Genomic DNA, 57,671 nt, shown 5'->3' with positions numbered 1-57,671 from the left:
GGCCTTAAATCGTCCGGACCCCCGCATTGGCCGGGGTGCTTTCGAGGCACTTAAAGCTGCCTACCCGGTATGGAAAGCCCCGGAACTGCTTCAGCCATCTTTTTGCCCCGGGGGAGTGGAGTACGAAGAATGGTTAAACGGGCTTGCCCAGATTCCTGATGTTATCGAGGCAGCGCGACAGCAAAGCCGGAAGCTGAGTTGTTATCAAATTAGTGCTCGTGTCTTTCAGGGGCGCTCGAAACTGCTCACCGACAAGGAGGCGTGGCTCGAAGCGCTCTTTGGTCTACCAGGCGCAATCCTGGTACGCCCGCTCATTGTGAATGTCTCATTGGTTGCCGAGCCAGAGCAGCTGCTATTCATTGAGAATAAGGACACCTACCGTGACCTGGCCGGTTCCCACCAACGCACCCTCTTTGGTTTGGAAAAGACGGTGTTGATCTACTCGGAAGGCTTCATGGCTGGCGCAGAAAGGGTCCGGGAGAGGGCGGGTGTTGCTCTGCATCTAGACAGCGAGGGTGCGCATGATGAGAAAAATATTAACTGGCTTTACAATGCTTTATTGGCCACAGATAAAGTGTCTTCTTATTTTTTTGGCGACATGGACTGGGCTGGCGCGCAGATTCTACAGCGACTGATGTCTGTGTTCCCTGGCTTGCGTGCATGGCGTCCAGGTTATCAGACAATGCTTGAGTTTTTGGGCAGAGATAACGGCTATATGTCTGGGAAAATAGATACGCTACAGTCACGCGGTCATACACTCGATATGGCAAGCAAGCAGGGGCAGAGACCTATCGCTGCAACAGGGGATAGATGGTTTGACGAAAACATATTGCCGTTGGTTGCGGCGGGGTGCTGTTTGGATCAGGAAGTACTCTGAGTAACTTCGTGGCTGCAATCAAAACTCGTGTGAAGAGGGCGCCAGCATGTTGAAAAGCGTCTGTGATATGCTTCATCCAAAATATTTTCATTGGCTACAAGGCCTTAGTAGCCAACTGCATCACTTCAAGGAATGCTGATACATCATGAGCCACACAATAACCCTCCAACAACTCGAATCCTTCCTCTGGGGCGCAGCCGACATCCTGCGCGGGAATATGGACGCATCCGAGTACAAGGATTACATCTTCGGCATGATGTTCCTCAAGCGTCTGTCCGATGCCTTTGAAGAGGCGCAGGAAGGCGTGGTTCAGTACTACCTCGACAAGGGCAAGAGTGAAGAGCAGGCCCGTGACTTGGCCAATGATGAAGATGAATACGATGAAACCTTCTACATTCCGCCCGTTGCACGCTGGGAAGCACTGAAAGACCTCAAGCACGATATCGGTGCCGAGCTGAACAAGGCCACCGAGGCCATTGAAGAGTACAACCCCACACTGGAAGGGGTACTGGTCTCCATCGACTTCAACATCAAGAACAAGCTGTCTGACAAAAAGCTGCGCGACCTGCTCAGCCACTTCAGCCAGCACCGCCTGCGTAATGAAGACTTCGAGCGTCCTGACCTGCTGGGTGCGGCCTACGAATACCTGATCAAAAAATTTGCCGACAGCGCAGGTAAGAAAGGCGGTGAGTTCTATACCCCGCATGAAGTGGTCGAGCTGTTGATCTCCCTGCTCAAGCCCCACGCTGGCATGCGTATCTACGACCCTACAGCGGGCTCTGGCGGCATGCTGGTGCAAACCCGACACTACCTTGCCCGAAATGGCGAAAACCCCGCCAATCTGTCTCTGTTCGGTCAGGAGATGAACCTGAACACCTGGGCCATCTGCAAGATGAACATGTTCCTGCATGGCGTTTACAGTGCGGACATCCGCAAGGGCGATACCTTGCGTGAGCCCCAGCATACCCAGCAGGGTGCGCTGATGACCTTCGACCGTGTGGTGGCCAACCCGCCGTTCAGTCTTAAGAAGTGGGGTAAGGAAGAAGCGGATAACGATGCCTATGGCCGTTTCCCCTATGGCACACCACCTGTGGGTCAGGGTGACTTGGCGTTTGTGCAGCACATGATCGCCAGCCTCAATGCTGAAGGCATGATGGGCGTGGTAATGCCGCACGGTGTGCTGTTCCGTGGCTCCAGCGAGAAAGCGATTCGCAAGGGCATTCTGGAAGACGACCTGCTGGAAGCGGTGATCGGCCTGCCATCTGCTCTCTTCTATGGCACCGGCATTCCCGCTTGCCTGTTAATCATCAACAAGAACAAACCCACCGAGCGAATCAACAAAGTTCTGTTCATCAACGGCGAGCTGGAGTTTGAAGAGGGCAAGAACCAGAACAAGCTGCGCCCCGAGGATATCGGCAAGATCGTCGATACCTTCGAGCATTACCGTGAGATCAAACGCTACTCCAAGGTGGTGCACCTCGATGAGATCGAAGAGAACGACTACAACCTGAACATCCGCCGCTATGCTGATACCTCACCACCGCCCGAAATCTTCGATGTGCGTGCCATCCTCCATGGCGGCATCCCCGTGCGTGAAGTGGAAAGCGAGTATATCCGTGAAGAGATTCTGGAAGACTTCGATGTAAGCCTGGTGTTCAACCGCCGCGATGACGACTACTTCGAATTTAAATCCCATATCGATACCAAGGAGGCGATCCGCGAAACCGTTGAAGGCCATGCGGATGACGCACAGGGAGGTGCTAATGTCGCGGGAGGCAGGACGCCGGAAGCGGCTGCCAAAGTGATTACCCAACTGGAACGCTGGTGGGACAAGTATCGTGTGTCGCTGAATGAGTTGGATACACAGGTGGCTGAAGCCGAGAGCCTGATGAAGGGGTACCTGAAGGAGCTGGGTTATGAGTGACGTGAAGGGATTCACTAACACCGCGAGCGCAGGATGCGCTGGAGCGGTGAATGCAGTTCCTGAAGGGTGGGATGTAGTTCCATTAAGTGAGTTTTGCTTGGGTATTCGTGGCGTTTCATATAAGCCCGAGGATTTATCACCAACTAAAACTGACAATACCGTCACGCTGCTTCGATCAAATAATATTCAGTCGGGTAGCTTATACCTCTCTGATGTACAGCATGTAGATCAGACAAAAGTTAGTAATAAGCAAATTGCCAACGAAGGTGATATCGCAGTATGTATGTCTAATGGGAGTAAGCGACTAGTAGGTAAGTCTGCTGCTTTTGATGTTATCCCTAATGGAAATAGATTAACGGTAGGGGCTTTTTGTAGCATTTTTCGTCCACTGGAATCAGTCAGTGCTCGATTTGTAGAGCAGATTTTCAATTCTGATCAATTCCAGAGGCAAGTTGATTTTTCATTGGCTGGCAGTGCAATTAACAACTTAAAAAATAGTGATGTTGTTGAGTACCAGTTTGCTAAGCCCCCACTCCCCGAACAACAAAAAATCGCCGCCATCCTGTCATCTGTCGATGATGTGATCGAAAAAACACGCGCACAGATCGACAAGCTGAAAGACCTGAAAACCGGCATGATGCAGGAGCTGCTGACCAAAGGAATCGGGCCAGATGGAAAGCCGCATACGGAGTTTAAGGACTCACCGGTGGGGAGGATTCCTGTCAGCTGGGAGGTTTGTACATTAGGAGAGATCACAAAAGACAGCGCATTCGGACCGAGATTTTCTTCGGATTTTTATTCGGAAACCGGCAATTTTGGCTGTATTCGAACAACTGACATAAATGAAAATTGGGACATAGATTATTCAACAGTACCGCTGGCTCAGCTCAATTTTAATGAGTTTCAAAGTCATATATTAAGGGACGGTGATTTGTTGGTAACCCGTTCTGGAACGTGCGGAGTAGTCGATGTCTTTCAAGAACAGCCATTGCCCATGATAGCCGCTGCATTCCTTATACGTTTTCGCCTTCTGGATTCGGTTAATCCTTGGTTTGTGCGAAGTGTAATGATGTCAACAAGCACTCAAGAATCGATACAAATGCTCGCTTCTGGTGGGGTACAAAAAAATCTATCCGGAACCAATTTGAAGACGCTACCGCTTCCATTGCCAAGTAAAGAAGAGCAGGACCAAATAGTCTGCTGCATCAACTCAGTTAGCAAAAAAATTGCAGTTATCGAGAAAAGGAAAGATCTCTTAACTTCTCTAAAAAAAGCCCTAATGCAAGATCTGCTAACCGGCAAAGTCAGAGTGAACGTTGAAGACAAGGAGGTAGCGGTGGGCTAAGCATCGTCGGACGATGCCAGTGCATCCATGCACGTTATGTTTCAGGATGAAATCGAAAAAGTTGAACAGCCTGCCATTGAGCAGCTCCAGCAACTGGGTTGGTCCTATATTGCCGGATCTGGGCTGGCGCCTGCTTTACCGGTGGATGGCTCACCCGTGGGCGAACGGGGCTACTACCGTGATGTGGTGCTGGTACAGCGGCTGGAAAAGGCGCTGCGCAGGCTGAACCCCTGGCTCAGTGATGAAAACCTGCGCAAGGTGCTGCGTGAGCTGACCCACCCCAACCATGCGGGGCTGATGGAGTACAACCATTCCATCTACCAGATGCTGGTGAACTACCTGTCGGTGGAGCAGGATCTGGGTAAAGGGCGCAAAGGCCAGACGGTCAAAATCATCGATTTCGAACACCCTGAAAACAACGAGTTCCTCTGTACCAACCAGTTCAAGGTGGAGGGGCTGAACCAGAACATCATCCCCGATATTGTCTGCTTCGTGAACGGTCTGCCGTTGGCAGTGATCGAGTGCAAATCCCCCTATGTGGCCGATGCCATTGCCGAGGGGATCAATCAGCTGCGTCGTTACGCCAATCTGCGTTACCCCGAAGAGGAAGAGGGGGCACAGAAGCTGTTCTGGTACAACCAGCTGATGGTTTCCGCCTGTCGTGATCAGGCCAAGGTGGGTACCATCAGTTCCAGTGCTCAGCATTATGGCGATTGGAAAGATGCTTATCCTTTCACCGATGCTGACATTCTGGGGCTGGCAACGAGCCAGCCCCAGCCACCTGAAGGCGGTTTCTCAGTGCAGGATGTGCCTTCACCGGCTTACCTCGCAAATGCTCAGGCCATCGCCTCTGGCGCAGCCAATGGATCATCCGGTGTTACTGCACAGCAGCGATTGCTGGCGGGCATGTTCAGCCCAGCCAGCTTCCTCGATCTGATCCAGAACTTTACTGTCTATGAGGCGGTGGAAGGTCGCTTGATCAAGAAGGTGGCCCGTTACCAGCAGTACCGTGCGGTCAACAAGGTAATCCACCAGCTTAAAACCGGTAAGACCCGCAAGGAGAAGTCCGGGGTGGTGTGGCATACCCAAGGCTCGGGCAAGTCCCTGACTATGGTGATGCTGGCGGTCAAAATGCGCCGAGACCCAGAGTTGCAACAGTACAAGCTGGTGTTCGTTACAGACCGCACCCAGCTGGATACCCAGCTATCTGCCACCTTCCGTGATGCCCAGAACGAGACCGTCTACAACGCCACATCAGTCGCAAAATTGCGGGAACTGCTGGCCAAGGACTCCTCTGATATCGTCACCGCCATGGTGCAGAAGTTTCAGGAGGCTGAAGCGGAAAGCGCCCAAGGCGACCCCGACAAGGCATTCACCGACCTGAACCCCAGCGACAAGATCATTGTGTTGGCCGATGAAGCCCACCGTACCCAGTTCGGCAATCTGGCGGCCACCATCAATGCCGCACTGCCCAACGCACCCAAGATCGGCTTTACCGGTACGCCCCTGCTGAAAACCCAGAAGATGGGCCAGGCATTTGGTGGTTATATCGATGAGTACAAGATCAACGAAGCGGTGGATGATGGGGCAACCGTGCGGATCATCTACGAAGGCCGTCAGGTACAGACCGATGTGGTCGGTGATTCACTGGATGCATTGTTTGAAGAGTACTTCAAAGACTGTACTGATGACGAAAAGCGCGAGATCAAAAAGAAGTACGGCGTTGAACGCGCTGTACGTGAAGCCCCCGCACGCATCCGTTGGGTCTGCCTTGATCTGTTAAAACACTACCGTGAGCATATCCAGCCCAACGGCTTTAAAGGGATGATCGTGGTGGGTAGCCGTTACGCGGCCACCTTGTACAAGCAAACGCTGGACGAACTGGGAGCACCCCCTTCTGAAGTGATCATCTCGGGTAATCATAACGATGCGCCGATTTACGCACCCTATACCGACCCGACTAAACAAAAGCAGGCAATCAAGCGTTTCACTCAGCCCTTGAGTGAAGACCCGACCGCCTTTTTGATCGTGAAAGACATGCTGCTGACCGGCTTCGATGCCCCCATCGCTCAGGTGATGTATATCGACCGCAGTCTGAAGGATCACACCCTGATGCAGGCCATCGCCCGTGTAAACCGTACCTACAAGGGCAAGGAAGCCGGTTTTGTGGTGGATTACTACGGCTTGTCGGACCACTTGACTGAAGCACTGGAGCTATTCAGCAGTGAGGATACCCAAGGCACCTATTACACGCTGAAAGACGAAATACCCAAGCTGAAGGCCACACACACCCGTGTCGCCCAGCTGTTTACCAGCGTGAAAGGCGAAGACATTGATGACTATGTGCTTTTCTTGAAAGACGAAGAAAAGCGCCAGCAGTTTGAACTGGCCTTCAAACAGTTTGCCAAGCAGATGGACGTGATTCTGCCCGATGTGGCGGCCAAGCCCTATGTGGCCGATTTGAAGTTCTGGGGCAAGGTGCAGAATGCTGCGCGTAACCGCTACCGCGAGCCAGGGCTGAATATCCGTGATGCCGGTGAAAAAGTACGCCAGTTGGTAGAAGAGCACATCATCAGTACCGGTGTTGATCCCAAGATTCCACCGGTGGATCTGATGGCGGCCAACTTCAAGGAGACGGTGGAACAGATCAAATCCCCCGAATCCCGCGCATCCGAGATTGAGAGCGCCATCAAGCACCACATCACCATCAATCTGGAAGAAGACCCTGAGTACTACAAATCCCTAAGTCTTCGGCTGCGCGACATTATTGAAAAGACCCGTGGCAAGTGGGATCAGCAGTATGAGCTGCTGCTGGAGATGGTGAGCAACATTGAATCCGAACATCAGCAAGCGGCAGAGGATATCGGCCTGAACGAAACCGAGTTCGCTTTCTATAACATCCTGATGGCCGAGGTGACCCAGCATCAGGGTGAGGGAACGGTCAGCGAAGCGGTATTTGATGAGATCAAAGCCACCAGCCAGGCTCTTGTCGGCATGTTCGATGAAGCCACGCAGATTGTGGACTTCTTCAGCAAAACCGATGAAGTAAAAGGGATGAAGAAAGAGATCAAACGCGCCATTCTGGATTGTTCTTTTGGGGATAAAGCGATTGTCACTGTCGTGCAGGACCGCTTTATGGACCTGGCCAAGACGAAGTTTGCATGAACATGGCTGTGAACACACCGGAGTATCATGACGGCCACGGCTTCATTGCCGAGATCGTCCGCACCAGCCGTCGCAAAACTGCCGATATCCGAGTGGAAGAAGGTGCGGTGTCAGTTGTGGTGCCCACGGATACACCGCTGGAAAAGATAGACCAACTACTGAAAGCCAAGCGCACATGGATTCGCGACAAGATCGCACTGCACCAGTCCCTGCAACCCGCCAGCGACAAAGCGTTTGTTTCGGGCGAAGCCTTTAGCTATCTAGGCCGTAACTACCGCCTGAAGATCGAAACCGGCCACTTTGCACCCGTGAAGCTGGTGCAGGGTCGCTTGCGGGTGCAAGTGCCTGAAGATGGCAACAAGCCCCATGTCATCCGCAATGCACTGGTGCGCTGGTACAAACGCCAGGCAGAACAGAAGTTAGCCGAAAAGGTTAACCGCTATGCGTCTGCCGTCGGTGTTAAACCAGCAGGGGTACGCATCAAAACCTTCAAGTCCCGCTGGGGAAGCTGCACGATCGATGGCGTGCTGGAGTTCAATTGGAAGATCCTCATGGCCCCCAACCGCATGGTGGACTATGTGGTGATTCATGAACTCTGCCACCTGATACACCACGACCACTCGGCAGCCTTCTGGCGCGAAGTGGAACGGGTGATGCCGGATTACGAAGCGTGCAAAGCCTGGTTGCGACAGCATGCGCATGGGTTGGAATTATGAGTCTATCCACTCCCGGAGTGTGCCGTTTTGCTAACATAAAGTCTAAAATGGCGTGCTCTAGACGGGTTTCTGTAGCTGAAGGGCCTCGGTACCGGATTAACTGCTTGGCTTAGGAAGCAGATTTCGTAAGCCGAAACGATGTTTCAAGGATTAAAAAGGACGTTAACATGGAGTTGCACCTCAATTGCGAACTGGCTTCCACCTTCTCTTTGGCGGCGCAACAGAACGCCTATCCATTGCTCAAGCGTGCGTTGGTTTCAGCACCTGAGGCGACTGAAGGCGAGCCTTCCGGGAGTATCACCGATATTCGGATACGGCTCACCAGTGATCCCGTCTTCTTTGAACCGGAAGAGTGGTTAATAGACCGCTTGGCTGCGGGACAGTCTGCAAAACTGCAAGAACGACCACTAAAGCCCCAGTTCGAGAAGCTGACTGGCCTGACAGAAGAGATGCAGGTTCAGTTGACGTTTGCCGCATCCTATATCGATGCAGAAGGGCAGTCGCGGGAGCTGACTTCTCATTATGATGTGAGTGTGCTGCCAGGCGATTATTGGGGCGGTGAGTCTCGTCAAGCTGAGTTATTGGGTGCTTTTGTGCAGCCTAATGTCCATGCCGTTGAAGCGTTGACCGCAAAAGTCGCACAAGGGTTGCGTGATGCTGGTCAGAACAGTGCTATCGATGGTTACCAGTCGAATACCCGCGAACGGCCATTCTTGTTCGGCGCTGCGTTGTGGGCCACGTTGTTCAACGAACGTTTGATGTACCTGTCGCCCCCGAATGGTTGGGCAAAACAGGGGCAGCGCATCCGCCCAGCCAAGGATATCCTGGAGCATAAAACCGCTGCGTGCCTTGATACGTCTGTCCTGTTTGCGAGCTGCCTCGAAAATATGGGCTTGAACCCGGTTGTTGCGCTGACCAAGACCCATGCGTTTGCCGGTTTCTGGTTGATTGATGAATGTTTTCCGGTGCTAACCAACGATGACCCCATCGATTTGAGGAAGCGCATGGATACGTCTGACCTTGTCATGTTTGAGACAACGCTGGTCACTAACGATTCACCCGTTACGTTCAAACAAGCGATTGATCACGCGAAAACCTTGTTGGAAGAAGATAAAGAATCCGACTTTGTCATGCTGATTGATATCAAGCAGGCGCGGGCACGTCGAATCAAACCCATCGGTATCATCGAAGAGCGCCCTAAAAACGCACCCGAAACAGACGGTAAAACCGTTACGCGTGTGGTGTCAATCGGTATCGATGGTCCACCGCCACTGCCACCGGTGCGCGGGGACGAGCGGGTGTATGAAGAAACACCTGAAACACGCATTGATATGTGGCAGCGAAAGCTGTTGGATCTGACCAAACGTAACCCGCTGCTGAATGTAAAACAATCGGCGCTTAAGCTCTTTTGTCCAGATTTGGGCAAGTTAGAGGACATGCTCGCCGCTGATCAAATATTTGGGTTTGTTTCAGCCGAAGATACACCGCTGGTGGATGAGGAGCGCAGTACCGAAGCGTTTCGGTTATCGACAGGCGAGGATTTGCATCGGGAATTTGCGCTGCAGCAGCTTGATAACAAAAATCTCATTGTGAATGAGACGGCAAAACGAACCGAAACCAAGCTGATTGAGCTGCTGCGTAAAGCCAAGAACGACCTGGAAGAAGGGGGCAGCAATACGCTGTTTTTGGCAATCGGGATGCTGCGCTGGAAGGAAACTCCTGAAAGTGACAAGTCGTTCCGTGCCCCGCTGATCTTGTTGCCGGTGAAGCTTGAACGTCGCAGCGCACAAGCACCGGTCAAGCTTTCTCAGTTGGCTGACGAAGAGCCTATCTTCAACTTGACGCTGATCGAGATGCTTCAGGCGGATTACGATATTACGCTGGATCAGCTACGCAACGATCTCCCTAAAGATGAATCCGGTATCGATGTCGAGGCCATTTGGACTATCGTCCGTGCGGCTATCCAGGAACAACCTGGATTTATTGTGGTAGAGGAAATTGTTCTCGGCTCATTTTCGTTTGCCAAGTATCTGATGTGGAAAGACTTGCGTGACCGCACAGAACTGCTCAAAAAAAGCCCGTTTGTGGAACACTTGATTGAGCGCCCAACGGCTGCGTTCAATCAGGATCATCGCTTCATTGAACATGATCGTGTGGATGAGAAAATTTCGCCGGAAGATTTCTATGCACCCCTGAACTGCGACTCTTCTCAAATGGTGGCGGTTGAGGCTTCATCTCATCCTCAGGACTTTGTTCTGGAAGGGCCGCCCGGAACAGGCAAGTCGGAGACCATTGCCAACATCATTTGCCACAACCTGGCGCAAGGGCGAAAGGTCCTGTTTGTGGCTGAAAAAATGGCAGCACTCCAGGTTGTTTACCGCCGCATGGAGAAGATTGGGCTGGCTCACCTGTGCCTGGAATTGCACTCCAACAAGGCCAACAAGAAATCGGTGCTGGATCAGCTGGGCGGAGCCTGGGCGCGGCGTCAAGGAGCATCCCAAAGCGATTGGATCGCCAAAGCTCAGAAACTGGAACAGGTTAGGCACGGGCTGAATAGCTATGTTGTCGAGTTGCATCGCCCGCATGCACTGGGTTTGTCAGCCCGTGATGCGATGGCAAGGGTGGTCCGTTTCTCCTATGAGCATCCGTTACGTCTGGATTGGCCTGAAGACCTGAAGCAGGCACCCATCACAACTGAAGCTGAACTCGATCCTTATTTGGAGGCTGCGCGGGAACTGGGGATCGCCTTTGGTGAAATTGAAGACCTGGAGCCGGACCATTTCAAGTCAGTCACACAACGGGATTTTTCCAACCAATGGCGTACCTCTCTTGTTACCTTTGCAAAGCGCATCAATGCGACCACCAAGCAGACTCGTGCCAATGCAGAGACGTTATTGGAAGCCTTAGGGGTTCCCCCGGATCACATTTCACCAGATAAGCATGTGCAGTTGGCTCGTTTGGCAGAGTTGTGCGAGTTTGTGATGCGTTTTGATGTTGTTTTTGCACTCCAGCAAGGAGGGCTCGCACGTGTCAAAGCGTTAAAAGCATGCGTACCCTTACAGGCTCGGTTGCAAGAACAGATCAGGGATTTTGGGCATGGCCTCAAGTGGAACATGCTGGAGGACTGTGACTGGGATCGATGGATCCAACAGCGTAATGACGCAACAGGCCTGTTCGGATTTTTTAAACGTCGGAGTTTGCGTCAGCAAATGTGCGCACAGGGCCTCGAGACGATCTCGGACTTCAGTATTCTGGAAAAGGCAGTTGCCGCTCGGGAAACGTTGCAAACGCTCAAAAAGAGTGCGGCTGAGCTTGAGTGTAGCAGTATTTGGGCAGGGGTAGATTCAGAGGTAGAAAAATTAGAGCGTACTCTGGCCAATGGCATCAAAGCGATGGAGCTGTTCAAAGCATTCATTAGCACCTTTGATGATCCTGCCATTCCATTGCGCAAGCTGCGTTCAGTGCTCGTGGAAGGGCGAGACTACCTCACCGATAATACACCGTTGGTCAAATTGTCTCGGAAGGTGGCTGATGATGCAGCGCAGCTGGCCGAGCTGGTGGGAGAAGCGGCGCAGTTGAAAGTCACCATCCGTCAGGGAGATGACTTGGCTACAATCGCAGCAGACTTCGCAGTGATTGAACAACAGAGCGAACGCTTGAACCGATGGTGTCGATGGCTGGGAGCGAAACAAAAAGCGGCTCAGTATCAGCTTGAGCCCTTGTCACAGGCCCTGGAAACTCGCGTCATTATCCCTCAGGCATGTGAAGATAATGCAATGACAGCTCTCTGCATTTGGCTGGCTCCGAAATTGATCGACCAGAGTCCTTCACTGGTGCAGTTCGCAGGCGCTTCGCATGAATCAACCATCGAGATGTTCAGGGAGCTTGATGCGGAGGTCGCCGAGACAACCGCTGATTATATCCTGGCTAAAACAGCAGGTGCTGTGCCGGACCGTAATGCATCCAATGCGCCGGCGGAATACGGCGTGCTGGCTCGTGAACTCACCAAAAAAACCCGCCACAAGCCGGTCAGAGCATTGGTCAAAGAAATGGGAGCGGCACTGACGGATCTGACACCTTGTTTCATGATGTCTCCTTTATCGGTGGCGCAATTCCTACCGGCAGATTTTGCACTCTTCGATCTTGTGGTATTTGACGAGGCCTCGCAGATCACCACTTGGGATGCCGTTGGTGCGATTGCGCGTGGCAAGAATGTCATCGTGGTCGGTGACCCTAAACAGATGCCGCCCAGCAATACGTTCGGGCGTAAGGAAGAGGAGGATTCGGATGAGGGTGACTTGGAGTCTATCCTTGATCAGGCGCTGGCTGCACGCTTGCCTCATCTGCGTTTAATGGGTCACTACCGCAGTCGCCACGAAACATTGATCGCATTTTCGAACTCGCATTACTACGAAAACCAACTGAGGACTTTCCCGTCTGCGGAAACCAAAGAGAGTGCGGTGACGCTACACCGTGTTGATGGTGTCTATGCCAAGGGCCGTGGACAGACGAATGTGATAGAGGCACAGGCTGTGGTCACGGAAGTCGTCAAACGGCTGACGGCAATGTTGCAGGGTGCGCCAGTGCGAACGATGGGTATCGTGACCATTAACTCGCAACAGCAGCGCATGATTGAAGACCTGGTGGATGAAGCACGTCGGAACAACCCTGAACTGGAGCGCTTCTTTACTGCAGCCGATAACTACGATCCGCTGTTTGTGAAGAACCTGGAATCTGTTCAGGGCGATGAGCGTGACATTATTATCCTGTCACTGACCTATGGTCCGACCGAGCCAGGTGGCCGCACCATAAGCATGAACTTTGGACCGTTGAACAAGACGGGAGGCGAGCGCAGGCTCAATGTTGCCGTAACGCGTGCAACAACCGAAGTGTTGTTATTCACCAGTTTTGACTCATCCATGGTGGATCTGTCGCGTACGAGAGCCACAGCCGTGGAGCATTTGAAAAACTATCTCGAATTCGCGGAGCGTGGCCCTATTGCGCTGGCTGAGTTCAGTACGGCCAATTATGGTGTGGACCAGTTCGACTCACCGTTTGAACAGGCCGTCGCTATGACATTACGTGATAAAGGCTGGAAAGTTCAGACTCAGATTGGGGTATCCAAATTCCGAGTGGATTTGGGGATTGTGCATCCGGATAAACCGGGCGAGTACCTTGCTGGTGTTGAGTGTGATGGGGCAACCTACCATGGCTCTCCGTCGGCACGTGACCGTGACCGCGTTCGCCAGGTCATTTTGGAAAATCTTGGTTGGCGTATCCTTCGACTCTGGTCGACCGACTATTTCCAGGAGCCAGAGTACGCAATGAAGCGCTTGCACGAGTGTCTGGAAAACCTCTTGGCGGAAGACCGTCAAGCTGCCGAGTGTGCCGCGTCTGCTGAAGCGGAAATGCTCGAATCAACCGAGACCGAGACCGCAGAGTATGAACCTCAATTGGTTGATGTGCCGCAGAAAGTAGCAGGCAGAATGGAGGTTAGACAACGTCAAGAGACTTCGGAACTTGGTATTCAACCGGATGTGAATGAGGCCGTTCCAGATCGTACTGGTTTGCCACCGTCGTCTGGCGATGTGGTGCCATCCGTTGATGGCGATGTTTTGGCAGACCTGCCTGAATATGACAAAGAGTGCTACTTCCAAGCGGAACACCGGGACAACTTGAGTGCGTTGGCGAGTGCCGTGCTTCAGCGAAAGAATGGCATTTCGCTTCACGAGCTTACCTTTGATATTGCCCAGAAGCACGACTTGAACCGAAGTTCCCGCAAGCAGCGTCAGCACCTGCGGGAAGTGATAGCCGGTTGGGCTGGTTTCTGGGATGGCGAAGATGAGAATGCGACGGTCTGGCTGTCGCCGGAGGATGTGTGTGATGAGATCCCGTGGCGAGGTTTAAACGCTTTTGGTCAGGAGCGTGACTGGAAAGGATTGTGTTACCAGGAGCAAATAGGTGTTGCTCGTGCAGCATTGGCGGCAAAGCCAGAAGATCCCGTGGACTGGTTGTTTAGTGAGTTCAAGATTGGGCGTCGTCACCCGTCAACGGCCAACACGTTTGAAGAATGGGTCTGCAATGCTAGAAGCATTGAAAGGCGCAAACCGTATTAAAGCCAGAGGTTTTAGGCCTTGGTGCTGAAGGCAATGCCGTCAGCTTGAATCGGGTAGCCGGCTGATGTGCGGATAAAGTAGGGGAGAATGAACGAGTGGTTCACCAACTCAGGAACAACACACCTGAGCAGGCATTTCTCGGTGACTTCCCGCAGGCGGTCGATGATGCGGTCATGGGAAGCTCGGAAGCACACCAGAACCAGATGCTGCAGATTCTCAGTAATCCGCAGGTCGCTCAAGGGTTTGCTCGAGTGGTATTTGACATGCAGCTGAACAAGGGAAACTCATAGGTATCAATGAATTATGGTAAACACATGAGAATTCACGTTACCAGGAAGTTGGCCGACAAGCTCAAAAAGGCAGGCTTCGAAATTGCAGATGCGCCTCAGGAAAGCCCATCTGCATTGGGTGAATGGCATGCCAATATCACCACGATTCAGCGTCGTCAGTGTCTGGTGTTTACTCACGACCAGACGCGGTTCTCATTGGCCTTGATCGGCGTGACGCAAAAAGAGCTCAAGGCACTGACGTTCTGGTTCAACGATATGCTGGGCAACACCATGCTCAAGCTGGGTTATCCTGCAGAATTGATGGAGCGAGCTGTTGGCCTGGTCGATGAGCTGAGCTTCGACACGGCGTGCAGCCGATCGGTACAAGGCACATTGAAAAACATGATGCTGGATCTGGAAGCATTGACCTGGGATGGCAGCGACATCATGGAACTGGGACCGTACTCAGTGTCTGCGAGGTTGTGTGAGCGACCATGCGGTATCAAGGACATGAAGAAACGAGAGTTCATATGGCCAGCTGCAGAGATGCTCAATCTGCTGAAGCAGCTACCAGACCCACGCGAGACCATGCACTAATCGCGTACCAGTCGTCACCAGCTTGCACGGAATGACACTCAGCCCGCGAAACTCAAATCTTCGCGACTCTCCGCACCAAATTCAGAGGACTTAATCGGCTGATAAGTCAGCAGACGGCCAGGGCGTTGGAGGAACCCGGCATTGCCGGCACGAATCCCAACATTGGTCATGGATATCACAATAGGCTGACTGCTCAACCATATCCTGATACTTGATTTAACATAATATACATTATGCGAAGTATTGTATGGTGGCTATTTCCAGGCAAATTCATTGAGTTCAGGGGTGTATCCTCAACCCGAGGTCTGCCGCCACTCAGTACCGATAACCTGATTTATCGGCATCCGGTTAGCCGAGCAAGATAGTCTTTGAATCCCTGACATGATTCCTCGCATCCGCGCCAATAGACTGCATAGACCCGCTGCCTCTCGGGGGCCTCAGCCAAAACTCGGGTAATCGGCAGCAGGCTCCCCAGCATGATAATCCATAACGCCGTGCGTACTGACATAAGCCACCTCTGCTTCCTCGGTGTTATGCTAAGCGTAGCCTGCCGGCACTGTTTCCGCGCCCTGTTCCTATTGATCGTCCACTGCAGCCTGAAGGCGATCCAGTTGCTTGCCGGCAGCAGACTCGTGTCTTTCCACGCGTCCGGTATGCAGATAGCGCGACGTCGTGTCGATGCTGTCATGCCCGGCATCAGCCTGGACGTGTGACAAGGGGCGCTGATTCAGGTTGATGTCATGTGTAATGCCGGTATGCCTGAGGCTGTGTGGCGTCATTTGCCTGATTTCAGCTGCATCCTGCAGAAAACCGTCCTTTTCCGCGGCGCATGCCGCAGTCTCGAACAAGGCATCCAGGACATCACGAATCTGACGGATGCCCAAATTGGCATTTTGAATGCCGGCATCCCTGCCGTGCCCAGCGGGACGGTGGCGTATGAACAAGGGGGTTTCATCACCGGGAGGTGGCAAGTCGCTCAGTCCCAGGTAATGACGATAACGCTTGAGGGCCGCTAACAGTGCTTTGGATACCGCGACACTGCGCTGCTTTCCTCCTTTGCTGCGAGGTATATGATAGCTCCAGATGGCGGTTTGGCTGTCGCGCCGGAACTGACCCATAATCGGTGCGAATCCCGGTCGTGCCGACACTTCTGAAATACGCAAATAGCAGCCATACATCAGGCTGACCAGAAACAGTGTGCGCTCATGCAGCGCGGGCGTCTCCTGCGCCAGCCGTCGAGCGCTCGTCATGACGTAAGACCATTGCAGCTCACTGAAAGCTTTGAGGTTTTCGTTGTCTTCTCCGCTGGCGTGAAATTGACCGCCAGTATGAAACACACCGCTTTTCAGAATTTGGCGAGCCGGATTACGTTCGGTCAGCTCTTCATCGATCAAGAAGCTGTAATACGCCGACAGGATGGCCAGTTTTGTACGTAAGGCGGGCTCACTTAAACGATACGGCAGGGCTTCACCGTCCTGCTTGCGGCCCAGGAAGGGGCGCCAGCAAGGGTTTGGCAAGCGGTCTCCCGTTTCCTTGTGTGTTTTGAACTGAGCGGTATTGAAGTAGGCAATCAGCGCCTGAGGCGGTTGGCGGCAAAATTCCACATACCTGAACAAGCTGCGCCGCGTCACATCCAGAGGGCTTGCCTGTTCGATCTCGAAACACCAGTACAGAAAGGTTGTCAGCTCTGACCGGTAGGTCTTGAAGTTGTTTTCACTGCCCCGCTGTTCCAGCAGCCAGTCAGCAGAATACTCATATACTACTGCGGCATCACTTAATCGATGCACCGTCAACGCCGCGATATATTCATTCACCCGTGCATTCCCCTCTTCCAGATATTCAATGGCATCAAAAAGAGGAATTGCGGTCGGTATTTTTATCATTTTCATATACTTGGAAGGATTTATTTATGTATAACCTTATCAAAAATAACCACTTGCGCACTATGCCTGTCGTCTCTTCTGCTGTTGTTTCCCGGCGCGGGAGCCGATATTATATAAGAACTATCTAATAAAGGTGTTTTTCAATGACGATCGTAAATTTCACGCCCCTGCCGGCATTGCTGGGAGGGGTGCTCATTGGGCTGTCTGCGGCATTTTTATTGTATGCAAAGGGACGTATTGCAGGCATTTCCGGTATTGCCGGTGGTGTTGTTTATCCTGAAAGCAAGGACGATATCAGCTGGCGCCTGGTCTTCATCGCAGGGCTGGTGCTTGGCGGTTTCATCTACCAGGCGTCAGGGCTGGGTGTCGGCGTTGATCACATCCAGGCCATGGTTAGCACACCGCTGCTGGTAATGGGTGGTTTGTTGGTGGGTATTGGTACTCAGATCGGTACCGGTTGCACCAGCGGGCATGGCATTTGTGGTTTGGCCCGCAGAAGCCCGCGCTCACTGGTTGCCACACTGTGCTTTATGGCAAGCGCCATTGTAACGGTGTATCTCACCCGCCACTTGATGGGAGTTGTCTGATATGTCACCTGTATTGCGTCTATTGGCAGCCCTGTTTGCCGGTACTCTCTTTGGCTTGGGGGTATCGGTTGCGCAGATGATTGACCCGGCCAAGGTCATCAATTTCCTCGATTTTACCGGGACCTGGGACCCGTCTTTGGGTTTTGTCATGGCCGGTGGCCTGATCACCAATACGATCGTAACCCCCTTTATTCTGAAGCGCGGTCGTCCGCTGATGGCAGAGTATTTCCGCTTGCCCAGTAAGACCGAAATAGACAAACGCATTATCATTGGCGGCATCATCTTCGGGATTGGCTGGGGTTTGGCCGGTTACTGTCCGGGCCCCATGATTACCTCACTGAGCTTTGCAAATGCTGATATTCTGACGGTTGTTGGTGCTTTTGTCGTCGGTACGTTTATCAGTCGCTGGTTTTTGGCCCGCCGCTCCGCCTAAGCATATTGGGCACACAAAAAAGGCAGCTCGAGGCTGCCTTTTTGCTTTCTTGGCTTACCGGTTTCAGCTGCGTTGCATCAGGCCGCGCTCATCCATCAGTGCTTCAATTTCCAGCAGGCTGCTTGGATCATCGATGGTGGACGGCACGGTGTACTCCTGCCCATCGGCGATCTGACGCATGAGTTTACGCAAAATCTTGCCGGAACGGGTTTTCGGCAGGCGTTGTACGACCATGGCCTTGTTGAAGCAGGCGATCGGGCCGATCTCCTTACGTACCCTGGCGATCAGCTCTTTCTCAAGCTGCTCTTCATCAATATCAACACCGTCCTTCAGCAACACCAGCCCAACCGGTGCCTGCCCCTTGAGGGTATCGTTGATGCCGATAACCGCACACTCGGCAACGGCCGGGTGGTCAGCAACAATTTCTTCCATCTCGCCAGTAGACAGGCGGTGGCCAGCCACGTTAATTACATCGTCCGTACGTCCCATGATGAAAACGTAACCGTCTTCATCCTTGTACCCGCCGTCACCGGATGTGTAGTACCCCGGGAAATCGGACAGGTAGCCCGCGCGGAAACGTTCATGGTTGTTCCAGATGGTCGGCAGACAGCTGGGCGGCAGCGGCAATTTGATCGCAATAGCGCCTTGCTCGCCTGCAGGCAGCTCGTTGCCTTCCGAATCCAAGATCTGCACATTGAAGCCAGGGGTTGGCAAGGTCGCCGAGCCGGGCTTCGGCTCCTTGGCTTCAATACCCATCAGGTTGCCGCAGATTGCCCAACCCGTTTCGGTTTGCCACCAGTGGTCGATAACCGGCTTGCCGGTCTTCTCGATGGTCCAGTGATAGGTTGGCGGGTCCAGACGCTCGCCTGCCATGAAAATGATCTCCAGGTTGCTGAGATCATACTTGCCGATCTCCAGCCCTTCCGGATCTTCCTTCTTGATGGCACGGAAAGCGGTTGGAGCCGCAAACAACGCCTTGATCTTGTACTCTTCACACAGGCGCCAGAACGCACCGGCATCCGGTGTGCGTACCGGCTTGCCTTCATACACGATGGTGGTGGCACCGGCCAGCAAAGGCGCATATACGATATAAGAGTGCCCTACAACCCACCCTACATCGGAAGCCGCCAGGAATACATCTCCTGGTTCAATGTTGTAGATCGCCTTCATCGAGTAATGCAGAGCGGTAGCATGACCGCCGTTGTCACGCACAACACCCTTGGGCTTGCCGGTGGTGCCGGAGGTATAAAGGATATAAAGAGGATCGGTGCCTTTTACTGGCACACAGTCGGCCGGTTCCGCTGCAGCAACTGCATCGGCCCAGTCCAGGTCACGGCCTTCAACCAGCTTTGCCAGGGCTTGCGGACGCTGCAGAACAATGCAGGCATCCGGTTTGTGCACGGCCTGCTCAATGGCTTCATCCAGCATCGGTTTGTATTCGATAACCTTGGACACCTCGATGCCGCAGGATGCGGTTACGATCACCTTGGGTTCGGCATCTTCGATACGGACCGCCAGCTCATGCGGCGCGAAGCCTCCAAAGACCACAGAATGGATCGCACCCAGGCGTGCAACCGCATACATGGCGATCAGGGCCTCAGGGACCATCGGCATATAGATGACAACACGGTCGCCCTTTTCGACGCCCTGCGCCTTGAGGACACCGGCAAACAGAGCAACCTGGTCACGCATTTCCCGGTAGGTCAAAGTCCGCTTGGTATCGGCAACGGGAGAATCATAGATGACGGCAGGCTGATCGGCTCGGCCATTTTCGACATGGTAGTCCAGAGCCATGTAAGCCGTGTTCATTTCGCCATCCGCAAACCAGCGATCCATACCGTTCCGGTCCTTGGACAGGATCTGTTCCGGCTGTTTGAACCAGGGAAGGTTGGCGGCCTTCTCGGCCCAGAAGGTCTCCGGGGTCTCGACTGACTTGCTGTACTCTGCATGATAGGTCATTGCAGCATCCTCTAACTCTCGGTAAGTGTTCATTCCAGATTTCTTATTGTTGACACTTCATGTCATTGATACGGCACTCTAGCGAAACTTGTTGCTCAGGAAACTAAGACAAAAGGCTTACAAGTTATCCATATTTAGAGATTAATCACCCTAACCACGGGGTTTTGTCGGACAAATCCGCACTTTAGTCTGATGAACCAAACAGGCCCGCAACAGTGAAATGCATAATAATGTCGACATGAAGACGAAAATTAGGGGAACTCCTTTATGGCCCCTTCGCCCTGTTCTTCCGTGCGGCCCTTCCTGCTTTGCCAATTCGAGATGCGTCCTAATCTTTAAATATTTTCAACAGCGTATGACGAGCCCTCAGGCAAAACGCCGACCATTTGGCATACAATGCGGTATCCCAAGAAGATCACATGATGGATGTACTCGTGAACGACACTAATCTGCACGCACAACTCAGTCACTCCCTGAAACAACGCATACTGATGCTGGATGGCGGTATGGGTACCATGATCCAGGAGCGGCAGTTGACCGAGGCGGATTTTCGTGGCGAGCGTTTCGCGGATTGGCATGTCGACGTTAAAGGCAATAATGACATGCTGGTACTGACCCAGCCCGATATGATCCGTGACATTCACACGGCCTATCTTGAAGGTGGTGCCGATATCATTGAGACCAACACCTTCAACGCCACGCGTATCGCCATGGCCGATTACGAGATGGAAGAGCTGAGCCGTGAAGTCAACGTGGCCGCCGCCCGTCTGGCACGTGAAGCCGTTGACGCGATGACAGCCCGTACGCCGGAACGTCCACGTTACGTAGCTGGCGTACTGGGACCGACCAACCGTACCTGCTCCATTTCACCGGACGTGAATGACCCGGGCTTTCGTAATGTTACCTTTGATGAACTGTTCGAAGCCTATACCGAGTCCATTGACGGTCTGATCGAGGGTGGTGCCCAGATCCTGCTGATCGAAACCATCTTCGATACCCTCAATGCCAAGGCCGCTATCTACGCAATCGAGCACTATTTCGATGAGCACGATATCCGCCTGCCGGTGATGATTTCCGGCACCATTACCGATGCCTCTGGTCGTACTCTCTCCGGCCAGACCACCGAAGCGTTCTGGAACTCGGTACGCCACGCCCGCCCGATCAGTATTGGTTTGAACTGTGCCCTGGGGCCGAAGGAACTGCGCCAGTATGTGGAAGAGCTGTCCCGTGTCGCCGATACCTATGTATCCGTGCACCCCAACGCTGGTTTGCCCAACGCCTTTGGCGGCTACGATGAAACCCCGGAGCAGATGGCTGAGGAGATTCGTGAATGGGCGCAATCCGGCTTCGTTAACATCGTGGGTGGCTGCTGTGGCACCACGCCGGATCATATTCGAGTCATCCGTGACGCGCTGCTGGACCAGGCGCCTCGCACCCTGCCTGAAATTACAGTTGAATGCCGCCTGTCCGGGCTAGAGCCGATGAACATCGGTGCCGACACCCTGTTCATCAACGTGGGTGAACGTACCAACGTAACCGGTTCCGCCAGGTTCCGTCGTTTGATTAAGGAAGGCGACTATGAGACTGCGTTGGAAGTTGCGCGTCAGCAGGTAGAGAATGGCGCGCAGATCATCGATATCAACATGGACGAAGGCATGCTGGATGCCGAAGCCGCGATGAACCGCTTCCTGAACCTCATTGCCTCCGAGCCTGACATCTCCCGTGTGCCGATCATGCTCGATTCTTCCAAATGGCATGTCATGGAGGAAGGCCTCAAGCGCATTCAGGGCAAGGGGGTGGTGAACTCGATCAGCCTCAAGGAAGGTGAAGAAAACTTCATCGCTCAGGCACGCAAAATCCGTCATTACGGCGCGGCGGTGGTCGTCATGGCGTTTGATGAAACGGGTCAGGCCGACACCTATGAGCGCAAGATTGAAATCTGTGAGCGCTCCTATCGTGTCCTGGTCGACAAGGTGGGTTTCCCGCCGGAAGATATCATCTTTGACCCTAATATCTTCGCCATCGCCACCGGTATTGAAGAGCACAACAACTACGCCAACGACTTTATCAATGCCACCGGATGGATCAAACAGAACTTGCCGTATGCCAAGGTCTCTGGTGGTGTTTCCAACGTCTCCTTCTCCTTCCGTGGCAATGACAAGGTACGTGAAGCCATTCACTGTGTTTTCTTGTACCACGCCATCCAGAAAGGCATGGATATGGGGATCGTCAATGCCGGTCAGTTGGCCATTTATGATGACCTGCCTGCAGAGCTGCGCGAGCATGTTGAAGATATCGTTTTAAACCGTCGTGAGGACGGTACCGAGCGGATGCTGGAGCTGGCGGAAAAATATCGTGGCGGCGCGTCTGAGTCTTCGGTTAAGCAGGACCTTGAGTGGCGCACCTGGGACGTGAATAAACGCCTCGCCCATGCTCTGGTCAAGGGGGTTGCCGATTATGTCGACGAAGACGTGGAAGAGTGTCGCCACAATTACGAACGACCTCTGCAGGTGATTGAAGGCCCGTTGATGGATGGCATGGGTATTGTTGGTGATTTGTTCGGTGCCGGTAAGATGTTCCTGCCTCAGGTGGTGAAATCGGCGCGTGTAATGAAAAAAGCTGTGGCCTACCTGATGCCCTTTATTGAAGAGGAAAAACAGGGCAACGAAAGCAGCTCCGCCGGCAAGGTCGTCATGGCTACCGTCAAGGGTGATGTACATGATATCGGCAAAAATATTGTCGGCGTGGTGTTGCAGTGTAACAACTTCGAAATCGTCGACCTGGGCGTCATGGTGCCGGCCGAGAAAATTCTGCAAACCGCACGTGAAACCAAGGCAGACATCATCGGACTGTCCGGTCTTATTACCCCGTCTCTTGACGAGATGGTACATGTGGCCAAGGAGATGCAGCGTCAGGGGTTTGATCTGCCTTTGCTGATCGGTGGTGCAACCACTTCCAAGGCACATACGGCTGTCAAGATTGAGCCCAACTACAAAAACAATCAGGTCGTGCATGTGACCAATGCTTCCCGCTCGGTCGGAGTCGCATCCGCACTGCTGTCAGCAAGCAAAAAAGACGCATATATCAAGGAAATACGGAAAGACTATCAGGCAGTACGTGAACGCCATGCCGCACGTCAGCATGATCAGCGTCGCGTCACTCTGGAAGCAGCCCGTGACAACCGGCAGCCCATCGAATGGGAAGGGTATCAGGCACCGACTCCGTTGCGCCCCGGCATTCATGTACTGGATGACTACGACCTGGAAGAATTGGTGCAGTGCATCGACTGGACGCCCTTTTTCCAATCCTGGGAGCTGGCCGGTCGTTTCCCACGCATCCTGGATGACGAAGTCGTTGGTACCGAGGCACGCAAGCTGTTTGAAGATGCCAAGGCCATGCTGCGAGATATCATCGACAACAAAAAGCTGAAGGCACGTGGCGTATTTGGCCTGTTCCCGGCCAACAGCACAGGGTTTGACGATATCGAGATCTACAGTGACGACAACCGTGACCAGGTGCACATGAGGGTGCATCACCTGCGTCAGCAGACCCAAAAAGTGGAAGGTCGCTACAACCACTGCCTGAGTGACTATGTGGCACCGAAGGATAGCGGGGTTCAGGACTACGTCGGAGCCTTCGCGGTCACCGCCGGTATCGGGATCGACAAGTGGGTCGAGCAGTATGAAGCCGACCATGATGACTACAACAGCATCATGATCAAGGCCTTGGCCGACCGGTTGGCGGAAGCCTTTGCCGAGCGTTTGCATCAGCGAGTGCGCACCGAATTCTGGGGCTATGCCGCTGATGAGAACCTGGATAATGAAAGCCTTATCCGCGAGCAATATCAAGGCATACGCCCTGCCCCCGGCTACCCGGCCTGCCCTGACCACACTGAAAAAGCGCTGCTGTGGAAACTGCTGGATGTAGAGCACAACGCCGGTATGACATTGACTGACAGCTTTGCCATGTTACCGACTGCAGCCGTCAGCGGCTGGTATTTCAGCCACCCGGACGCGCGCTATTTCGGCGTCGCAAAAATCAGTGAAGACCAGGTGGAGAGCTACGCCAAGCGCAAGGGCATGAGCATGGACGAAGCCGAACGCTGGCTGGCCCCCAATCTGGGCTACGAGCCGGAAGAAGGCTGAGCCGCTGGGAGACACGGTCGCTGACAGGCTGTGTTTCCCACTCGCTGCCGCCGATGATTTTTTCTTACAGAAAACAATACAGGAGTACCCTTAAAAACAGGCGATACACTCTTCGGTGTTATCGTACTACAACACTCCGTTGCAGCTAATCGAGGGCAAAATCCGGCTGCGTTATCCCTAAGTCGATACTCCCCGGGTATGAAATCCCCCCTGCAAGCATTATAATTTGTAGCCGATTTACAAGCGCCGGGCTCCTCTATTGGATAGCGCAGGACGATTTTACGCATCGTCCGAAGAGCCTTTGGCAATCCAGCCATAAATCATTTCGGGGAAAAACATGTCTACAAAATCAAAAATCATCTATACCCTTACTGATGAAGCCCCGGCGTTGGCGACTGCGTCGCTGCTGCCGATTATCCGCACCTTCTCGTCTACTGCCGATATCGAAGTTGATCTGAGTGACATCTCTCTGGCTGGCCGTATCCTTTCCGCCTTCCCCGAGCGCCTGACCGAAGAACAGCGCGTTGAAGATGGCCTCGCGTTCCTGGGCGATCTGACCAAGGACCCGGAAGCCAACATCATCAAACTGCCGAACATCAGTGCTTCCGTACCTCAGCTGCGCGCCGCCATCAAGGAGCTGAAGGAACAGGGTTACGATATTCCCGAATTTGCTGAAAACCCGCAGACCGACGAAGAAAAAGATGCTAATGCCCGTTACGCCAAAATTCTGGGCAGCGCTGTAAACCCGGTTCTGCGCCAGGGTAACTCCGACCGTCGTGCTCCGGCTGCGGTCAAGGCATTCGCTCGCAAGTTCCCGCATTCCATGGGCAAGTGGAGCAAGGCTTCCCGCTCTCACGCTGACTACATGCGTAGCGGCGACTTCTTCTCCAGCGAACAGTCCATCACCATGGCTGATGCCGGTGATGTGCGCATCGAGTTTGTCGCCGAAGGCGGCCAGCCTGAGCTGAAGAAAGAACTGAGCCTGGACAAGGGCGAAGTACTGGACGGCATGTTCATGAGCGCCAAGGCACTGGACGCGTTCTTCGAAGAAACACTGCAGGATTGTAAAGAATCCGGCGTCATGTGGTCCCTGCACGTCAAGGCGACCATGATGAAGGTCTCTCACCCGATCGTATTCGGCCACGCGGTGCGTGTGTTCTACCGTGAAGTGTTCGATAAATACGGTGAGCTGTTCGACGAAATCGGCGTTAACCCGAATAACGGTATGAGCAGTGTCTATGAAAAGATCAAGACTCTGCCTCAGTCTACTCAGGACGAAATCGAAGAAGCGATCCACGCCTGCTACGAACACCGTCCGGAAATGGCAATGGTCGATTCCGTCAAAGGCATCACCAACCTGCACATCCCGTCTGACGTTATCGTGGACGCGTCCATGCCGGCCATGATCCGCAGCTCTGGCCAGATGTGGGGCCGCGATGGCAAAACCAAGGACACCAAGGCGGTTATGCCCGAGTCCACCTATGCCCGTATCTACCAGGAAGTCATCAACTTCTGTAAAACCAACGGTGCATTTGATCCGACTACCATGGGTACAGTACCGAACGTTGGTCTGATGGCAATGAAAGCCGAAGAATACGGTTCTCATGACAAAACTTTCGAAGTTCAGGCTGACGGCGTAATGCGTGTTGTTGATGCTGCGGGCAATGTCCTGATGCAGCACAACGTCGAGAAAGGCGATATCTGGCGTGCCTGCCAGACCAAAGATCCGGCGATCCGTGACTGGGTCAAGCTGGCTGTTACCCGCTCTCGCCAGTCCAACACTCCGGCCGTGTTCTGGCTGGACCAGGAACGTGCTCACGACCTGGAACTGACCAAAAAGGTCAAGGAATACCTGAAGGAGCACGACACCGAAGGTCTGGAAATCCACATCATGTCTTACAATGAAGCGATTCGCTTCTCCATGGAGCGCATGATCCGTGGTCTGGACACCATTTCCGTCAGCGGCAACGTGCTGCGTGACTACCTGACCGACCTCTTCCCGATCATGGAGTTGGGTACGTCTGCCAAGATGCTGTCTATCGTGCCGATGCTGGCGGGTGGCGGCATGTACGAAACCGGCGCAGGCGGTTCTGCACCGAAACACGTACAGCAGGTTGAGCAGGAAAACCACCTGCGCTGGGATTCTCTGGGTGAATTCCTGGCACTGGGTGTCTCTCTGGAAGAGCTGGGTATCAAGCAGAACAACGCGCGCGCCAAAGTGCTGGCTGCGGCACTGGACAAGGCAACCGAACGTCTGCTGGAAAACGGCAAGTCACCGTCTCGCAAGGCGGGTGAACTGGACAACCGTGGCAGCCATTTCTACCTGGCCATGTACTGGGCGCAGGAAGTTGCGGCACAGACCGAAGATGCCGACCTGGCTGCAGAATTCAAGCCTCTGGCTGATGCTCTGACTGAAAACGAGCAGAAGATCGTTGAAGAGCTGAATGCTGTGCAGGGCAAACCGGCTGAACTGGATGGTTACTACCACGCAAACCTGGATGTGGTTGCCAAGGTTATGCGCCCGAGCGCAACCTTCAACCAGATTCTGGACGGTTTCTGCAAGTAATTGCCGACCAGGGGACTCACGCCATCCGGATTAATCCCGTGATGTGAGCCTGTTTGAAAAACCGGAGCCTCCCTGAAGCTCCGGTTTTTTTATGCTTAAAAGCTCTATCACTGTCAGGGATGAATCACCTCACCCCTTCCCTTTCAGCACCAGCAGTCCACCGGCAATAATCAGTCCCATCCCGGCCAGCGTCGCCATACCAAGCGCCTCGTCCCACAACCACCAGCCGGCCAGAGCGGCAAAGGGAATGGATGCATAGGTAAAGGGTCCCAGCGTACCCGCCCCGACCAGCCCATAGGCTCGACTGAGAAAAAGCTGTGCCAACGTCGATGCTGCCGCCAGAGCCAACAGCCATAACCAGTCAACCCCCTGCGGCATCACCCATACCAACCAGGCCGGCACTGCGGCCAATACCGAGCCAAAGAACGCAAAGTAGAAAACAATTCTCTGTGGCGACTCGGTTGTGCGCATGGCGCGAATCGACACCTTGGCTGTCGCGCCCAGTGCCGCTCCCACCAGTGCAATCAGCACGGCCGGGTTCAGGCTCCCCGTGGTTGGCTGAAGAACCAGCATGACACCAAAGAAACCGATAACAATGGCCCAGCGCACGGCCGCATTAATACGTTCTCCCAACCATAAAAATGCAATCAACGGCATGAAGAAAGGAGCTGTTTGCTTGAGTAAGGCGGCCTGAGCCAACGGCAAGTTGACCCAAGAGTAGTACATGCAGGACATGGCCGTAATACCGACCAGGGCACGCACCAGATGCAAATGAATTCGGCGGGTTGGCAGTTCACGCCGTCCGCGCCGAATAATCCAGGGCAGCAGCCATACCAGGCCGAGGCTGTTGCGCAGAAATACCAGAACTTCGGTGGGCAAGGTGTCGCTAAGATGGCGGATAATGATGCCGCTGGCAACCAGCATCCATTCCGAAAGCAGGATCAGCACAGCACCCTGCACAAGAGGGGTAAGGGTCAATATTTTCTCCAAACAAAAACGGGCCGCCCGGTATTCCGGGCAGCCCTGAAGGTCGGTTCGAGTTTGGTCAGATTTCGATGCGTACGAAATCCGCTGGCAGTGTATCGGCCACTTTCTGGTTGGTCACGACCGCAACACTGGCATGTTCCGGCTGCAGGTAATGTTTGGCGACCCGCTTGAGATCATCCAGTGTTACCGCAAGAATCTGTTCCCGGAAGGCCTGGCGAACTTCGGGCGTACGCCCGAACAGGCTGCTGTGGTAGGTACCCTTGGCCTCCCCGGCCGGGGAACCTGGCTTATCCATGGAGCCGATGACGCCCAAGATAGCCTCCTGCAGACGCTGCTGCTCATTATCACATTCAGCCAGCCAGTCGACAGCTCGTGCAAAGTCTTCCAAAGTCCCTTCGACACGCGGGTCGCGGTACGAGAAGAAACGGAAGACCGCGTCACCGTTGTCCTGCCCGGCCCCTGCCCCATAGGCGCCACCTTTTTCACGAATGGCGCGGTGCAGGTACCCGTTCCGCAAGAAATCGCCCAAAACGGTTAATGCCGCCGCATCCGGATGACCGGTCGGTACTGTCGGGAACGCGCAGGCACAGAAGTTGACCTGGGTATTGGTTAGCCACAACTGTTTGACTGCCGAACGCGTTGTCGGTAGCACCAGCGGCGCAAATTCTGTCACTTCTGGTTGATCAGACCAATACTGCGTCAACTGACTCAAAATGGCCTGCTGATGCTCCTCTTCGGCGACCAGCAAGAAGCGCCGAGGAGCCACCTTGATGCGCGTGTGCAAAACGGCCAGGTCAGTGGCCAGTTTGGTTAGCTCGGCCTCTTCCTGGATACGCTTATCGAGCTGCTTGACCCGACGTACACCCTCCAGACCTCGTGTCAGGTGACTGAAATGTGCAACCGGCGCAAGCTCCGCAGCAGCGGCCATCATGGCCAGAGCATGACCGGACCCGGTAATACTTTGCTCACGTCGGGCACGCTGTTGTGCCACAATTTCACGTATGCGTGCCTGCTCATCAAAACGCGCATGTTCCAGCGTTTCAGCCATCAAGGCCGTCAATTTGTCACTATTGATGCTTAATGCCTTACCTGACATCACCAGATAACCGCTCACCTGCTGCTCATCGCTCACGCAGCCACGCAGGCTGGTGTAGGCATGCAGTCCACCGGTGATCTGGCTTTGGTAGGCTTGATTGGCACGGTAATCACGCTCGGCACAGCCCAGCTCGGTCAGGCAATAGGTATACAGGGGCAGCAAGGCCTGCTCGTGTTCACCAAGTTCCGGCAAATCAACAATAACCTGCTGATATGTCAGACCATTCGTACCGGCACTGAACCAGGTTGTCGCCGCCGGTCCCTGTGCCAGCGCGTCTGGTGCAGGAAGGTGCAGTTCGGCAGGTACATCTTCCAGGGTGACACAGGGCAAGATGCTGTCATCATCCACTTGCTGCTGACGTGCTTCCAGCGCTTCGGCACGTTCAATCACGGCCTGCTTTTGTTCCGCGTTCATGGCCGATTTGATCTGCTCAAGACGGGCCGCCTCGGCAGTATCACGGCGATCGGCCAGTTCGGCATCGGGGCGCAACGTCAAACGTACTCGGTGCGGATTATCCAGCAGCCAGCGGCGTACAAGATTCGGGATGAACTGCGGATCCTTGACCTTTTCGCGCAGAATTTCCAGAGCGGGGTCAATATCCAGCACACCGATCGGGTTGCCGCGATGAATAGCCGCCGGCATGGATGCCAGAATCAATTGCAGGCCGAACGGGTAGCCATCACCGGTAATCTCACGCTGACTCAATTCAAGCTGATGCAGCTGTGCCGCAACCATTTCTTGAGAAACACCTTCTTCCGCGATGGTGTTAAGGGTTTCAAGTACCAGCGCTTCAAATGCTTCGGCATGTTCCGGCTCACTGCCTTCCAAGCCACACATGAAACTCATTTCGCGGTTCGAATCTTCCAAACCGCACAACGGCGAAGGTGCATTCCCCAGGCTACTGGATTCCAGAGCCGCCCGCAGCGGCGAGCTGGAGTTGTCCAGCAGGACTCGGCTCAGCAGATGTGCTTGCATCAACTCATTCAGGTCGATGGAGCGCGGCAGCAACCAGCCCAGTACATGGTGTGTTGACTGACTCTGGTCTTCCTGTGCCAGCGCATAGGCCTCTTCCACACGCACCGGGGCAAAGTAGCGCTTTTCATCAGCGACGGCGATCACCTCGTCACGGCGCTCAAAGCGCGACAGGGCATTTTCTTCGAAGCGCTGTTGCAGCGTTTGTACAGGAAGGTCGCCAAATGTCATGAATATGGCGTTGCTGGGGTGATAATGGCTGCGATAAAACGCCAGCAGGTCTTCATAGCTCAAATCAGGAATGGCATCGGGCTCGCCGCCACTGTTGTGATGATAGGTGGTTGTCGGGAACAGGTAGCGTGTCAGCGTTTGCCACAGAGTGGAAACCGGTGAGCTCATCGCGCCCTTCATTTCGTTATAGACAACACCCTTGTATACCAGAGCCGAATCAGAATTACCGCTCTCCTCAAACTCGACGCGATGACCTTCCTGCGCAAAGTCCAAAGGATCCAGGCGAGAAAAGAACGTGGCGTCCAGATACACATCCAACAGATTGAAAAAATCTTTGTGATTCTGGCTGGCAAACGGATAGGCCGTCCAGTCACTGCTGGTAAAGGCATTCATGAAGGTGTTCAACGAACGGCGTGTCATCATGAAGAAGGGATCACGCACGGGATATCGCTCGCTGCCACACAGCGCCGTATGCTCCAGAATATGCGCTACACCGCGAGAATCTTCCGGTACGGTACGAAAGGCGACCAGAAATACGTTTTCATCATAATCAGACGCAATATGGTAATGCCGCGCACCGGTTGCGATATGCTCGTACTCGGCCACTTCAATGTTGAGGGCCTCCACTGCTCGGCTTTGCAGGAAGCGGAAAGTGGGATGACAAAGTTCTGCGTGCATGAAAGGCCTTATCGTTTAACGGTTGAGAAGGTATTTACCGCATTGTAACGATTCCCACTCATCATTGCAGGTCGGTACAGGTGCCGGGAGCAGTGATTTTCAACCAGCACCGGCGATTCGGTTCGTAGTGACAGGCGGCCTCTGTTTTATTTGTGCAGCGCACAAAAATTGCTTGACAGCCTATTTATTGGCCAATAAAGTAAACCCTATGTTGCAATGCACAAAAGCGCAGTACACCCACTGTTATGTCATTGAGAGGTGACCCCATGTACGAACAGATGAAAGACTCCATGAAACCGGTAATGGACATGGCTGAAATCAACAAAAAGACCACCGAAAAGCTGATCTCTCTGCAGTCTGCTTATGTGTCGGATTTCGTCAATGCCAGCCTGAACCAGATGAAAACGCTGTCTGAAGTACGCGATCCCAAGGCTGCAGTCGAACAGCAGGTCAAGTACCTGAAAGAGATTGAAGCCAAGCTGACCGATGTGGCTGAAAAGGAAATGGCTGCTCTGGTTGAGGCCCGTGAAGAACTGACCGGCCTGATTGAAAAAAGCGTTGCCGAACTGGGTGACGTCAAGGACATGCCCTTCATGACCGAACTGCAGAAGTTCATGAAACCGATGGACATGGCCGCAGACAAGAACACCAAGTAAAGACGCCCGTGCGCTGCCCGGGTAACCTGGCAGCGCCCCGCTTCAGATTTGGCCCGGGCAAATGTGAACATCTCCTGAGCAAGGTCTTGTGATGTGGCTGAACAGGGAGACGTATCAAGCATGAGGCAGTTACCCAGGCAATGCGATTGTAATATCAGGCGGGTACCACTTAGTATGCAGATTGCTGCACCGCAGTAATCACAGGGCTCAGCACATACGTTTCAATTGCATTAAAATAAGGTGAGTGATTATGTACGATAACATGCTTAAGGATATGCAGGACAAAATGAAGCCGATGACTCAGCTGGTTGAGCTGAATCGTAAGGCCGCCGAGAAAATCTTTTCCCTGCAATCTGAACTGTTCACCACATCGGTCAATGCGAGCCTCGCCCAGTTCAAGGCACTGGCTGAAGTCAAAGAGCCCAAGGAAGCCTTTGAATTGCAGATGAGCTTTATCAAAGAGCAGGAAGCCAAGTGGAGCGATACGGCTGAGCAGGAACTCGCCGCGCTGAACGAAGTACGTGAAGAGTTTACTTCTCTGCTGGAGCAGGGTCTCGAATCCATGAACGACCTGCCATGCTTTGACCTGAGCAAATTCGAGCTGCCGGCATTCGATATGAAAGGCTTTGATCTCAGTGGCTGGATGCCGAAAGCGGAAGAAACCGCCAAAGCAGAGGCCTCGAAAGCCGAATCAAAGCCTGCGGTCAAGCAGCCGGTACGCAAGGCTTCTTCCGCAGCCAGCAGTGCCGCCTCCGCCTGATATCGTCTGATCAGGCCATTGAAATGACCGCTTTGGCGGTCATTTTTGTTTCAGCGTGCCAAGTCCGGCAAGGTGCCGCGAATGCCCATGGCAAACTCCATGACCCGCTTGCGCGCCGGAGGAACACGCCCCGCCAATCCCAGCCCAAGATTACGCAGTAGCTTCAAGGGCACCACATCATTGCTGAAAACGTGATAAAAGCCATCCATCACCTGCATCATCAGCAGGTTGTGGCGTCGGCGCTGATTTTCATAGCGCGCCAGTACCGGCAAGGAATCGACGCCCTCCCCTCGAGCCTGCGCCGTCAGGAGAACATCGGCCAAAGATGCCGCGTCCAGCAAACCGATATTCACTCCCTGCCCCGCCAACGGATGAATCATGTGCGCCGCATCACCGACCAGAGCCAGGCCCTCCAGCACATAGCGATGGGCATGCTGGCGCCGTAACGGAAAGCTGCCGCGTCCCTGGATGTCGGTAATTTCACCCAGTTCGGCGGGGAAACGCGCGTGTAACTGCTGTTTAAATTCCGCATCAGACAGGGCCAGCAAGCGTTTGACTTCGTTGGGCGTGTTGTACCAGACAATTGAAGCGTTATGCCCACTGAGTGGCAGAAATGCCAAGGGACCTGAAGGCGTGAACTGTTGCCAGGTAATATCTTCCTGACCATAGGCTGTTGTGGCTCCGGCAATCAGGGCATGCTGGTGGTAATCCCATTTGGTTACACCAATACCGGCCGTCTGGCGCACCACGGAATCACCGCCATCGGCAGCGATAACCAAACGTCCGACTAGCTGCTCGCCGTTTTCAAGTTCAATCAGGGTAGCGCCGGGAACATAATCAATGTGCCGGGTCGGTGCCGGCGAGATGAGATCAATATTGTCAAACTGGCGGACACGCTCGAGCAATGCCAGCTGAACGATTCGGTTCTCAACGATATGGCCCAAATGGGTATAACCGCTGTCGGCCGCATTAAATTCGGTTGCACCTTGTCGGGAATCGCTTTCCCAGACTTTCATGCGCTTGTACGGGCAGCTGCGCCGCGCCTTAATGCCGTCCCAGGCGCCAATATTCTGCAGAAAGCGTTCGGAGGCAATGCTGAGTGCAGACACACGCAAGTCATGCGGTTGCTCAGGGGTAAATGTCGGGGGTAAGCGCCGTTCCAATACGGCCACTGAAAGACCGCTGTTACCCAGCGCACAGGCCAGAGCCGAGCCTACCATGCCGCCGCCTACAATCAGAACGTCATACCGCATTTTCATCATTCACTCCCCAGTAACGGCCTTTCCCCTAACCGCGCCAGTATACCTGATGCACCCAGCGGCCGCTCGTCACCTCGCGGGATTCTTGATCCGTATCCATGAAAGCAGACGCTTGCCAGTGGTCCTGAGGCATTGATAATAAAAAGCCCCGTACAGGACGGGGCTTGATCATGCAGTATTGTTGTTTACAGCTCGGTAACGCCGCCCATGTAAGGCAGCAGTGCTTCCGGAACGCGGATCCGCCCTTCGGCTGTCTGGTAGTTTTCAAGTACTGCAACCAGCGTACGTCCCACAGCCAGACCGGAACCGTTCAGAGTATGAACCAGTTCAGGTTTGCCGGTTTCCGGGTTACGCCAGCGCGCCTTCATGCGGCGCGCCTGAAAATCTTCCATATTGGAGCAGGAAGAAATTTCGCGGAACTTGCCCTGCCCCGGCAGCCAGACTTCGATATCGTAGGTCTTGGCAGCACTGAAGCCCAGGTCGCCGCCACAGAGCGCAACGACACGGTAAGGCAGTTCCAGCTTCTGCAGAATAGCTTCGGCATGCCCGGTCAGTGCTTCCAGGGCGTCCCAGGATTTACCCGGTTCAACCACCTGAACCAGTTCGACCTTGTCAAACTGGTGCTGACGGATCATGCCGCGGGTATCACGTCCGGACGCACCGGCTTCAGAACGGAAACATGGAGTATGGCAGGTGTACATCAGCGGCAGACTGGCTGCATCCACGATTTCGTCACGTACAGTATTGGTGACCGGCACTTCCGCCGTTGGGATCAAATAGTAATCACGCTCACCAAAGGGAATGCGGAACAAATCTTCCTCAAACTTGGGCAGCTGACCTGTACCCTGCAGTGAATCGGCATTCACCATATAGGGCACGTAGATTTCGTCGTAGCCATGTTCGGCCACATGAGTATCCAGCATCAGCTGTGTCAGCGCACGGTGCAGGCGAGCGATGCTGCCCTTCATCACGGCAAAGCGTGAGCCCGTCAGTTTGGCTGCGGTTTCAAAATCCAGTCCACCGTTTTTCTCGCCCAGCGCGACATGATCCAGTGGCTCGAAATCAAGTTCTGCCGGCGTGCCCCAAGTACGTACTTCTACGTTATCGTCCTCGTCGGCACCTTCCGGTACCGATTCGTGTGGGATATTGGGTACGCCCAGCAGCAAATCGTCCAACTGCACCTGAACCTGGTTCAGACGCTCTTTGGCGGCATCCAGTTGATCACCCAGAGTCTGCACTTCGGCCAGCAGCGGCTGAATATCTTCCCCGGCGGCCTTGGCCTTGCCAATGCCTTTCGATCGGGTATTGCGCTCGTTCTGCAGGTTTTCGGTTTCGGTCTGGATAGACTTGCGCTGATTATCCAGCTCAACAAACTGATCCACCGGGAACTCATAACCCTTCTTCTTCAGACGAACGGCTACTTCTTCCGGGTTGGCACGTACATATTTGGGATCCAGCATGAGATCAAACTTACCTTGTTATCAGAACAAACGGGTCAGCCACAATCCGGCACCAAGTGCCGCAATGCACAATAAAACACTTAATAATATATAAATCAGCGCCGACATGACATGCCCTTCTCCGATCAGCGCGACGGTTTCCAGCGAAAAGGTGGAAAAGGTCGTAAAGGCTCCCAGAAAACCGACCATCAACAGGGGACGCAGCTCGGCAGGCAGACGGGTGCGCTCAAGGATCAAGACAAAGCAGACTCCCATCAGGAAGGAACCCAGCACATTGACGGTCAGCGTCCCTAAAGGGAGTTTGTAGGCGGCGTTATTGAACAGCCCGCTCACCCAATAGCGCCCCATAGCACCCAGTGCACCTCCCAGAGCCACGGCGAACATCTGCATCATCGCCGCCTCCCGTAGCGTTGCCGAGGGCTCTGCTTATCCTGTTGGCGCAGGTGTTGCAGTTTCTCGCCAATTTTAATTTCCAGGCCACGTGTTTCGGGCTGATACCAGCACCGATCAGCCATGGCCTCGGGCAGGTAACATTCACCAGCCGCATAGGCGTTCGGTTCATCATGGGCATACCGGTATTCGGCGCCATACCCCAAGTCTTTCATTAATTCGGTTGGGGCATTGCGCAGATGCTCGGGGACTGGCAAAGAGCCTTCCTGACGCACTTCGGCCATGCATTGATTGAAAGCACGATAGACCGCATTGCTTTTAGGAGCGCAGGCACAATAAATGGCCGCCTGGGCAATAGCGCGCTCGCCCTCGGCCGGCCCGACACGCTCAAAGGCATCCCAGGCGGACAAGGCCACTTGCATGGCACGAGGGTCAGCGTTGCCGATATCTTCAGAGGCAATGGCAACCAGCCTGCGGGCTACGTACAAGGGGTCGGCACCGCCATCCAGCATGCGGCAGTACCAGTAGAGCGCTCCGTCCGGGGATGAGCCGCGCACCGACTTGTGGAATGCCGATATCATATCGTAAAACTGGTCACCCCCCTTGTCGAAGCGGCGCCCTCCGGCTTGCAAGACCTCCCGCATAAGGTCGGGTGTCAGGCGTCGACTGCCATCCGGCTGATCCTGCGCCAGATCGGCAGCGATTTCCAGCAGGTTGAGTGCCGTCCGGGCATCCCCGTCGGCGGCCAGTGCCAACTGTTCCAGCATGTCATCCGGGATCTGCAGGGACTGCCCGCCCAGACCGCGCTCCACATCATTCAGTGCCTGCTCGATCACTTGATGCAGCTCCTCCTGAGTCAAGGAACGCAACAGGTATACACGGGCGCGCGACAACAACGCGTTATTCAATTCAAACGAGGGGTTTTCTGTTGTCGCACCAATGAAAATCACGGTTCCATCTTCCACATAGGGCAAGAAGGCATCCTGCTGCGACTTGTTAAATCGGTGTACCTCGTCCACAAACAGAATCGACATGCGGCCGCTCTGAGCCTTGACCTGTCGGGCCTCATCCACTGCCTGACGGATGTCCTTCACGCCAGCCAGAACCGCCGAGACGGTCATGAAATGAGCATCCACCTGATGTGCAACCAGTTGTGCCAGCGTGGTTTTGCCGACGCCGGGCGGTCCCCACAGAATCATGGAGTGAATCGCACCCTGCTCCAATGCCTGACGCAGAGGCTTGCCCGAAGCCAGCAGGTGGCTTTGCCCAATGTAGCCTTGCAGCGTAGTGGGACGCATACGGGCTGCCAGTGGCTGGTAACCCTTGATCTGATCGCTGAACAGGTCTTGCATTACTGACCCGGGTCCAGAATCACATCTGCGCCTTCTGGCGGTATGAATTCAAACACACCGGCTTCCAGTTCAGGGTCGTATTCCAGGTCATGCAACACAAGCATGCTGCGTTGCCCCAGGCTGTCTTCCATGGACAGTTCACTGATACGCTCCTGGTCAAACAACAGGCGAATACGTGTGAACGTACTGTTTTCAGCATCCAGGGGCTTCAGCTCATACAGGGCAGTGCCGCCCTCGTTACGATCAATCCGCTCAATACTGAAGCGCTCGCTGAGCTGCTTGATCTGACCGTTCAGAATCATGGCCGGCGCACTGTTATTTTGCCCGGTTGCCGGCTTTCGCGTGACTTGCTCCAGGTCCGGATCATGAATCCATATATAGTCGCCGTCACTGACGATTTCCTGCAGAAACGGTGCCTCAGTCACCCAGCGGAAACGGTTGGGACGGGCGACCACGAAATGGCCACTGGAATCTTCCGCCTTGACGCCATCGCCACTCAGGGCAAACTGAGTAAACGTCGCCTTGGCTGCGTCATGCCCGGACAGAAGGTCGGTCAACTCGTCAACCGGGCTGGCACAGGCGACATTCAACCCCATCGCCAACACCGCTGCCGCCAGTGTTTTTGTCATCATCGCTTTCAACATGTTTAATCCCTCGGGGGTGGCGGAGCCAGCACTTCACGCTGACCGTTGCTGCCTGCTTCAGACACAACGCCCGCCGCTTCCATTGACTCGATCATTCGGGCGGCCCGGTTATAACCGATTTTCAATCGACGCTGTACGCTTGAGATCGATGCCTTGCGCGACTCGGTCACAAAGGCGACGGCTTCGTCATACAGGGGGTCCTGTTCATCATCGTAACCGCCCCCGGCGCCGGACTCGCCTCCCCCTTCGGACAGGTTCACGTCGATATAGTTCGGCGCTCCCAGGAGCTTCCATTGCTCTACCACCCGATGGACTTCGTCATCACTGACAAAGGCGCCGTGGACACGATTGGGAATGCTGGTACCGGCAGGCACATATAGCATGTCACCATAACCCAGCAGGCTTTCCGCTCCGCCCTGATCCAGAATGGTACGTGAGTCGATCTTGGACGATACCTGGAAGGCGATGCGAGTCGGAATATTCGCCTTGATCAGGCCGGTAATGACATCCACGGACGGTCGCTGAGTGGCCAGAATCAGATGTATGCCGGCCGCACGTGCCTTCTGGGCAATACGCGCGATCAGCTCTTCAACCTTTTTGCCGACCATCATCATCATGTCGGCAAATTCATCGATCACCACCACGATGTATGGCAGCGACTCCAGCAGAGGAGCCGGTTCATCATCCGGGTAGCCATGTTCCTGCGGGTTCCACAGAGGGTCCGGAATGGGCTGTCCAGCCTCCTGGGCATTGATAACCTTGTCGTTAAAGCCGGCAATGTTACGTACACCCATTTTGGCCATCAGACGGTAGCGACGCTCCATCTCGGCCACACACCAGCGCAGGCCACCCGCCGCCTCTTTCATGTCGGTAATAACCGGCGTCAGCAGGTGCGGAATGCCTTCATAAATGGACAGTTCCAGCATCTTCGGGTCAACCAGAATAAGGCGTACCTCGTCTGGAGTTGCCTTCAACAGCAAGCTCAGCAGCATGGCGTTGACACCCACCGATTTACCCGAGCCGGTGGTGCCCGCCACCAGCAAGTGTGGCATCTTGGCCAGGTTGGCAACGACCGGATTGCCGGCGATATCATTACCCAACGCCAGTGTCAGGCGTGAAGACGCCTCAAGATAGGGTTTGGCATTGAGTACTTCGCTCAGTTGAACCGTTTGCCGGACCTCATTCGGAATTTCGACCCCCACAACCGACTTGCCGGGAATCACTTCGACAACACGCACGCTGGTTACGGCCATGGAACGTGCCAGGTCGCGTGACAGGTTGGAGATCTTGCTGGCTTTGACTCCGGGTGCGGGCTGCAGCTCAAAGCGCGTAATCACGGGGCCGGGGTTAACTTCGACAACCTCGGCCTTGACGCCGAAGTCATTCAGCTTGTCTTCCAGCAGACGCGACATCTGCTCCAGATCATCTTCGCTGTACCCCTGCTGTTGCTGTTCAGCTGGCGGATCAAGCAGATCCAGTGACGGCAAACGCGGGAGCTGTTTGCGTTTCGGCACCTGTGCCGGTTGCTGATCGGCTTCTTCCGGCAGCGGCTTGTGCGTCTCGGACAGCGGTACGATTTTGAGGCTCTTTTTAGCGACCGCATCATCGCTCGCCGGTGTCGATGGTCGGCTCGCTTCCGCCACCGGAGCAACACGCTCGGTGCGTACAGGCACCGATTCCGTTTTCTCGGGCACAGGAGCCGGGGCCGTCGACCGTGCCTGGCGCGGCGGTTCCGGCTTCGCGACTACAGGGTCAAAAGATGGCTCAACCCTGTTGGTCACCAAGGGCGGCTCCGGCATTTCTTCCACAGGTGGACGTGGCTTGGACACGGGGCGTGTGCGCGCCACCGGCTGCTCGGGAATCTCATCTCGCCACTGCGGTTCGGTTTCCAGCGTATTGCCTGGCAAGGGAAGCCCGCGTGCAAAACGCCCCTTAATGGCATCGACCAGACCCAGAATCCTGCCACCAAGTTTTTCCAGCGCGTCACGCCAGGACATTTCGGCAAAAAAGGTTACGCCCAGCAACAATAGCGTCCAGAACACAACCGAACTGCCCGCCACGCTGAACCAGCCGACACTCCAGTCAGACACCGCTTCACCCAGAATTCCGCCGACCGTAAAGGGATAATGCAACCCTTCATTGGACAGATGAATAGAGGCCAAAGCACAGAGACTGAGCAAAAACAGCATGGCGCCTGTGCTACGCAGCATCAAAAACGGCAAACTGTCGATCAGCCCGTACTTGGGGCGACGCAGAAAACGCCAGGCCGGCATCAACAAGAGGATCGGCAGCAGATAAGCCCCAACCCCCACTGCCGAAATGGCCGCATCCGCAAGCCAGGCACCTGCCGTGCCGGTAAAATTTTCAACCTGGGGCTGATAACCCAGATGAGACCACCCGGGGTCTCTGGGGTCATAACCTATCAGCGCCAGCACCAGGAACAGGTTGGCACCCACCAGCAGAATAAGACCACTCTCGCGCACGATACCGAGTAATTGTTCCGCCAGAGATGGTGGGGTTTTTGGCTGCTTCTCACTCAATCCGGTTTTCCTTACACTCTACAGATCAACAAGCTATGGCAAAAATAACATAATCCGCCCACGGACGCCGAATATTGCCTGACGTTAAAGATGCAACATGGACAATCGCCCCTTGCGGGTTTAGAGTCAGCTCCATTCCGCCAACGGTTCAGTATACTTGAACCAGCTTACGAACATCTTAATGTGGAAACTGAACACTCATGAGTGAAGTACAACATCATCGTCTGATCATTCTGGGTTCCGGTCCTGCCGGCTACACCGCTGCCGTCTATGCGGCACGCGCCAATCTGGATCCGGTCATCATTACCGGCATGCAGGCAGGCGGTCAGCTCACCACTACAACAGATGTGGACAACTGGCCCGGCGACGTGGACGGCGTACAGGGCCCCGAGTTGATGCAACGCATGCAGGCCCATGCCGAACGTTTCAACACTCAGGTGGTATTCGATCATATCAATGAAACCGATTTGAACAACCGCCCCTTCCGTCTCAAGGGCGACATGGGTGAATACACCTGTGATGCCTTGATCGTGGCGACCGGTGCCTCCGCTCAATATTTGGGGCTGCCTTCTGAAGAAGCCTTCATGGGCAAGGGTGTCAGTGCCTGCGCTACCTGTGACGGCTTTTTCTATCGCGGTCAGAAAGTGGCCGTGATTGGCGGCGGCAACACGGCCGTTGAAGAGGCCCTGTACCTGTCCAACATCGCCGCCGAAGTAACCCTGATTCACCGCCGTGACAGCCTGCGCTCCGAGAAAATTCTGCAGGATAAAATCATGGAGCGAGCCGAAAACGGCAATATCAACATCCTCTGGAACCACCAGCTGGATGAAGTCTTGGGCGATGACTCGGGCGTTACCGGTGTGCGTGTACGCAGCACTCAGGATGACAGCACCCAGGAACTGGAGTTGCAAGGGGTTTTCGTGGCCATCGGTCACAAGCCCAACACCGACCTGTTCACCGGCCAGCTGGATATGCAGGACGGTTATCTGAAAATCCGCTCAGGCCTGGATGGCAATGCTACCCAGACCAGCATCGAAGGTGTATTTGCCGCAGGTGATGTCTGCGACCATAATTACCGTCAGGCAATTACTTCAGCGGGGTTTGGTTGTATGGCTGCACTGGATGCCGAAAAATTCCTGGATAACCTTGAAAAATAATGATCGCCTGGCTGGCTGATGACAGCCTTGACTTCCCGCCGCTCAAGCAGGCCCTGACAGACCCGGATGGCCTGCTTGCGGCAGGTGGCGATCTGAGCGAAGCACGACTGCTCACGGCCTACCGCCAGGGCATTTTTCCCTGGTACAACCCCGGTGAACCCATTCTATGGTGGAGCCCCGACCCTCGCTGCGTTCTATTTCCCGGAGACCTGTACCTGTCACGCAGCATGCGCAAGCGCCTGCGCAAGACGGATTACAGGGTCACTTTCGATACCGCGTTTGCCAGAGTTATCGCAGCCTGCGCGGCCCCAAGACGTAAACAGGCGGGCACTTGGATCAGCGATGACATTTTCACCGCTTACCTGAACCTGCATCATCAGGGAATCGCACATTCGGTTGAAGTCTGGGTCGGTGAAGAATTGGCAGGCGGCCTGTACGGCCTGGGAATCGGCAAGGTATTCTTCGGCGAGTCCATGTTTTCCACGCAACGTGACTGTTCCAAAATAGCCTTTGCCTGGCTCGCGACTCAATTGCGGCACTGGCACTATGAGTTGATCGATTGCCAAGTCTATAACGACCATCTGGCCAGTCTTGGTGCAACCGAAATACCACGAGCGATCTTTGCTCAGGAAGTCGCGCGCCTGCGTGATCGACCCTGTGAGCACGCATGGTATTTTTCCATTGATCGCGACGCAGTTGCGGAGGGACGTGCATGAGCAATCTGCGGACGCTGAAGTTTTACGCAACCCCCGAACATGACTGCAGCTATTTGCCTGACCGCCAAGCCCGCACTTTGTTCGTGGACCCCCGTGCGACGATCGACAATCACCTGTACAGCCAACTGTCCAATCTGGGCTTTCGGCGCAGCGGCAGCCATATCTACCGCCCGCACTGTGAAGACTGTCAGGCTTGTATATCCGTACGTATTCCGGCTGCACGCTTTCGGCCATCCAAAACTCAGCACCGTATCGAGAACCGAAATACCGATTTGATCGTCTGCCCTGCCCCCTGTGCATTCACCGCCGAGTACTACAGCCTTTACGAGCGCTATATCCGAAAACGGCATGCCGATGGCGATATGTACCCGCCCAGCGAAGAGCAGTTTGTGAGCTTCTTGACCGATGGACGGACCGACAGCTGCTTTTATGAATTCCGCTCCCCTGAAGGCACACTGCTGGCTGTAGCCGTCTCCGATCGACTTGAGCAGGGACTGTCGGCGCTCTATACGTTTTATGACCCGGATGAACCCAGGCGCAGCCTGGGCGTTTACGCGATCATCTGGCAAATCCGGCAAGCACAGCGACTGCAGTTGCCTTATCTGTATTTGGGCTATTGGGTCGAGGAGTGCCGAAAAATGAATTACAAAACGGCATATTCACCGCTTGAAATGCTGCTGAATCACAAGTGGCAGAGCGTATAATATGGCCCGTTCAGCCGATAGATTTTGAATTCACGCGCAATTTCAGGCAAAATACTGCGCTTTCCATATAGGCAATCCAGCCTCAAAGGTAGGTAAATGGCTAAAGAAGATTCATTTGAAATGGAAGGAACGGTTGTTGATACCCTTCCGAATACCATGTTCCGTGTAGAACTTGAAAACGGTCACGTTGTTACTGCACACATCTCCGGCAAAATGCGCAAGAATTACATCCGCATTCTGACCGGCGACAAGGTCAAGGTTGAACTGACCCCGTACGACCTGAGCAAAGGTCGCATCGTATACCGCGCCCGCTGATTCATCAGGCGCGGCTGCGGTGGATGGCAGCCCTCAGGCTGCCACCGCTGCGACCTCCACACTGATCTCCCCGTCCTCACCGATATCGATATCCACTTCACCGCCTGACTCTGCCAGGCTGCCAAACAGAATCATTTCGGCCAACGGCTTTTTCACCTTCTCCTGAATCAGTCGCTGCATCGGACGCGCGCCCATTTTCTCATCGTAACCATTCTGCGCCAGCCACAGGCGAGCTTCATCACTGACATTGAGTACAACGCGCTTCTCATCCAGCTGAGCCTGCAGTTCAGTCAGGAACTTGTCTACAACACCCTTGACGATCTCCAGCGTCAACGGCTTGAACTGAATGACCGTATCCAGGCGGTTGCGGAACTCGGGCGTAAACAGCCGCTTGAGTGCTTCCATGGCATCAGAGCTATGATCCTGTCGGGCAAAACCGATTGACGGCCGTCCCTGCGCTTCGGCGCCGGCATTGGTCGTCATGACCAGGATGACATTACGGAAATCCGCCTTGCGACCATTGTTATCGGTCAGTGTCCCGTTATCCATCACCTGCAGCAGGAGGTTGAACACTTCCGGATGCGCCTTTTCGATTTCATCCAGCAACAAAACGCAATGCGGTGTTTTGGTAACCGCTTCGGTCAGCAGCCCCCCCTGGTCAAAACCCACATAACCGGGCGGCGCACCGATCAACCGTGAAACCGTATGACGTTCCATATATTCGGACATATCGAAACGCACCAGCTCGATCCCCAGGATACGCGCCAATTGCTGTGTCACTTCGGTCTTGCCAACCCCGGTAGGCCCGGCAAACAGGAAGCTGCCCACCGGCTTGTTGGGCTCTTTCAATCCGGCACGCGAGAGCTTGATGGCCGAAGCCAGAGAGTCGATCGCTTCATCCTGCCCCAGCACAACCATCTTGAGATTGGTTTCCAGCTTGCGCAGCTGATCCTTGTCAGACGTGGACACGCTTTTCGGCGGAATACGTGCGATCTTGGCCACAACCGCTTCTACTTCAGCGACATCAATCACTTTCTTGCGCTGCTCCGGCTCGACCAGACGCTGATAAGCTCCGGCTTCGTCAATCACATCAATAGCCTTGTCCGGCATATGTTTGTCATTGATATAGCGTCCGGCCAGTTCAGCTGCAGCACGCAGCGCCGCATCGGTGAACTCCACTTCATGATGCTCTTCAAACCGCGTTTTGAGGCCACGCAAGATCCGGTGCGTATCATCGACACTGGGTTCCAGCACATCAATTTTCTGAAAACGACGCGCCAACGCCCGGTCTTTCTCGAAAATGCCGCGGAATTCCTGAAAGGTAGTAGAACCGATGCAACGGATTTCACCTGAACTGAGCAGCGGCTTCAACAGATTGGACGCATCCATGGAGCCACCCGAAGCCGCGCCCGCTCCGATAATGGTATGGATTTCATCGATAAACAGGATAGCGCCTGGCTGCTGCTTGATTTCGTTCAGCAGTGCCTTAAGGCGCTTTTCGAAATCCCCTCGATACTTGGTACCGGCCAGCAAGGCACCCAGATCCAAAGAATAGACAACACTGTCGGCAATAATATCCGGCACGGACTCTTCAACGATCAGCTTGGCCAAACCTTCGGCAATGGCGGTTTTGCCGACACCGGCCTCCCCGACCAGCAGCGGGTTGTTCTTGCGGCGCCGCGACAGAATCTGAACCACGCGCTCCACTTCAGCATCACGCCCGACCAACGGATCAATGCGCCCCTGGGCCGCTTGCTGGTTCAAATTGACCGAATACTGAGCCAGTGCGCTTTTACTGTTATCCTGACGCTCCTCCCCTTCCGCTTCCTGGCCATGACCCGCCTCTTCACTTTCGCTCACCCGCGAGATGCCGTGAGAAATATAGTTGACGACATCAACTCGCTCGACACCTTGCTGCTGCAGTACGAAAACAGCATGGCTTTCCTGCTCGCTGAAAATGGCAACCAGTACATTCGCACCACTGACTTCCGTCTTGCCGGAAGACTGCACATGAAAAACGGCCCGCTGCAGAACGCGCTGGAAGCCCAGAGTCGGCTGAGTTTCCATATTGGGGATGTTTTCAGGCAGCAAGGGCGTGGTTTCATCAATAAAGGCGATCAACTGCTGGCGCAGCCGGTCCAGATCAACACCACAGGCATGCAACACCTCAACAGCCTGCCGGTTATCAAGCAGTGCCAGCAGCAGATGCTCGACCGTCATGAACTCATGTCGCTTATCCCGGGCAGACCGGAACGCAACGCTCAGGGTATCTTCAAGTTCTCGATTAAGCATGGCGTATGCCTCCGTCAGACCGTTTCCACTTCACACAACAGCGGGTGTTTGTTTTCTCTGGCATAGTGATTCACGTGCGCCGATTTGGTTTCAGCCACATCGCGGGTATATACACCACAGACCCCCTTGCCTTGAGTATGGACGGCCATCATCACTTGTGTCGCTTTTTCCTGATCCATGGCGAAAAAAATCATCAACACTTCAACGACAAAATCCATCGGTGTGTAATCATCATTTAACAGCACCACTCGATACATCGGCGGTCGTTTCAGCTGCGGCCGAGCTTCCGCCGTCGCCAGACCGCTGTCGCCGGCATGATCATCATCGGTGCCCTGATCAGAACTCATCAACCTGAACCCATCAAACTGTTGCAGCAACATCTTTACCTTCGATATTAGTCTAAATCCCGCCGGAAAAGCCCTGCTATCCCTAGTGTCATAGGCAGCAAATGCTATACTCGGCCTGTGTAAAGGAGAGGTTAAAGGCAGCCTGCCGATAAGTCTACGCTGTTTGTAGTTACTACGCTGACCGCCAACCTGTAGTCCCTGATCCACTCAGAATATCAAGGAACACCGCTTGCACCCACAAGCGGGCAATGACCTAAGGGCGAGTGGCCCTGAATGTCGCAGGAGGAAGTAGTGATGCAGTTAGGGACTGTGAAGTGGTTCAACAATGCCAAGGGCTATGGTTTTATTCTCTCGGATGCATGTGAAGAAGAGCTCTTTGCCCATTTCTCGGCCATCGTGATGGACGGATACAAAAGCCTCAAGGCAGGCCAGACCGTTAAGTTCGAGATTCAGGAGGGCCCAAAGGGATTGCATGCTGTCAACATTCAATCGGCGGAGTAATACTCGCGTTAAATGTCAAACATTTTGCTTTTCAACAAACCGTTCAGAGTACTGACGCAGTTCACGGATCAGGAGCAACGCGCAACGCTGGCCGATTATATTAAGATTCCCGGAGTCTATGCAGCTGGACGGCTGGATTACGACTCCGAGGGACTGTTGATCCTGACCGGTGACGGTCAGCTACAGCATCAGTTGGCCAGCCCTGCCTTCAAAATGCCCAAAACCTATTATGCTCAGGTAGAAGGGCTCATTTCGGATGAAGCCATCTCGCGACTGCAAAAAGGTGTCACCCTGAAAGATGGCCCCACACGCCCGGCACAGGCACAAAGGGTCGATGAGCCGGACTGGCTTTGGCCCCGCACACCACCGGTACGTTACCGCAAGGAGCAACCAACCAGCTGGTTGAAGCTGACCATCACCGAAGGTCGCAACCGCCAGGTGCGCCGGATGACGGCAGCAGTCGGCTTCCCCACCCTGCGCCTGATTCGCTGGTCTATCGGCACCTGGTCGCTGGAACAACTGCCACCGGGCCAGTGGCGAGAAGACACGATTCATCTGCCAGCCAGTACACCTCGTCCACGCTCTCGCTCCGATCGACGTCCCCACGCCGGACAAGGTCAGCGGTCGCGCCGTCAACGCTGAACCGGCCTGCCGGCTGGCGCACAGACAATGACGGGGCCAAACTGTTATCATGCGTTTCAGCCAAGCCGAGTATGATGGAGTTGTAATGCGCTGGACACCCCATGCGACCGTTGCATGTATTGTCGAACAGCAGGGTCGTTTTCTGTTTGTTGAAGAAATTGCCGGCGGCCGCCGGGTTATCAACCAGCCTGCCGGGCACCTGGAACAGGGCGAAAGCTTTGTGGAAGCCGCCAGGCGTGAAGCTCTGGAAGAAACCGGCTGGATCGTGGAGCCTGAAGCGCTGCTGGGACTGTACACGTATTATGCTCCTTCAAACGGCGTGACCTATCACCGCTACTGTTTCATAGCACGCGCCGTCGAGCAGCTGCCTGATGCACAGCTTGATACCGGCATTATCGGTCCACTATGGCTGACCCGCACAGAAATCGAAGCGCGTCGCCCCGAGTTACGTAGTGATCTGGTTATCCGCTGCATCGATGATTATCTGCGTGGTATACGCTACCCGCTGGACTTTATTCAGGAAAACGCTTGAACATGACTGCACCCAAGCCCCACGCCCAAACCAAAGTAATCGTCGGCATGTCCGGCGGTGTGGATTCTTCCGTTTCAGCTCTGCTGCTAATCCAGCAAGGCTATCAGGTGGAAGGCCTGTTTATGAAGAATTGGGACGAGGATGACGGCACCGAGTACTGTACCGCCAAGGAAGACCTGGCCGATGCTCAGGCAGTCTGCGACAAGCTGGGCATTACCCTGCATACCGCCAACTTTGCAGCCGAATACTGGGACAATGTATTCGAACATTTTCTGGCGGAATACAAGGCCGGGCGCACTCCCAACCCCGATATCCTGTGTAACCGTGAAATCAAGTTCAAGGCCTTTCTCGAATACGCCCAGGTGCTGGGCGCCGATCTGATTGCCACCGGGCACTATGTACGTCGCGGTGAACGTGACGGCCACGCCGTGCTGCTGAAAGGACTGGACCCCAACAAGGATCAAAGCTACTTCCTGCATCAGGTTGGCGAGGCCGAGCTGGAACAGACACTGTTTCCGGTAGGCGAATTGGAAAAGCCCGACGTTCGGCACCTGGCCGAAGAGCACGGCCTGATTACCCATGACAAAAAGGACAGTACCGGCATCTGCTTTATTGGTGAGCGCCGCTTCAGCGATTTCCTCAAACAATACCTCCCGGCACAACCCGGTCGTATTGAAACACCCGAAGGTGACGTTATTGGTGAGCATCAGGGGCTAATGTACTACACCATCGGTCAGCGCCAGGGCTTGGGGATCGGTGGTCTAAAGGACTATCCCGAAGTTCCCTGGTTCGCCGCCGCCAAGGACCTGGATCGTAATGTCCTGATTGCGGTACAGGGCCAGCACCCCCTGCTCTTTGCCGACTGGCTTTATGCCGGCGAAATTTTCTGGATCAGCGGTGAAGCGCCAACGTTGCCGCTGCGCTGCAAGGCCAAGGTGCGCTACCGTCAGTCTGATCAGGACTGCATGATCGAGGCAGCACCGGAGGGCGGCTACAGGGTGTTGTTTGACCAGCCACAACGCGCCGTCACACCTGGACAGTCGGTCGTTCTGTATCAGGACGATCTTTGCCTGGGAGGAGGCGTGATCGAATACACCTCTCGTCATTCAATTGTCGGATCGGCCAAGGAGTCCTGATGTCACGTCAACACGATGAACAAACGATCGCGCTGGCCGGCATGTTTCAGGCCGCCAGTCTGGTTGATCAAATCGCCACCCGAGGCATGGTGCCGCAAAACAGTTACGAAACCTGTATTGCCAGCCTGTTTGTGACCAGCCCACGCATGACCGAAGATGTCTTTGGCGGCGTCAATGAAATACCGTATGGGCTGGGCCTGGGGCTGCGCCACTTGCAGGACATGGTCGACAAAAACGAAAGCGCTCGCAACAAGCAGATCATCCAGTACGTCTTGGGCATGATTATGCTGGAACGGCAACTGGACAAGCACCCGGATATCATGGCCAAAGTGGGTCAAGGTATTGATGCCGTGGCGGCCAAGGCTCGCTATTTCAACGATCGGGACAATGATCCGGACAATGAAGATCCCAAGGCACTGCAGTCGGTCGCTTATACCCATCGCAATGTCATTGCGGCGCTGGACAACCTGTATCAGGAGACGATCAGCCATTTCAGCTTCCGTATTCAGGTTGGCGGTGACCCTCGCCATCTGCAGAACAGCGAGAATGCTGCACGCATCCGTGCCCTGTTGCTGGCCGGCATTCGGGCCACGCTGCTTTGGCGTCAGGTTGGCGGCAAGCGCTGGCACATGCTGTTCTTCCGTTCGCGCCTGAAACCGTCGCTGAGACGTATCATGCAAGCCTGATCACGCGGTTACGGCATACCCAGTAGCCGCGGTTTTCCGTATAATTACCCCCTTTAATGACACAAGCTGATAAGTGAGACTGTGTAACATGGAGCTTTCTGCCCTTACCGCCGTATCCCCGGTTGATGGCCGCTATGGCAGCAAAACCGCTGACCTGCGCGCCGTATTCAGTGAATTCGGTCTGATCCGTTTCCGCGTACAGGTTGAAGTTCGCTGGCTGCAGCAGCTGGCCTCCCATCCGCAGATCCAGGAAGTGCCGGCTCTGAGTGCAGAAGCCAACGCCCTGCTGGATAACCTGGTCGACAACTTCAGTGTCGAACACGCCCAGCGGATCAAGGAAATCGAGCGTACCACCAACCATGACGTGAAAGCGGTCGAGTACTTCATCAAGGAGCAAATCGCCGACAACGCCGAGTTGATGGCGATCAACGAATTCGTACACTTCGCCTGCACCTCTGAAGACATCAACAACCTGTCTCACGCGCTGATGCTGCGCCACGGCGTTGAAGTGACCCGCAACCAGATGCAACAGGTGACCGATGCCATCGCGGCACTGGGCCGTGAACATGCCGACCAGCCGATGCTGTGCCGCACCCATGGCCAGACTGCGTCTCCCAGCACCATGGGCAAGGAGATGGCCAACGTTGCCTACCGTCTGCAGCGTCAGCTTAAGCAGATCGACAACATCGAATACCTGGGCAAGATCAACGGTGCTGTCGGTAACTACAACGCCCACCTGTCTGCCTACGCGGATATTGACTGGGAAGCCAACGCCAAGTCTTTCGTTGAGAGCCTGGGCCTGACCTGGAACCCGTACACCACTCAGATCGAGCCGCACGACTACATCGCAGAACTGTTCGATGCCGTATGCCGTTTCAACACCATCCTGATCGACTTCGATCGTGATGTGTGGGGCTACATCTCTCTGGGCTTCTTCAAGCAGAAGACTGTTGCCGGCGAAGTGGGCTCCTCCACTATGCCGCACAAGGTCAACCCGATCGACTTCGAAAACTCCGAAGGCAACCTGGGTATTGCCAACGCCATCATGCAGCACCTGGCCGCCAAGCTGCCGATCTCTCGCTGGCAGCGCGACCTGACCGACTCAACCGTTCTGCGTAACCTGGGCGTCGGCTTCGGTCACAGCCTGATCGCTTACCAGGCCAGCCTGAAAGGTATCGGCAAACTGGAAATCAACGCGGCACGCCTGGCTGAAGATTTGAACAACGCCTGGGAAGTACTGGCCGAACCGATCCAGACCGTGATGCGTCGCTACGGCATCGAAAAGCCGTACGAAAAGCTGAAGGATCTGACCCGCGGAAAGGATATGAACCAGGCAACCATCCAGGACTTCATCGATACCCTGGAGATGCCGGACACTGCCAAAGCCGAACTCAAGGCTCTGACGCCGGCCCTGTATATCGGCAATGCAGCCGATCAGGCCAAGCGCATCTAAACGATTCCACGGGGCCTTCTGGCCCCGTTTTCATATCTATCCCGGTGTGAGGCTATCGTATGGAAACCCTGCTCAGCTCCGACCAACACCCGATTCGCTACCTTGATATGGGCCGCGGCCAGGCCGTTATATTTCTGCACGGCTGGACATCTGGCGCACGAGAATGGCTCCCTTTTGCCACCGAATTGAGTGATCGGCATCGCACTTTGTGCTGGGATGCCCGTGGACATGGCCGACACACGCCGCCTCCGCTGGAACAGATGCATATCAAGCGCCTGGCCGATGATCTTGAGCAACTGCTGAATCACCACCGCATTCAGGATGCCGTGCTGGTAGGCCACTCAATGGGTGCCCTGATCAGCTGGGAGTACATACGTCACTATGGGCTGGAGCGCCTGGCCGGACTGTGTATTGTCGATCAGTCACCTAAATTGCTCACTGATACCGACTGGCCACTGGGGGTATATGGCGACTTTGATCATGCCCGCAATCAAGCCTTTCTTCGGCGCCTGGACGAAGATTTTGCCGAAGGCGTCCTGGAACTGGCTGCCAACGGTCTCAACCTGCGCAGTCGCGACAACTATGCGCAAAACAGCCGTGGCTTTCAGCAGATGCGTGAATATCTCGGTCAACTGCATGCCCCTGCTTTGACGCGTTGCTGGGATTCATTAACGCAGCAGGACTACCGCGATATACTGCCGTTGATCGACCGTCCAACACTGATGATTTATGGCGACAGCAGCCAGTTTTACAACCGGGAGGTCCCGGAATGGGTAGAAGCCGCCCTGCCCTGTCCAGAGCTGCACGTTTATCGACAGGCTGACCATTCACCTCACTTATGGCACAAGGAGCAGTTTGCTCGCCACTTGCGGCACTGGATAGGCAAGCTGTAATCCTGCAGCAGACCCCATTGGCTTGAATGCCGTCCCCATAGCCGCACTTCCTGACAAAGAGCGTTTTACTGCACAGCATTGCCCCCTATAATGCGGCCCATTCCAACCCGCGAGGCCGTTATGCTCGAAAATATCCGCATTGTTATGATCAACACCTTCCACCCCGGCAACATTGGTGCGGCTGCACGGGCGCTGAAGAATATGGGGCTGAGCCAGCTCTGGCTGGTAGACCCGCGTGAATACCCGCACGAAGAAGCCGAATCACGCGCCGCCGGTGCCAAGGACCTGCTTGATCAGGCTGTTGTCGTCGGCACTTTGGAAGAAGCCATTGCCGATTGCCAGTTGGTGGTTGGCACCAGCGCCCGCCAGCGCAGTTTTGATCAGCCGCTAATGGATGCAGAGCAGGCGTCTGGAATGGTCACGGACGAAGCCCGTAATGGCCAGATCGCGATCCTGTTCGGCCGTGAGACCATGGGACTCACAAACGAAGAGATGATGCTCTGCCACCGCCACCTGTTCATTGATGCCAACGAAGACTACCCGGTCCTGAATATTGCCCAAGCGATTCAGCTGGTCTGCTACGAGCTGCGCCGCGCATCCAAGCAGGTCGACACGCTGCCGGAGCCATCACCCTACCCGCGTCAACAGGAAATGAGCCTGTTCTACGCACACCTGGAACAGGTCCTGCGCCGCACCAGCTTCATCATTCCACAACATGAAGGGCGCGTAATGGATAAATTGCGTCGTTATTTCAACCGGACGCGTCCCGAAAAAGCGGAGCTGGGAATGCTGCGAGGCATTCTCACCTCGGTAGAAGAAGTACTGGCACGAGAAAAAGCTGACCGGGATTAACGGGTTATTTACCTCCGCACTGATACAGTAACAACAACCAACCTGATCGGAGAGTAACGGATGAGCCACGCACAATCCCTGCACACCCTGGCCGCCCAGGCGGAAGCCCTGCGCGACCAGCTGAGCCGAACTGCCCGCGATTACGAGCAGTTCGAATTCAATGTTACCGGCGTCCACCAGTGCATGAACCGGATTCAGAAATGCGTCCGCATGGTCGGCAATGACCGCAAAGCGGCCCTGTCTCAACGGGATACCCGCAAGGTTATGGCCGAACTGGAAGATGCTGTCACTGAAATGGCGGAGCTATTGAACCTTGATAAATGAAATACACTGGGGTGATCTGAGCGCGGAACAATTCCTGCGTGAATACTGGCAGAAAAAGCCCCTTCTGATCCGCAACGCCTTCCCCGACTTCACACCCTGCATCAGCGCAGATGAATTGGCGGGGCTGGCCTGCGAAGAGGATATTGAATCACGCCTGATCGAGACCGATGTAACCGACGGCACCTGGGCGCTGGAGCACGGCCCGTTCAGCGAAGAGCGTTTTTCCCGTTTGGGTAACAAACCCTGGACACTCCTGGTCCAGGCCGTCGATCACTGGGTACCCGAAGTTGCTCCCCTGATGCAGGCATTCAATTTTATCCCGCAATGGCGTCGTGATGACTTGATGATCAGCTACGCCAGTGATGGTGGCGGTGTCGGACCTCATTACGACAACTATGACGTTTTCCTGCTACAGGCAGAAGGCGTCAGACGCTGGGAGTTCGGCGGCCTGTTCGGCGAAGAGTCCCCACGCCGGGATGACACGCCGGTCATGATCCTGCCGGAATGGCAGGCTGAACAGAGTGCTGATCTGAACCCCGGAGACATGCTGTACCTGCCGCCGCGAGTGGGTCATAACGGTGTCGGGGTTGGTGACGGCTGCATGACCTGGTCGATCGGCTTTCGTGCACCTTCGCAGAACGAAGTTCTGCAAGGTTTCACCCAGGCCCTGTGTGACGGACTCAGTAGCGACCTTCGCTACGAAGACAAGGATCTGCAGCTACAGACACAACCCGGCGAGATTGATGCCAGCGCCATCAAGCGAGTGCACGCCATCATTCAGCAGCACTTGAATGACACTGACGCCCTGACCCGCTGGTTCGGCTGCTCCATGACCGAACCCAAGTATCCTGACCTGGCCGGTAACGACGAGCCCTATACCCTGGCGGAATTACACGAGGCACTTGAAGCGGGTGCAGAGATTCAGGCCAACGAAGGCTCTCGCTTTGCTTTTGTTAACCAGGAGCACCCTGTCGTAATCCTGTTTGCCGATGGCCATGCATTCGAGCTTTACGCACCTGCAGCAAAAGAATTTGCGCTTCAGCTATGTGCCCAAGAAGCACTTTTCATACAGCGCGATGAAGCCGCTGAAACCTTGCTGTTACAACTGCTTAATCAGGGCAGTCTGTATCTGAATATGGCGTAAGACACCGCTTTTACTCCATTGAAAAGCCTTTCTATCCTGAAAGGCTTTCATCTTCGATCGACTTTCGTCGTAAGTGAAAATCTGCATAACTCTTTGAAATTGCGCAATTTTCAAAATATGTAGTTAATACTTTAAATAATATTTTGGAATATAAACACCATTCCTTATTCTATTTTTTACTTGTAAAAACGGCTTTCACTGGCTACGACCAAAGTGGCTACAACTTAAGGCTTAGCCCCTCAAAACAGCATGGTTACTTGCCTTCCGCCTTTATCCCCCTGAAACAGGGTTGTAGTGATTTTACAGTTTTGTCATCACCGAAAGTGTAGTCTGACTACATATATTTTGCTCTGCACAAAATCGCTTTGACTCCTTGAGTGGGGAAGCCCATCATTCGCTTCAACACACCGGAACTGAACCCCGAACAGTTACGGTGCAAGTTCAGGGGTCGACGCCAGGCGCCAACCCCGACATTACCTAAACACAAACACTGTGAAGGAATGACCATGTCAGATTACAAAACTGAAATCGATGCGCTCTCCAGCCTGCGTGCTGCCAACGGTGAAACCTGGGGTATCGACCCTGAATACGCCGCTCGCATGCGTCTGCAGAACCGTTTCAAGACCGGTCTGGACATCGCTCGTTACACTGCCAAGATCATGCGCCAGGACATGGCTGAGTACGACGCAGACAGCGCTCAGTACACTCAGTCTCTGGGCTGCTGGCATGGTTTCATCGGTCAGCAGAAACTGATCGCCATCAAGAAGCACTTCGGTAACACCAACAAGCGTTACCTGTACCTGTCCGGCTGGATGATCGCTGCGCTGCGTTCCGAGTTCGGTCCGCTGCCCGACCAGTCCATGCATGAAAAGACCTCTGTACCCTCTCTGATCGAAGAGCTGTACACCTTCCTGCGTCAGGCTGACGCTCGTGAGCTGGGCGGCCTGTTCCGTCAGCTGGACGACGCTCGCGAAGCTGGCGACGCTGCCAAGGAAGCTGAAGTACAGGGTCAGATCGACAACTTCCAGACTCACGTTGTGCCGATCATCGCCGACATCGATGCTGGTTTCGGTAACGAAGAAGCCACTTACCTGCTGGCCAAGAAAATGATCGAAGCCGGTGCCTGTGCGATCCAGATCGAAAACCAGGTATCCGACGAGAAGCAGTGTGGCCACCAGGACGGTAAAGTAACCGTTCCTCACTCTGACTTCCTGGCCAAGATCCGCGCCGTTCGCTACGCGTTCCTGGAGCTGGGTGTTGAAGACGGCGTTATCGTTGCCCGTACCGACTCCCTGGGTGCCGGCCTGACCAAGCAGATCGCGGTTACCAACGAGCCGGGCGACCTGGGCGACCAGTACAACGCCTTCCTGGACGGCGACTACGTTGAAAGCGCTGCCGACATCGACAACGGTGACGTGGTTGTGAAGGCTAACGGCAAACTGCTGAAGCCGAAGCGTCTGGCCTCTGGTCTGTTCCAGTTCAAGCAGGGTTCTGGCGAAGACCGCGTGGTTCTGGACTGCATCACGTCTCTGCAGAACGGTGCCGACCTGCTGTGGATCGAAACCGAGAAGCCGCACGTTGGTCAGATCGCCGGCATGGTTAACCGCATCCGCGAAGCAGTGCCGAATGCCAAGCTGGTTTACAACAACAGCCCGTCCTTCAACTGGACGCTGAACTTCCGTCAGCAGGTATTCGATGCCTGGACTGAAGAAGGCAAGGACGTATCTGCCTACGACCGCGCTAACCTGATGTCTGTTGAATACGACGAGACTGAACTGTCTGCTGAAGCTGATCGTCGCATCCAGAGCTTCCAGCGTGACGCTGCACGTGAAGCCGGTATCTTCCACCACCTGATCACGCTGCCGACTTACCACACTGCGGCCCTGTCTACCGACAACCTGGCCAAAGAGTACTTCGGTGAAGCCGGCATGCTGGGCTACGTGGCCGGCGTACAGCGTAAAGAGATCCGTCAGGGCATCGCATGTGTCAAGCACCAGAACATGGCCGGTTCCGACATGGGCGACGATCACAAAGAGTACTTCTCTGGTGACGCTGCGCTGAAAGCCTCTGGTAAAGACAACACCATGAACCAGTTCGGCTAAGAACCGGTTCCCGGGTGCTCCCGCACCCGGACTGTGTTAAAGAACCGCGCCATTCTTCCCCGAGATGGCGCGGTTTTTTATGCGCGACAAAAAGGCATCGAGGTGCACAAACGCCTCAGCCGGTACGACATACTCCCATTCAATACGCCCTGCCCTGCTGGCGTTCTTGCGTGGCTTCACCAGTACACCACTAGAGTCTGCGTAGCGCACAGAGCAGACGTTAGCGGGAATCGGAGTTTGGCGGTAGCTGCTCGTTTATAACTCATCCAAGGGGCTTCGAGTTCCGGCAAAATGTTGTCCGATTACGTGGGTATATATCTGTGTTGTACGCACATCGCTGTGGCCAAGCAGTTCCTGTACAGTCCTGATGTCGCGTCCAGCTTCAAGTAGATGAGTAGCGAACGAGTGTCGAAACGTATGACAGCTGACTCTTTTATGACGAATATTCGCCTTCTCTAAGGCGGCCTTTAACGCTTTTCTCGGTACGGAGTCGTGAAGGTGATGCCGGCACACCTCTCCAGTAATGGGATGATTACAGTATGTCTTCTCCGTGCGCATACTGTATCCACGCAACCTGATTTCTTGACGAATGTGGTCCAGAAATGGGCTCCGTCCCATGTCAACACCTCCTGTGCATAACTTATCGCATAGCGCTGTATTTATATACAGTATATTTTGGTATGTCGTGTGCTTATGCGTGAACCGATGCAGGAGAGTGCTCATTTGCGACTAGAATCAACACGCAAAATGGTTCAGTATCAGGTAATTATAGATATTGTGTTGTGGGATTCTGCGCACAACCTTTCACGCAATTGCGCATGCTCGTTTTCAACTGAGGAGAATGGCTGTGATCCATCATTTATCCAATCTATACAGTTATTTAGTGAGCGCTTCATAGCTCTTTACTTGAGCAAAAACGCGCATGCGCAGTATTAAAATAATGAAATGGACGCCCCTCCTATACTGCTAGTTGGTAGCAACCAGGTGGAGGATGCATCATGGAACAGGTATCAGTGATCGGCTTGGATCTTGCGAAAAATGTCTTTCAAGTACACGGTGCTGATGAACGTGGGCGCTGCGTAATCAGAAAGTCATTGCGGAGGACACAGGTTTACGCATTTTTTGCAAAGTTATCCAAATGTACAGTTGGGATGGAAGCATGCAGCAGCTCGCACTACTGGGGTCGAGTTATTACTGACTGCGGACATGAAGTGAAGCTGATTCCACCCCAATACGTAAAACCTTATGTAAAAACCAACAAAAATGACGCTGCTGATGCGGAAGCGATTTGTGAGGCAGTATCTCGGCCACATATGCGTTTTGTGGAGCTGAAGACGCCTGATCAGCAGAGTATTTTGCTGATACACCGTGAGCGTGATGGGTTAATGAGAGACCGTACTGCTCTAATCAACCGCTTACGTGCAACCTTAGGTGAATTTGGCATAGCAGTGCCATCCGGCCCGGCGCGTCTAAAGCAGTGGTTCCGCGACAGCTATGGCATAAATGAAGATCAGCTGCCGGTACTGATGCAGCGCCACATTGAGCGTATGAGAGCTCGTTGGGTGGAGCTAGAGCGCTGCATTGGTGAGTTGGATCGTGAAATTGACCAACACGTGCAACACAATTCGGCATGCCAGCGTTTACTTGAAGTACCAGGTATTGGTCGTTTAACCGCTTCAGCTTTGGTAGCAACCGTGGGTAATGCATTGGCATTCAAGAACGGCCGCCAACTTTCAGCGTGGTTAGGCCTTGTTCCACGACAGCACTCGAGTGGCGGCAAAACAGTACTCAGAGGGATCAGTAAGCGTGGGGATGCATATTTGCGCAGGATGTTGGTTCATGGTGCGCGAGCAGTGCTAAGGCATTCAGCGACCAAGAAAAATGCCGTTAGCAACTGGTTACATGCACTATCAGTGCGAGCAAACAAGAATGTGGTCATTGTAGCAATGGCAAACAAGCTAGCACGTATAGCATGGGCATTATTGAATAAAGGGCAGCGGTACATAGAACCGGCTGCTGAATAAACCAATGACAGGAACGCGCTGAGGTTTGCGTGGGCAGAACTTGCTGATGACAGACAGGTAGAGCCGAGACTGGATAAGGCTGCGACTAACATCGTTCGTACAGAGAACGTTAAAATGATTAGCATCCAGTCAGCGGAATTCATCAGGGATAGAGGTTAATACCTCGTAAAAATCCGGATAGATGGCTGCAATACCTTCATGTCACGAAATGTTTTGCTTGCACAAAACGGGGCGTCCATAGATG

The 57,671-nt window shown here is 54.3% G+C and carries 43 protein-coding genes (1 of these 43 running past the window's edge); 30 read left to right on the top strand and 13 right to left on the bottom strand.

Annotation, left to right across the window (positions count from 1 at the left end):
* The 8 genes from H1S06_RS07075 to H1S06_RS07040 form a co-directional block, all read left to right on the top strand.
* Window positions 1-877, top strand: the 3' portion of a protein-coding gene (locus H1S06_RS07075; RefSeq protein ID WP_181738654.1) for a hypothetical protein. 317 nt of this gene lie to the left of the window's left edge; the window shows 877 of its 1,194 coding nt (coding positions 318-1,194); its start codon lies off the left edge, out of view; the stop codon is at window positions 875-877.
* 145 nt (window positions 878-1,022) lie between these two features.
* Window positions 1,023-2,801: a type I restriction-modification system subunit M gene (locus H1S06_RS07070; protein WP_181738651.1), complete on the top strand. Its 1,779-nt coding sequence runs from the start codon at window positions 1,023-1,025 to the stop codon at window positions 2,799-2,801.
* Entirely contained in the window at window positions 2,794-4,146 is a 1,353-nt protein-coding gene (locus H1S06_RS07065; protein WP_181738649.1) for a restriction endonuclease subunit S, read from the top strand. The genes H1S06_RS07070 and H1S06_RS07065 overlap by 8 nt, the downstream gene beginning before the upstream one ends.
* Before the next feature lie 27 nt (window positions 4,147-4,173).
* Window positions 4,174-7,311, top strand: a complete 3,138-nt coding sequence (locus H1S06_RS07060) for a type I restriction endonuclease subunit R (protein ID WP_255482935.1) — start codon at window positions 4,174-4,176, stop codon at window positions 7,309-7,311.
* Complete coding sequence (locus H1S06_RS07055; RefSeq protein WP_255482934.1) at window positions 7,308-8,027, top strand: M48 family metallopeptidase; 720 nt, start codon at window positions 7,308-7,310, stop codon at window positions 8,025-8,027. The genes H1S06_RS07060 and H1S06_RS07055 overlap by 4 nt, the downstream gene beginning before the upstream one ends.
* A 167-nt stretch (window positions 8,028-8,194) precedes the next feature.
* A complete protein-coding gene (locus H1S06_RS07050) occupies window positions 8,195-14,143 on the top strand; it encodes a DUF4011 domain-containing protein (RefSeq protein WP_181738647.1) in 5,949 nt (1,982 codons plus the stop codon).
* 95 nt (window positions 14,144-14,238) lie between these two features.
* Window positions 14,239-14,433 carry a hypothetical protein gene (locus H1S06_RS07045; RefSeq protein ID WP_181738645.1) on the top strand — a complete coding sequence of 65 codons (195 nt, stop codon included), beginning with the start codon at window positions 14,239-14,241 and terminating at the stop codon, window positions 14,431-14,433.
* Between the two features lie 24 nt (window positions 14,434-14,457).
* A complete protein-coding gene (locus tag H1S06_RS07040) occupies window positions 14,458-15,009 on the top strand; it encodes a DUF6933 domain-containing protein (RefSeq protein ID WP_181738643.1) in 552 nt (183 codons plus the stop codon).
* A 575-nt stretch (window positions 15,010-15,584) separates the two neighbouring features.
* Here the strand turns inward: H1S06_RS07040 and H1S06_RS07035 are convergent.
* Window positions 15,585-16,892 (bottom strand): tyrosine-type recombinase/integrase, encoded by a 1,308-nt coding sequence (locus H1S06_RS07035; RefSeq protein WP_220183799.1) that lies wholly within the window; start codon window positions 16,890-16,892, stop codon window positions 15,585-15,587.
* A 143-nt stretch (window positions 16,893-17,035) separates the two neighbouring features.
* Here H1S06_RS07035 and H1S06_RS07030 point away from each other — a divergent pair, with 143 nt between their 5' ends.
* Complete coding sequence (locus H1S06_RS07030) at window positions 17,036-17,479, top strand: YeeE/YedE family protein (protein WP_220183798.1); 444 nt, start codon at window positions 17,036-17,038, stop codon at window positions 17,477-17,479.
* A 1-nt stretch (window position 17,480) separates the two neighbouring features.
* Entirely contained in the window at window positions 17,481-17,912 is a 432-nt protein-coding gene (locus tag H1S06_RS07025) for a DUF6691 family protein (RefSeq protein ID WP_181738639.1), read from the top strand.
* Between the two features lie 63 nt (window positions 17,913-17,975).
* On the opposite strand, the gene H1S06_RS07020 is transcribed toward H1S06_RS07025, so the two are convergent.
* Complete coding sequence (locus H1S06_RS07020) at window positions 17,976-19,871, bottom strand: propionyl-CoA synthetase (protein ID WP_181738637.1); 1,896 nt, start codon at window positions 19,869-19,871, stop codon at window positions 17,976-17,978.
* A 422-nt stretch (window positions 19,872-20,293) separates the two neighbouring features.
* Between H1S06_RS07020 and metH the strand changes: the two genes are divergently transcribed.
* Both metH and H1S06_RS07010 read left to right on the top strand, forming a co-directional pair.
* Entirely contained in the window at window positions 20,294-24,016 is a 3,723-nt protein-coding gene (gene metH, locus H1S06_RS07015) for a methionine synthase (RefSeq protein WP_181738664.1), read from the top strand.
* A gap of 337 nt (window positions 24,017-24,353) precedes the next feature.
* Entirely contained in the window at window positions 24,354-26,582 is a 2,229-nt protein-coding gene (locus tag H1S06_RS07010; RefSeq protein ID WP_181738635.1) for an NADP-dependent isocitrate dehydrogenase, read from the top strand.
* A 129-nt stretch (window positions 26,583-26,711) separates the two neighbouring features.
* On the opposite strand, the gene H1S06_RS07005 is transcribed toward H1S06_RS07010, so the two are convergent.
* Entirely contained in the window at window positions 26,712-27,560 is an 849-nt protein-coding gene (locus H1S06_RS07005; protein ID WP_181738633.1) for a DMT family transporter, read from the bottom strand.
* A gap of 67 nt (window positions 27,561-27,627) precedes the next feature.
* Window positions 27,628-30,546 (bottom strand): insulinase family protein, encoded by a 2,919-nt coding sequence (locus H1S06_RS07000; protein WP_181738632.1) that lies wholly within the window; start codon window positions 30,544-30,546, stop codon window positions 27,628-27,630.
* Window positions 30,547-30,812: 266 nt separating this feature from the next.
* Here H1S06_RS07000 and H1S06_RS06995 point away from each other — a divergent pair, with 266 nt between their 5' ends.
* Window positions 30,813-31,202, top strand: a complete 390-nt coding sequence (locus tag H1S06_RS06995; protein WP_181738630.1) for a phasin family protein — start codon at window positions 30,813-30,815, stop codon at window positions 31,200-31,202.
* Window positions 31,203-31,452: 250 nt separating this feature from the next.
* A complete protein-coding gene (locus H1S06_RS06990) occupies window positions 31,453-31,962 on the top strand; it encodes a phasin family protein (protein ID WP_181738628.1) in 510 nt (169 codons plus the stop codon).
* A gap of 50 nt (window positions 31,963-32,012) precedes the next feature.
* On the opposite strand, the gene H1S06_RS06985 is transcribed toward H1S06_RS06990, so the two are convergent.
* The 6 genes from H1S06_RS06985 to H1S06_RS06960 all read right to left on the bottom strand — a co-directional run bounded on the left by H1S06_RS06985 (window position 32,013) and on the right by H1S06_RS06960 (window position 39,607).
* Window positions 32,013-33,221, bottom strand: a complete 1,209-nt coding sequence (locus tag H1S06_RS06985) for a UbiH/UbiF/VisC/COQ6 family ubiquinone biosynthesis hydroxylase (RefSeq protein WP_181738626.1) — start codon at window positions 33,219-33,221, stop codon at window positions 32,013-32,015.
* 185 nt (window positions 33,222-33,406) lie between these two features.
* On the bottom strand, window positions 33,407-34,681 hold the full coding sequence (gene serS, locus H1S06_RS06980) for a serine--tRNA ligase (RefSeq protein WP_181738624.1): 1,275 nt from the start codon (window positions 34,679-34,681) through the stop codon (window positions 33,407-33,409).
* Between the two features lie 21 nt (window positions 34,682-34,702).
* Window positions 34,703-35,074 carry a fluoride efflux transporter CrcB gene (crcB, locus tag H1S06_RS06975; protein WP_181738622.1) on the bottom strand — a complete coding sequence of 124 codons (372 nt, stop codon included), beginning with the start codon at window positions 35,072-35,074 and terminating at the stop codon, window positions 34,703-34,705.
* Window positions 35,071-36,423 carry a replication-associated recombination protein A gene (locus H1S06_RS06970; RefSeq protein WP_181738620.1) on the bottom strand — a complete coding sequence of 451 codons (1,353 nt, stop codon included), beginning with the start codon at window positions 36,421-36,423 and terminating at the stop codon, window positions 35,071-35,073. The genes crcB and H1S06_RS06970 overlap by 4 nt, the downstream gene beginning before the upstream one ends.
* A complete protein-coding gene (lolA, locus tag H1S06_RS06965) occupies window positions 36,423-37,067 on the bottom strand; it encodes an outer membrane lipoprotein chaperone LolA (protein ID WP_255482933.1) in 645 nt (214 codons plus the stop codon). The genes H1S06_RS06970 and lolA overlap by 1 nt, the downstream gene beginning before the upstream one ends.
* A gap of 2 nt (window positions 37,068-37,069) precedes the next feature.
* Window positions 37,070-39,607, bottom strand: a complete 2,538-nt coding sequence (locus H1S06_RS06960; protein ID WP_181738610.1) for a DNA translocase FtsK — start codon at window positions 39,605-39,607, stop codon at window positions 37,070-37,072.
* Between the two features lie 200 nt (window positions 39,608-39,807).
* On the opposite strand from H1S06_RS06960, the gene trxB reads away from it, so the two are divergent.
* The 4 genes from trxB (at window position 39,808) to infA (ending at window position 42,499) form a co-directional block, all read left to right on the top strand.
* A complete protein-coding gene (gene trxB / locus H1S06_RS06955) occupies window positions 39,808-40,764 on the top strand; it encodes a thioredoxin-disulfide reductase (RefSeq protein WP_181738607.1) in 957 nt (318 codons plus the stop codon).
* Complete coding sequence (gene aat / locus H1S06_RS06950; RefSeq protein WP_181738605.1) at window positions 40,764-41,480, top strand: leucyl/phenylalanyl-tRNA--protein transferase; 717 nt, start codon at window positions 40,764-40,766, stop codon at window positions 41,478-41,480. The genes trxB and aat overlap by 1 nt, the downstream gene beginning before the upstream one ends.
* A complete protein-coding gene (locus H1S06_RS06945) occupies window positions 41,477-42,184 on the top strand; it encodes an arginyltransferase (protein WP_181738603.1) in 708 nt (235 codons plus the stop codon). The genes aat and H1S06_RS06945 overlap by 4 nt, the downstream gene beginning before the upstream one ends.
* A 96-nt stretch (window positions 42,185-42,280) precedes the next feature.
* Window positions 42,281-42,499: a translation initiation factor IF-1 gene (gene infA / locus H1S06_RS06940; RefSeq protein WP_106592099.1), complete on the top strand. Its 219-nt coding sequence runs from the start codon at window positions 42,281-42,283 to the stop codon at window positions 42,497-42,499.
* A 33-nt stretch (window positions 42,500-42,532) separates the two neighbouring features.
* On the opposite strand, the gene clpA is transcribed toward infA, so the two are convergent.
* A complete protein-coding gene (gene clpA / locus H1S06_RS06935) occupies window positions 42,533-44,791 on the bottom strand; it encodes an ATP-dependent Clp protease ATP-binding subunit ClpA (protein ID WP_181738601.1) in 2,259 nt (752 codons plus the stop codon).
* A 14-nt stretch (window positions 44,792-44,805) separates the two neighbouring features.
* On the bottom strand, window positions 44,806-45,138 hold the full coding sequence (gene clpS, locus H1S06_RS06930) for an ATP-dependent Clp protease adapter ClpS (protein WP_220183797.1): 333 nt from the start codon (window positions 45,136-45,138) through the stop codon (window positions 44,806-44,808).
* 273 nt (window positions 45,139-45,411) lie between these two features.
* On the opposite strand from clpS, the gene cspD reads away from it, so the two are divergent.
* The 11 genes from cspD (at window position 45,412) to H1S06_RS06875 (ending at window position 55,403) form a co-directional block, all read left to right on the top strand.
* A complete protein-coding gene (cspD, locus tag H1S06_RS06925) occupies window positions 45,412-45,639 on the top strand; it encodes a cold shock domain-containing protein CspD (protein WP_456085593.1) in 228 nt (75 codons plus the stop codon).
* A 12-nt stretch (window positions 45,640-45,651) separates the two neighbouring features.
* A complete protein-coding gene (locus H1S06_RS06920) occupies window positions 45,652-46,281 on the top strand; it encodes a pseudouridine synthase (protein ID WP_181738597.1) in 630 nt (209 codons plus the stop codon).
* A gap of 85 nt (window positions 46,282-46,366) precedes the next feature.
* Window positions 46,367-46,813 (top strand): NUDIX hydrolase, encoded by a 447-nt coding sequence (locus H1S06_RS06915; RefSeq protein ID WP_181738595.1) that lies wholly within the window; start codon window positions 46,367-46,369, stop codon window positions 46,811-46,813.
* Between the two features lie 2 nt (window positions 46,814-46,815).
* Complete coding sequence (mnmA, locus tag H1S06_RS06910; RefSeq protein ID WP_181738594.1) at window positions 46,816-47,949, top strand: tRNA 2-thiouridine(34) synthase MnmA; 1,134 nt, start codon at window positions 46,816-46,818, stop codon at window positions 47,947-47,949.
* Complete coding sequence (locus H1S06_RS06905) at window positions 47,949-48,635, top strand: lysogenization protein HflD (protein ID WP_181738592.1); 687 nt, start codon at window positions 47,949-47,951, stop codon at window positions 48,633-48,635. The genes mnmA and H1S06_RS06905 overlap by 1 nt, the downstream gene beginning before the upstream one ends.
* A gap of 88 nt (window positions 48,636-48,723) precedes the next feature.
* Window positions 48,724-50,088, top strand: coding sequence for an adenylosuccinate lyase (gene purB / locus H1S06_RS06900; protein WP_181738590.1), 1,365 nt, complete (start codon window positions 48,724-48,726; stop codon window positions 50,086-50,088).
* 59 nt (window positions 50,089-50,147) lie between these two features.
* Window positions 50,148-50,981, top strand: a complete 834-nt coding sequence (locus H1S06_RS06895; protein ID WP_181738588.1) for an alpha/beta fold hydrolase — start codon at window positions 50,148-50,150, stop codon at window positions 50,979-50,981.
* A gap of 120 nt (window positions 50,982-51,101) precedes the next feature.
* Window positions 51,102-51,833, top strand: a complete 732-nt coding sequence (locus H1S06_RS06890; RefSeq protein WP_181738586.1) for an RNA methyltransferase — start codon at window positions 51,102-51,104, stop codon at window positions 51,831-51,833.
* Between the two features lie 60 nt (window positions 51,834-51,893).
* Complete coding sequence (locus tag H1S06_RS06885) at window positions 51,894-52,157, top strand: hypothetical protein (protein ID WP_181738583.1); 264 nt, start codon at window positions 51,894-51,896, stop codon at window positions 52,155-52,157.
* Window positions 52,147-53,301 carry a cupin domain-containing protein gene (locus tag H1S06_RS06880; RefSeq protein ID WP_181738581.1) on the top strand — a complete coding sequence of 385 codons (1,155 nt, stop codon included), beginning with the start codon at window positions 52,147-52,149 and terminating at the stop codon, window positions 53,299-53,301. Before H1S06_RS06885 ends, H1S06_RS06880 begins: the two co-directional genes overlap by 11 nt.
* Before the next feature lie 506 nt (window positions 53,302-53,807).
* Window positions 53,808-55,403, top strand: a complete 1,596-nt coding sequence (locus tag H1S06_RS06875; RefSeq protein WP_181738579.1) for an isocitrate lyase — start codon at window positions 53,808-53,810, stop codon at window positions 55,401-55,403.
* Window positions 55,404-55,658: 255 nt separating this feature from the next.
* Here H1S06_RS06875 and H1S06_RS06870 read toward each other — a convergent pair whose 3' ends face one another.
* Window positions 55,659-55,961 (bottom strand): tyrosine-type recombinase/integrase, encoded by a 303-nt coding sequence (locus tag H1S06_RS06870; protein ID WP_181738577.1) that lies wholly within the window; start codon window positions 55,959-55,961, stop codon window positions 55,659-55,661.
* A gap of 440 nt (window positions 55,962-56,401) precedes the next feature.
* Between H1S06_RS06870 and H1S06_RS06865 the strand changes: the two genes are divergently transcribed.
* A complete protein-coding gene (locus tag H1S06_RS06865) occupies window positions 56,402-57,427 on the top strand; it encodes an IS110 family RNA-guided transposase (protein WP_181737921.1) in 1,026 nt (341 codons plus the stop codon).
* Window positions 57,428-57,671 lie beyond the last annotated feature (244 nt).

It is taken from the genome of Marinobacterium marinum, from assembly GCF_013868415.1.
GTDB lineage: Bacteria > Pseudomonadota > Gammaproteobacteria > Pseudomonadales > Balneatricaceae > Marinobacterium > Marinobacterium marinum.
The sequence above is the reverse complement of the archived record's forward strand: the minus strand, read 5'-3'. Positions and strand labels throughout refer to the sequence as shown.

Excerpts from the sequence above, each read along its gene's own strand:
- lolA (WP_255482933.1), bottom strand. The coding sequence starts at position 37,067 with ATGTTGAAAGCGATGATGACAAAAACACTGGCGGCAGCGGTGTTGGCG.
- H1S06_RS06890 (WP_181738586.1), top strand. The coding sequence starts at position 51,102 with ATGCTCGAAAATATCCGCATTGTTATGATCAACACCTTCCACCCCGGC.
- H1S06_RS06895 (WP_181738588.1), top strand. The coding sequence starts at position 50,148 with ATGGAAACCCTGCTCAGCTCCGACCAACACCCGATTCGCTACCTTGAT.
- purB (WP_181738590.1), top strand. The coding sequence starts at position 48,724 with ATGGAGCTTTCTGCCCTTACCGCCGTATCCCCGGTTGATGGCCGCTAT.
- H1S06_RS06870 (WP_181738577.1), bottom strand. The coding sequence starts at position 55,961 with ATGCGCACGGAGAAGACATACTGTAATCATCCCATTACTGGAGAGGTG.
- H1S06_RS07050 (WP_181738647.1), top strand. The coding sequence starts at position 8,195 with ATGGAGTTGCACCTCAATTGCGAACTGGCTTCCACCTTCTCTTTGGCG.
- H1S06_RS07060 (WP_255482935.1), top strand. The coding sequence starts at position 4,174 with ATGCACGTTATGTTTCAGGATGAAATCGAAAAAGTTGAACAGCCTGCC.
- H1S06_RS06995 (WP_181738630.1), top strand. The coding sequence starts at position 30,813 with ATGTACGAACAGATGAAAGACTCCATGAAACCGGTAATGGACATGGCT.
- H1S06_RS06970 (WP_181738620.1), bottom strand. The coding sequence starts at position 36,423 with ATGCAAGACCTGTTCAGCGATCAGATCAAGGGTTACCAGCCACTGGCA.
- H1S06_RS07010 (WP_181738635.1), top strand. The coding sequence starts at position 24,354 with ATGTCTACAAAATCAAAAATCATCTATACCCTTACTGATGAAGCCCCG.
- H1S06_RS06990 (WP_181738628.1), top strand. The coding sequence starts at position 31,453 with ATGTACGATAACATGCTTAAGGATATGCAGGACAAAATGAAGCCGATG.
- H1S06_RS07000 (WP_181738632.1), bottom strand. The coding sequence starts at position 30,546 with ATGCACGCAGAACTTTGTCATCCCACTTTCCGCTTCCTGCAAAGCCGA.
- H1S06_RS06905 (WP_181738592.1), top strand. The coding sequence starts at position 47,949 with ATGTCACGTCAACACGATGAACAAACGATCGCGCTGGCCGGCATGTTT.
- crcB (WP_181738622.1), bottom strand. The coding sequence starts at position 35,074 with ATGATGCAGATGTTCGCCGTGGCTCTGGGAGGTGCACTGGGTGCTATG.
- infA (WP_106592099.1), top strand. The coding sequence starts at position 42,281 with ATGGCTAAAGAAGATTCATTTGAAATGGAAGGAACGGTTGTTGATACC.
- H1S06_RS06885 (WP_181738583.1), top strand. The coding sequence starts at position 51,894 with ATGAGCCACGCACAATCCCTGCACACCCTGGCCGCCCAGGCGGAAGCC.
- metH (WP_181738664.1), top strand. The coding sequence starts at position 20,294 with ATGGATGTACTCGTGAACGACACTAATCTGCACGCACAACTCAGTCAC.
- H1S06_RS06985 (WP_181738626.1), bottom strand. The coding sequence starts at position 33,221 with ATGAAAATGCGGTATGACGTTCTGATTGTAGGCGGCGGCATGGTAGGC.
- clpA (WP_181738601.1), bottom strand. The coding sequence starts at position 44,791 with ATGCTTAATCGAGAACTTGAAGATACCCTGAGCGTTGCGTTCCGGTCT.
- H1S06_RS06865 (WP_181737921.1), top strand. The coding sequence starts at position 56,402 with ATGGAACAGGTATCAGTGATCGGCTTGGATCTTGCGAAAAATGTCTTT.
- H1S06_RS06920 (WP_181738597.1), top strand. The coding sequence starts at position 45,652 with ATGTCAAACATTTTGCTTTTCAACAAACCGTTCAGAGTACTGACGCAG.
- H1S06_RS06945 (WP_181738603.1), top strand. The coding sequence starts at position 41,477 with ATGAGCAATCTGCGGACGCTGAAGTTTTACGCAACCCCCGAACATGAC.
- H1S06_RS07030 (WP_220183798.1), top strand. The coding sequence starts at position 17,036 with ATGACGATCGTAAATTTCACGCCCCTGCCGGCATTGCTGGGAGGGGTG.
- H1S06_RS07040 (WP_181738643.1), top strand. The coding sequence starts at position 14,458 with ATGAGAATTCACGTTACCAGGAAGTTGGCCGACAAGCTCAAAAAGGCA.
- H1S06_RS07065 (WP_181738649.1), top strand. The coding sequence starts at position 2,794 with ATGAGTGACGTGAAGGGATTCACTAACACCGCGAGCGCAGGATGCGCT.
- serS (WP_181738624.1), bottom strand. The coding sequence starts at position 34,681 with ATGCTGGATCCCAAATATGTACGTGCCAACCCGGAAGAAGTAGCCGTT.
- H1S06_RS07055 (WP_255482934.1), top strand. The coding sequence starts at position 7,308 with ATGAACATGGCTGTGAACACACCGGAGTATCATGACGGCCACGGCTTC.
- H1S06_RS06875 (WP_181738579.1), top strand. The coding sequence starts at position 53,808 with ATGTCAGATTACAAAACTGAAATCGATGCGCTCTCCAGCCTGCGTGCT.
- H1S06_RS07025 (WP_181738639.1), top strand. The coding sequence starts at position 17,481 with ATGTCACCTGTATTGCGTCTATTGGCAGCCCTGTTTGCCGGTACTCTC.
- mnmA (WP_181738594.1), top strand. The coding sequence starts at position 46,816 with ATGACTGCACCCAAGCCCCACGCCCAAACCAAAGTAATCGTCGGCATG.
- trxB (WP_181738607.1), top strand. The coding sequence starts at position 39,808 with ATGAGTGAAGTACAACATCATCGTCTGATCATTCTGGGTTCCGGTCCT.
- H1S06_RS07070 (WP_181738651.1), top strand. The coding sequence starts at position 1,023 with ATGAGCCACACAATAACCCTCCAACAACTCGAATCCTTCCTCTGGGGC.
- clpS (WP_220183797.1), bottom strand. The coding sequence starts at position 45,138 with ATGAGTTCTGATCAGGGCACCGATGATGATCATGCCGGCGACAGCGGT.
- H1S06_RS06915 (WP_181738595.1), top strand. The coding sequence starts at position 46,367 with ATGCGCTGGACACCCCATGCGACCGTTGCATGTATTGTCGAACAGCAG.
- H1S06_RS07020 (WP_181738637.1), bottom strand. The coding sequence starts at position 19,871 with ATGACCTATCATGCAGAGTACAGCAAGTCAGTCGAGACCCCGGAGACC.
- aat (WP_181738605.1), top strand. The coding sequence starts at position 40,764 with ATGATCGCCTGGCTGGCTGATGACAGCCTTGACTTCCCGCCGCTCAAG.
- H1S06_RS07035 (WP_220183799.1), bottom strand. The coding sequence starts at position 16,892 with ATGATAAAAATACCGACCGCAATTCCTCTTTTTGATGCCATTGAATAT.
- cspD (WP_456085593.1), top strand. The coding sequence starts at position 45,412 with ATGTCGCAGGAGGAAGTAGTGATGCAGTTAGGGACTGTGAAGTGGTTC.